Genomic DNA, 56,037 nt, shown 5'->3' on the forward strand with positions numbered 1-56,037 from the left:
CACGGAAGTTAAGCTCTTCAGCGCCGATGGTAGTTGGGGGATCTCCCCCTGTGAGAGTAGGACGTCGCCAGGCAAATAGATGAAAGAGTAGCTCATTGTGAGTTGCTCTTTTTTTGATATGATTGTTATAAAAAGGGTGAGAGGTGAGTCATTTTTAGGTAATAATTGGTGATAAACGCAATTAACGAAAATATGACGCAATCAAGAGTGGGAATGACGCAATCCCCCTCCGAAATGACGCAATAAATTCAAAAAAGACGCAATTATCACGAATTCCTCAAATGCCAAACTCTTCTCGACAGTCAAAACATCAGTATTTCTACAAAGAAGATCACTTTCTCTATTTAACAAATTCTTTCACCCGTCAAAAACACCCAACCCATCAAAATCAGTAACCCCCACCACTCTACCACCACACCATTCAAACCCACCCATTGCCCCATTTTCTAAATTCTATCCAACAATCTTTTATTCCCACGTTTAAAACTTTCCTTAAACAGGAAAACTTTTAAGGTCAAACTTCATAATTGCAAAGTTTAAAAGGCGGTTGTATAATTATAGTCAAATATAGTCAAAGTCAAAATGAGGAGGAGGTTTGATGAGGAACATATCCGACATCATTGAAAGTTATTTAAAGAATGTGCTAGACCTGAGTGAAAGTGAGATAGTCGAGATAAAAAGAAGCGAAATTGCTGATAAATTCCAATGTGTTCCTTCTCAAATTAATTACGTAATCAACACCCGGTTCACGATAGAGCGGGGGTATGTAGTAGAAAGTAAACGTGGCGGCGGGGGCTATATCCGGATTATGAAGGTGAAAGCCCACGATCAAGTTCATTTGATTGACCAGTTAGTGGCGCTGATTACCCAGACAATCAGTCAGAATACGGCAGCTGATATTGTTTTTCGATTGGTGGAAGAGGAGATTATTTCTGAAAGAGAAGCCAAGATCATGCTGAGTGTGATGGACCGATCCGTCATTATGGTCGATTTACCCGAACGGGATGTCCTCCGAGGAAGAATGCTGAGAGCCATGCTGGATACATTGAAGTATGAGTAAGGGTTAAAGAGGTGAATGGGATGGTTTGTCAAGAGTGTAATGAAAGACCTGCGACCCTTCATTTTACCAAAGTGGTAAACGGGGAAAAGACAGAGGTTCATTTATGTGATCAATGTGCCCAGGATAAGGGTGAGATGTTTATGTTTGATTCTTCCCCCGGGTTTTCTGTGAACAATCTATTGGCAGGTCTCCTTAATATAGCTCCTGCGTTTAAGCAGGCAAAGGAAACAGAAATTCCTAAGACAGAAGTACTGCAGTGTAAAAAATGTAAAATGACGATACACCAGTTCATTAATGTAGGACGCTTTGGGTGTGCCCATTGCTATGAGACGTTTAAAGATGAATTGACTCCTTTGCTGAAGCGTGTTCATAGCGGGAATGTCGAGCACCGTGGGAAGGTTCCGGAGCGTATGGGCGGGGCCATCCATATGAAAAAGAAGATTCAGCAATTGAAGTCTGAACTGCGAACGATGATTGCAGATGAAGAGTTTGAAAAAGCAGCCGAGATTCGAGACGAAATTCGCTCCCTGGAAAAAGATATTAAGCCTGAGGGAGGAGAGGAAGAATGAGTCTGGAGAAGTTTTTGAGCAATGCGGTTAGTTCTTGGATGAGTGAAGAGGGACCTAATTCGGATATCGTTCTCAGTTCCCGGGTAAGATTGGCGAGGAATTTAACGGACTATCGTTTTTCCACTCTTTATTCTTCTGAAGAAGCGAGAGAGATTGTGGATCGTGTGAAGGAGAAGCTTCCGTTATATCCTAAAGATTTAGGTGAATTGGAATTTTTACCTACCAGCGAGATTCAACCTCTACAAAAGAGGGTATTAATGGAGAAACACCTTATAAGCCCTAACCTGGCGGAGGATACGAATTACGGGGCTGTCCTATTATCAAGTGATGAAGATATTAGCATAATGGTAAACGAAGAGGATCATATTCGAATACAGTGTTTATATCCAGGTTTGCAATTGGAGGAAGCTCTAAAGAGGGCCAACGTGATAGACGATTGGTTTGAAAGTGAATTTGATTTTGCGTTCGATGAAAAGCATGGCTATTTAACGACCTGTCCTACTAATGTAGGTACCGGGCTTAGGGCTTCCGTGATGATGCATTTACCGGGTCTTGTATTAACACAGCAATTAAATCGTATCATTCCTGCCATCAATCAGTTGGGATTAGTGGTGAGAGGGATATATGGAGAAGGAAGCGAGGCGCTTGGAAATATCTTTCAGATATCGAATCAAACGACACTTGGTAAGTCGGAAGAGGATATCGTCGCAGATTTATTAAGCGTAGTGAAGCAAATCATCGAGAAAGAACAATCGGCAAGAAACGCATTAGTTCAGACGTCAAACATACAATTAGAAGATAGGATCTTCCGCTCTCTTGGGGTGCTGGAGCACAGCAGGATCATTGAATCCAAGGAAGCAGCGAAGTGTTTATCGGATGTCAGGCTTGGAATTGATTTAGGATACATCAAAGTGATATCTAAGAATATATTGAATGAACTAATGATTTTAACCCAACCTGGATTTTTACAACAATATTCTGGAGGTCCATTGAGACCAAATGAAAGAGATATAAGAAGGTCTTCTTTGATTCGGGAGCGAATTAAGTTAGATAAAGATACATGTGAGGAGGAAAAATAATATGATGTTTGGTCGATTTACAGAAAGAGCCCAAAAAGTATTGGCATTAGCTCAGGAAGAAGCAATTCGTTTATCACACAGTAATATTGGTACTGAACATATTTTATTGGGACTTGTCCGCGAAGGTGAAGGGATTGCTGCCAAAGCACTTACAGCATTGGGATTAAGCCCGGAAAAAATCCAGAAGGAAGTGGAAGGATTAATCGGTAAAGGAGCCGAGAAATCCCAAACGATTCATTATACGCCGCGTGCAAAGAAAGTGATTGAACTTTCCATGGATGAAGCTCGTAAGCTGGGGCACTCATATGTAGGGACGGAACATATTTTACTAGGGTTGATCCGAGAGGGCGAAGGAGTGGCTGCCCGTGTTCTCGGAAACCTTGGAGTCAGCTTGAATAAAGCAAGGCAGCAAGTATTGCAGCTGCTTGGAAGCAATGATTCAAGCAACCATCAGGGTGGTGGCAACGCCAATGCCAATACACCGACTCTTGATAGTTTAGCCCGTGATCTGACAGCCATCGCACGTGAAGGCAGCCTGGATCCGGTCATTGGACGCAGCAAAGAGATTCAGCGCGTCATTGAAGTATTGAGTCGTCGTACGAAGAATAACCCGGTATTAATTGGTGAGCCGGGTGTAGGGAAGACGGCGATTGCAGAAGGTCTTGCACAACAGATCATCGCCAATGAAGTGCCGGAAATCCTGCGCGACAAGCGTGTCATGACACTTGATATGGGGACGGTTGTAGCAGGTACCAAATACCGCGGGGAATTCGAGGATCGCTTGAAGAAAGTGATGGATGAAATCCGTCAAGCGGGTAACATCATCCTATTCATCGATGAACTTCATACATTGATCGGTGCAGGTGGCGCGGAAGGTGCGATTGATGCATCGAATATCCTGAAACCATCCCTTGCCCGTGGAGAACTACAGTGTATCGGTGCCACGACACTGGATGAGTACCGTAAATATATTGAAAAGGATGCTGCTCTTGAGCGCCGTTTCCAACCGATTCAAGTCAACGAGCCGACGGCAGAAGAGTCCATCCAAATCCTGAAAGGGCTGCGTGATCGTTATGAAGCCCATCACCGTGTTTCCATTACGGATGAAGCAATCGATGCTGCGGTGAAGCTGTCTGATCGTTACATCTCTGATAGATTCCTGCCGGATAAGGCGATCGATTTAATTGATGAAGCAGGATCAAAGGTGCGTCTGCGCTCTTATACGACACCACCAAATCTGAAAGAGCTGGAAGCCAAGCTGGAAGAAATCCGCAAAGAGAAAGATGCAGCCGTACAAAGCCAGGAATTTGAAAAAGCTGCTTCATTGAGGGATTCTGAGCAGAAGCTTCGTGAAGAATTAGAAGAGACTAAGAACACCTGGAAAGAAAAACAAGGTCAGGAAAATACAGAAGTGACCGTTGAAGATATTGCCAAGGTCGTTTCGAACTGGACGGGAGTGCCGGTATCGAAATTGGCTCAAACGGAAACGGATCGTTTACTCAAGTTAGAAGAGATCCTTCATTCCAGAGTCATCGGGCAGTCGGAAGCAGTCGTGGCGGTATCGAAAGCCGTGCGTCGTGCTAGAGCCGGACTGAAAGATCCAAAGCGTCCAATCGGCTCATTCATCTTCCTAGGACCAACCGGTGTCGGGAAAACAGAATTGGCCCGTGCCCTTGCAGAATCCATGTTCGGTGATGAAGATGCGATGATCCGTATTGATATGTCAGAGTACATGGAAAAGCATTCGACGTCCCGCTTAGTCGGTTCACCTCCGGGTTATGTAGGGTATGAAGAAGGCGGTCAGTTAACGGAAAAAGTTCGCCGCAAACCATACTCAGTCGTTCTGTTGGATGAGATTGAAAAAGCACATCCAGATGTATTTAACATTCTTCTTCAAGTATTAGAGGATGGCCGTTTAACAGACTCGAAAGGAAGAACGGTAGACTTCAGGAATACAGTCCTGATCATGACATCGAATGTTGGTGCTCAGTCCCTTAAGAGTAATAAATATGTAGGTTTCAATATCCAGGATGGAAAACAGGATTATAAAGATATGAAAGGTAAGGTCATGGAAGAACTGAAACGTGCTTTCCGACCTGAGTTCCTGAACCGTATCGATGAAATCATCGTGTTCCACTCTCTTGAAAAAGACCACCTGAAAGAGATTGTGACATTGATGTCAAATCAATTGACCAGCCGCCTGAAAGAACAGGATATTCACTTAGAGCTCTCACCGGCTGCAAAAGAGAAAATTGCAGATGAAGGATTCGATCCTGAATACGGTGCACGGCCGCTGCGTCGCGCAATCCAGAAATATGTAGAAGATAAACTGTCAGAGGAGCTATTAAGAGGTAAAGTGCTGACAGGACAGAATATTGTTATCGATGTAGAAGATAGCGAGTTTGTTGTAAAAGTGAAAGAAGAGGAAGCAGCTAATACTCCGACTTAATAGCAAGGGTGATTAAGAGGTACACGTATATGTTTTTCGTGTACCTCTTTTATCTTAATGGATGCTTGTCTGGCCTGCCCCACCCGGCTCCGTTTTTCTGATTGTCCAGCTGCGCCGGCTAGTCCCTCGAGGTCACAACTGAAAAATCCCATAAGGCAAAAAGCGCCTTTTGTGATTTCCCAGTTGTGCTTGTCGGGCCTGACCAAGCCGGCTCCGCTTTTCTTGAGGGTATTAAATTGAAACTGATACATAAAACCGATACAATCATCCCAAATGGTATTATCGTGAATAGTTAAGAGTACAAATAGAGTAAAAGAGGAGAAGAATAGATTGGCAAAGAAAAAGACAAAGTTTGTGTGTTCATCCTGTGGATATGAGTCTGCCAAGTGGATGGGGAAATGTCCGGGGTGTAACGAGTGGAATACGATGGTGGAAGAAGTTGAAATGACAGGGAAGAAGCCCCGCACGTCGTTTATGCATTCAGAGAATAGCGGACCGTCTAAAGCAGAGAAGCTGATCTCCATCGAAACGAAGCAGGAACCCAGGGTATTGACTGAATCAAAAGAACTGAACCGGGTGCTTGGTGGTGGAGTCGTACCGGGTTCGCTCATCTTGATCGGGGGAGACCCTGGTATAGGGAAATCGACATTGTTGCTTCAGGTTTCAGCTCAGCTAGCTGATCAGAAGCAAAAGGTTTTATATATTTCCGGAGAGGAATCCATTAAGCAAACGAAGCTTCGTGCAGATCGGCTACACGTGAAATCAGACGATTTATATATATTTGCGGAAACGAATCTTGAGTTGATTCATCAGACAATAGAACAAATCTCACCGGATTTTGTCATCATTGACTCGATTCAGACGGTTTTTCATCCTGACGTAACATCTGCTCCCGGCAGTGTGTCCCAGGTAAGGGAATGTACGGCGGAACTGATGCGAATCGGGAAAACTAAGGGCATTGCGATTTTCATTGTAGGCCATGTTACGAAGGAAGGATCGATTGCCGGACCGCGATTGTTGGAACATATGGTGGATACCGTGTTGTATTTTGAAGGGGAGCGCCATCATTCGTATCGTATTTTAAGAGCGGTGAAAAATCGCTTCGGTTCTACGAATGAGATGGGGATTTTCGAGATGAAGGAGCTTGGTTTGGAGGAAGTGGCCAACCCATCTGAGATCTTCCTGGAGGAGCGCTCACAAGGTGCTGCCGGTTCCACTGTCGTTGCTTCAATGGAGGGTACAAGACCGGTTCTTGTGGAGATTCAAGCACTTGTGACACCGACCAGCTTCAACAATCCCCGGAGGATGGCGACCGGGATTGATCATAGCCGGGTTTCGCTGATCATGGCTGTGTTGGAGAAGCGTGCCGGGATGCTTTTACAGCAGCAGGATGCTTATTTGAAAGTGGCAGGCGGGGTGAAGCTTGACGAGCCGGCGATTGATTTGGCCGTCGCTGCAAGTATCGCTTCAAGCTTTCGGGATCGAGCGTCCAGTGCCCACGATTGCATTATCGGAGAAGTCGGTTTAACAGGTGAGATCAGAAGGGTATCTAGAATTGAGCAACGTGTACAGGAAGCGGCTAAGTTAGGATTTAAACGAGTGATTATTCCCCAAAATAACTTAAGTGGGTGGCAGCCGCCTTCTGATATAGAGGTCACAGGAGTATCAAATATTAACGAAGCGCTGTCAATTATTTTAGGAGGATAAGAAATGGAAGATAAGAAGGCAAGAGATAAGTCCATGTCGGATATATTACAATTCGTTGCTCCCGGTGCCCCGATCAGGGATGGCATTGATAACGTGCTGAGAGCCAATACGGGTGGACTGATCGTCGTTGGATACAACGATAAGGTGAAGTCTGTATTGGACGGGGGATTTCATATTAATTGTGCATTCTCTCCAAGCTACCTTTATGAACTGGCTAAAATGGACGGGGCCATCATCCTGAACGAAGCAGGGACGAAGATTATTTTGGCAAATGCACAACTGGCTCCCGATGTGTACGTCCCTTCTACGGAAACCGGGATGAGACACCGTACAGCGGAGCGGGTCGCAAGACAGACCAATGCTCTTGTCATCGCCATCTCGCAACGGAGAAACGTCATCACCCTGTATCAGGGGAACTTCCGATATGCCTTGAAGGATATCTCTGTCATCTTGACGAAGGCCAATCAGGCGATTCAAACCTTGGAGAAGTATAAAGTGGTCCTTGATCAGAGCATTTCTAATTTATCGGTATTGGAGTTTGAAGAGCTTGTCACCCAAAGTGACCTGCTGCAAGTTCTTCACCGGTTCGAAATGGTTCTGCGCATCAAGAATGAGTTGTTGACTTATTTAAGCGAGCTTGGTGTCGAAGGTAGATTGATCCGCCTTCAGATGAATGAGCTATTGACGGATATTGAAGATGAAGCCATGCTCATCATCAGGGACTATTCACATGAAAGAAATATCAAGCCGTTTGAACTTCTTTATAAGTTTCAGGAACTGGTTCATTCAGAAGTATTAGAGGATAATGTCCTATTGAAATTATTGGGCTATCACGGGTATGTCCATCACGATGATGCCATCTATCCAAGAGGATACCGCGTATTGAATAAAATTCCCCGGTTACCGATTGTGATCATTGAAAACCTTATTACAAGATTTGAAACCCTCCCTCATGTAGTGAGTGCTTCAGTGGATGATCTGGACGAAGTGGAAGGGATCGGCGAAGTGAGGGCAAGGAAAATCAAAGAAGGGTTAAAGCTGATCAAAGAACAGACGTTTGCAGATCGACAGCTGTAGGTAAAGAGTCCTGCATTTGCCATATATGGTATAAATGTAGCATTTTCAAAAAATTGACAGTTTATTTAAGACGTGTTAGCCTTCACTTAAGGAAGCTAGTAATATGGGATAAGTTTATCAAAAAGGTTTCCACAGTATTAAATTTGAAATTTTCAAGGCTCATACGTTTCAAAAATAGTAAATTGTTTATAATGAGTAGGAGGAGGTGAGGGAATGTTAAAAAGAATCGTGCAAGCGTGCTTCCTGATCGTTGGAGGAACACTGGGGATATTTCTACTTCCCGAATTATTTACCGTCATAAACCTATCGGACATTCCTTTAATAAATAACCCTTATATGACTGCTATATTTGGTGCCATTATTTTTTATATTCTTACGTTTTGGGCAGTCGAGTATGTCGTCAATTTCGTCAAGTGGTTTGAAGATAGCTTGGTTAAGGCACCGGTAACGGATTTGTTATTTGGTAGTTTAGGCCTGATTATCGGTCTGTTTGTTGCGTATTTATCTGGCATCCCGTTCAATCAGATGGAGATCCCGATTGTCAACACGGTGGTTCCTATTCTATTAACGCTGCTTCTTGGATATTTAGGATTCCAGGTCGGGTTTAAGAAAAGGGATGAACTGGTCGGTTTATTCGGTACAGGGAATCGCGGTAAGAAAAAAGGGACGGACGAGGACCTTGATGAAGAGGGTGTGAAGACCCTCAAGATATTGGATACGAGTGTAATCATTGACGGCCGTATCGCGGATATCTGCCAAACAGGATTTTTGGAAGGGATCGTTGTGATTCCGCAATTCGTACTGGAGGAGCTCCAGCATATCGCGGATTCTTCTGATGTGTTGAAGCGAAATCGTGGGCGACGCGGGCTTGATATCCTGAATAGGATCCAGAAGGAGCTTCCTGTCGAGGTTCAGATTTATGAAGGTGACTTTGAGGAAATCCAGGAAGTGGATTCGAAGCTTGTGAAATTAGCGAAGCTTACGAATGGAATCGTTGTAACGAATGATTTTAACTTGAATAAAGTGTGTGACCTTCAAGGCGTACAAGTCCTGAATATCAACGATTTGGCCAATGCCGTCAAGCCGGTGGTATTACCTGGCGAAGAATTGAAGGTCCAGGTAATTAAAGATGGGAAAGAGCATAACCAGGGGATCGCATACCTGGATGATGGCACGATGATCGTCGTGGAAGAAGGCCGCAATTACATCGGTAAGTATATCGACGTACTCGTGACATCCGTTCTTCAAACGTCTGCTGGCCGGATGATCTTTGCGAAACCGAAGCAATTAGAAAAAGCATTATAAGAAACCTCTTTGTAAGCCTGACTCCATTGATTCAGTAAGGTATAATGAATAGTATTACTTGTGTATTAAAGGAGTTATTCTATGGAATATGAAGTTGTCATTCCGGCTGCAGGGCAGGGGAAACGAATGAAAGCGGACAGGAACAAGCTGCTCCTTGAGCTTAAGGGCTGTCCCGTGATCATTCATACCTTGCGTGTTTTCGAACAAGACACACATTGTAAAGGTATTTACTTAGCCATACACCCATCTGAGCGAAAGGTGTTTGAAGGCCTCTTGAATCGATTTGGCATCAAGAAGGTGGTCAAGCTCGTGGACGGTGGCGAAGAAAGGCAGCATAGTGTATATAATGCATTGCTTGAGGTTGATCATGGGATTGTTCTCGTACATGACGGAGCAAGACCTTTTATTAAAGAATCCACGATTCACCAATTAGTAGAAAAGACATATTCAACAGGAGCTGCCATTGCGGCGGTGCCCGTTAAAGATACGATTAAAAAAGTACTGGATGGAGAGGTCGAGGAAACGATTGAACGCTCAAGCTTGTGGATGGTTCAAACTCCACAAGCTTTTCGTGTATCTGTTCTGAAGACAGCACATAAAGAAGCGGATCAGGATGGTTTCCTTGGTACCGATGATGCTTCCCTTGTAGAAAGATCAGATGTAGAGGTGGCTGTTGTTGAGAGTGATTATGACAATATCAAGCTGACCACCCCCGAGGATTTATATTTTGCCGAGGCGATCTTAAAGAAGCGAGAGGAAATGAGTGGAGGAGAGAAACATGTTTAGGATTGGACAAGGATTTGATGTTCATCAGCTAGTGGAAGGAAGGCCCCTTATCATGGGAGGCATTACGATTCCATATGAAAAAGGTCTGTTGGGACATTCGGATGCGGATGTATTGCTGCATGCTGTAGCGGATGCGTGTCTGGGTGCCATAGCGGCGGGGGATATCGGGAAGCACTTTCCGGATACAGATCCCGAGTTTAAGGATGCGGATTCAGCAAAGCTTCTCCAGCATGTATGGGCCATTGTGAAAGAGGAAGGCTATGAGTTGGGGAATATCGATTGCACGATCATTGCCCAGAAACCTAAGATGGCGCCATATATCGACGAAATGAGACAAAGCATCGCAACGTTATTGGAAGCCGATATTGCGGAAGTAAATGTGAAGGCAACCACTTCTGAGAAGCTTGGATTCACTGGAAGAGGCGAAGGGATTGCCGCACAAACCACCATTTTGATTAAAAAGAAGTAGGGGATAAATTCGCTTTATTCCCATACTTAACGGTGTTAAAATAGGTCTTAGACTTTAAAGCAGGAATCATAAGAGGAGGAAATACAAATGACACAGGAAGTACGCGTCCGTTATGCCCCGAGTCCAACGGGCCATTTACATATTGGAAATGCAAGAACCGCTTTATTTAATTACCTTTACGCCCGCAGCGTAGGAGGAAAGTTCATCATCCGTATTGAAGACACGGATAAGAAACGAAATATCGAAGGTGGAGAAGAAAGTCAGCTTAAATATCTTCAGTGGCTGGGAATCGATTGGGATGAAAGTACAGATAAACCGGGAGAATACGGCCCTTATCGCCAATCAGAGCGTAATCATATCTACGAGCAGTATTTAAATGAGCTGTTAGAAAACGGAAAGGCTTATAAGTGTTACTGTACGGAAGAAGAGCTGGAAGCGGAACGTGAAGCGCAATCAGCTGCTGGCCAAATGCCGCGCTACTCAGGAAAATGCCGCAACCTGACGAAAGAGGAGCAGGAGAAACTTGCTGCGGAAGGCCGCCAACCGAGCATTCGTTTCCGAGTACCTGCAGGGAAAGTATATTCTTTCAATGATATCGTAAAAGAGGATGTGTCATTTGAATCAGATGGCATCGGTGATTTTGTCATCGCAAAGAAAGATGGTACACCAACGTATAACTTCGCCGTAGCAGTCGATGATTATTTGATGAAAATCACTCATGTTCTTCGCGGGGAGGATCACATCTCCAATACTCCGAAGCAATTGATGATTTTTGAAGCCCTTGGTTGGGAAGCGCCTGTTTACGGGCATATGACGTTAATCGTCAATGAAAGCCGTAAGAAGCTGAGCAAGCGGGATGAGAGCATCATTCAATTCATCGAGCAATATGAAGCCCTTGGTTATTTACCTGAAGCGTTATTCAACTTTATCGCGCTACTTGGCTGGTCTCCAAAGGGAGAAGAAGAGCTGTTCTCAAGAGCCGAGTTTATTGATATCTTTGACCCTGAGCGCCTTTCCACTTCATCCGCCTTGTTTGATAACCAGAAGCTTACTTGGATGAACAACCAGTACATGAAGAATCTAGAGCTGGATCAAGTCGTGGAGCTTTCTCTCCCACATTTGATCAGTGCGGGTAAATTGGATGAAACTATGTCCGATGAGCAGCGTGAATGGGCGAGCCGCGTCATTTCTTTATACCAGGAGCAGATGAGCTTCGGTGCTGAAATTGTCGAGCTGTCTGACATGTTCTTCAAGACAGATCTTGAATATGATGAAGAGGCGAAAGCGGTACTTGATGAAGAGCAGGTACCTGAAGTCCTTCAAGCTTTCTTGAACGAGATCGAAGCCCTGGAAAATTACGAAGCGGCAGAAATCAAATCGTCCATCAAAGCGGTACAAAAGGCGACAGGTCATAAAGGTAAGAAGCTGTTCATGCCGATCCGTGTAGCGGTGACTGGCCAGACTCATGGTCCTGAATTACCGAATGCTATCGAGCTGTTAGGGAAAGATACCGTTAAACATCGCCTTCAAAGTCTTTTAGGTTAACATTTTCGAGGATATGTAATATAGTAAGAGTATCACACTAAATGATATCGCGTTGATGAGGAGAAGTAAGAAATGGATGCTTAGTAGAGAGAACCATCACCGGCTGAAAGTGGTTTAAGCCCCTCCATTTCTGAAATGCACCTCTGAGCCCGTTACTGAAATATAGTAGGTAAAGGCGGCATCCTACCGTTAACAGGATTCGAGTTGGAGAAGGAATGTCTTCTCAATCAGAGTGGAACCGCGCTGCCTATGCGTCTCTGTCAGTATATTGACAGGGGCGTTTTTTTTATTGGAGAAAGCTATTATTTTCAAAAAGGAAGGGGGATGGATCCGAATGTTTAAGTCGTTCAAGGAAGATATAGATGTCGTCTTTGATCAGGATCCAGCTGCGAGGAATTATATTGAGGTCATCCTCACGTATTCGGGTCTTCATGCCATTTGGGCTCATCGCATTGCTCACGCATTCTTTAAACGTAAATTCTTTTTTATTGCAAGGGTCATTTCACAGGTCAGTCGCTTCTTCACGGGAGTCGAGATTCATCCAGGGGCCAAGATCGGCCGGCGTTTTTTCATTGATCACGGCATGGGTGTGGTGATTGGTGAGACGTGTGAAATCGGAGATAATGTCACGCTCTTCCAAGGGGTAACCCTTGGGGGGACCGGAAAGGAAAAGGGGAAGCGCCACCCAACGATTCAGGACAATGCATTAATTGCGACGGGTGCAAAAGTATTAGGATCCATCGTAGTTGGGGAAAATTCTAAGGTGGGGGCAGGATCTGTCGTCTTAAAAGATGTTCCTCCCAATTCGACCGTAGTCGGTATCCCAGGAAAGGTCGTCATTCAGGACGGAGTGAAGATACAGAAGGATCTGAATCACTGTGATCTGCCCGATCCGATTAATGATCGTATGAAGCAGCTTGAAAAAGAAGTGAATGAGTTGAAATCACTATTAAGGGAATATGAGGGAAGGAGTCGATCATCTTGACGATTCGTTTATATAACACACTGACAAGGCAAAAAGAGGAATTTAAACCCCTGGAAGAGGGTAAGGTCAAAATGTATGTGTGCGGGCCGACGGTTTATAATTATATCCATATAGGAAATGCACGCCCTGCCATCGTATTTGACACCGTTAGACGTTATTTGGAATACAGGGGATATGATGTCCAATTTGTCTCTAACTTCACAGATGTGGATGATAAATTAATTAAAGCGGCTAAGGAACTCGGGGAAGATGTCCCGACGATTGCGAAGCGCTTCATCGATGCTTACTTCGAAGACACGGGGGCACTTGGGTGCAAGAAAGCCGATGTTCATCCGACTGTAACGGATAATATCGATACGATTGTAGATTTTATCGCAGCCCTTGTGGAGAAAGGCTATGCGTATGAATCTCAGGGAGACGTTTATTATCGTACAAGAAAGTTTGACGGATACGGGAAACTTTCTCATCAACCCATTGATGAACTAAAGTCGGGAGCCCGTATCGATGTAGGGGATAAGAAAGAGGATGCCTTGGATTTCGTTCTGTGGAAAGCGGCTAAGGAAGGTGAAATCTCCTGGGAAAGCCCATGGGGTGAAGGGCGTCCGGGCTGGCATATTGAATGCTCAGCCATGGCTAAGCGCTACTTGGGAGATACCATTGATATCCATGCCGGGGGACAGGATCTGACTTTCCCTCATCACGAGAATGAAATTGCACAATCAGAGGCCCTTACAGGTAAGACATTCGCAAAGTACTGGATGCACAATGGGTACATCAATATCGATAATGAGAAGATGTCAAAATCACTCGGTAATTTCGTATTGGTTCACGACATCATTAAAGAACAGGATCCGCAGGTACTCCGTTTCTTCATGCTGTCGGTTCATTATCGTCACCCGATCAATTATAATTTAGAGCTTCTGCAGCACGCAGAGACCTCCTTGGACAGGATCAAAACAGCATATGAAAACTTGAAGCACCGCAAGGAATCAAGCACAAACTTAACGGAAAACAACCAGGAATGGCTGGACAAAATTGCCGAGTTGAAAGCACAGTTCATCATGGACATGGATGATGATTTTAATACAGCCAATGGAATCTCCATCCTATTCGAACTATCCAGACAGGCGAACTATTACCTGATGGAGAAGAATACGTCAACAGAAGTGATAGACGGGTTCTTACAACAATTCGAAGATTTCTTCTCTGTGCTAGGTCTGACCCTTCAGGACGCAGGACTCTTGGACGAAGAAGTGGAAGAACTGATCGAAAAACGTATTCAGGCTCGTAAAGACCGGAACTTTCAATTAGCGGATGAAATCCGGGACACATTGAAGGATATGGATATCATCCTGGAAGATACTCCTCAAGGCACCCGCTGGAAAAGAGGATCTTAATGCTGTACGAGACAAATGAACACATCGATGCGAAACAAATCAACGCGCTTGCACTTGCTTATATGGGGGATGCTGTATATGAAACATATGTACGGCAGCTCCTCTTAACCAAGGGGAAGATCAAACCGAATCAGCTGCACAGGGCCGCGACGAAGTATGTATCCGCTAAAGCCCAGGCCGCCATTCTTAGGACATTGTTTGATCAAGATCTATTATCCGAAGAAGAAATCACGATTGTGAAGCGGGGGAGAAATGCCAAGTCAGGGACGACCCCTAAAAACACGGACGTACAGACATATAAACACAGCACTGCTTTTGAGGCACTTATTGGATATTTGTTTTTACTTAATCGGACGGAGCGGTTAGAGGAACTATTGAAGATTATTTTTGAACAAGCCCAGGCAGGAAAGGAGGAGCAGAAATGAGTAAAGATTTTATCGGAGGAAGAAATCCGGTTATGGAAGCGTTAAAGTCCGGACGGGATATCAATAAGATTTGGATTGCGGAAGGGTCACAGAAAGGCTCCATCCAGCAAATCGTTGGACTTGCCAAAGAATCGAACGTAATGGTTCAATACGTCCCTAAAAAGAAGATCGAGCAGATGGTTGCTGAAAACCACCAGGGGGTTGTCGCTTCTGTTGCTGCTTATCAGTATGCAGAAATAGATGACCTATTTCACAGGGCGGAACAAAAAGGGGAAGATCCTTTTATTCTGATCCTGGATGAATTGGAAGATCCGCACAACCTTGGGTCCATCATGAGAACGGCGGATGCGGCAGGTGCCCACGGAATCATTATCCCGAAGAGAAGAGCGGTCGGACTTACGTCTACAGTAGCGAAAGCCTCCACTGGTGCCATTGAGCATATTCCTGTGGCACGTGTGACCAATCTGTCCAGAGCCGTTGACGAACTGAAAGAGCGTGGAGTGTGGGTAGCCGGGACGGATGCGAAAGGTAAGCAGGACTTCCGTCAGTTGGACGGCACGCTGCCTATCGGCTTAATCATCGGAAGTGAAGGAAAAGGGATGAGCCGAATATTAAGAGATAAATGTGATTTCCTTGTCCAGTTGCCAATGATTGGTCATGTTACGTCATTAAACGCTTCTGTGGCAGCTAGTATCTTAATGTATGAGGTATACCGCAAACGCCACCCATTGGGAGAATAGGGGTAATGGATATTCTCCTTGTGGATGGCTATAACATTATCGGTGCCTGGTCAGAATTAAATGAGTTGAAGCAGAAGGATTTAGCCGCAGCAAGAGACCGTCTCGTGGAACTGATGGCAGAATATCAGGGGTATACGGGCTACCGTGTCATTGTCGTGTTTGATGCCTATTATGTACAGGGGATTGCCCGTAAGTACCAAAATAATAAAGTTGAAGTGCTTTTTACGAGAGAAAATGAAACAGCTGATGAACGAATTGAAAAACTAGCCATTGAGTTAAATAATATTAAGACCCAGATTCATGTAGCAACATCGGATTTCACAGAGCAATGGGCGATTTTTGGTCAGGGGGCCCTTCGTAAATCAGCGAGGGAGCTACTGACAGAGGTGAAAGTCATCGAAAAAAAAATCGAACGAAAAGTACGAAATTCGAGTGAAAAAAGGCCGGCATCGAAGATCCAATTGTCAGAAGAAGTTGCTGAAATTTTTGAAAAATGGCGCCGTGGGGAACAATGATAGGTTGACGGTTGAATTTTCAGTAATGTATAATAATTCTATCTATTGTTTTGCGCGGGGGGATGTGTGTGAGCAATATCACCAGGACAGAAGCATTTGATAATCGATTAGAAGGCATGGATGATGAAGAGATCATAGAAGCCGTCCATCAGGGTCACAGCGAAGCGTTAGATTTTTTAATCAAAAAATATCGTAATTTTGTAAGAGCGAAAGCCCGGTCGTATTTCTTGATCGGGGCTGATAAGGAAGATATCGTCCAGGAAGGTATGATTGGATTGTATAAAGCAATCCGGGATTATAAGGAGGACAAGCTGACTTCTTTTAAAGCGTTTGCAGAATTATGTATCACGAGACAAATTATTACTGCCATTAAGACAGCCACCAGACAAAAGCATATTCCGCTCAATTCGTATGTTTCACTGGATAAACCCATTTATGATGATGAGTCGGACCGTACGTTGTTAGATGTCATTTCAGGTGCGAAAGTAATGGATCCGGAAGCCCTAATTATCAATCGTGAAGAATTCGACAACATGGAAGACAAGATGGCACAGTTATTGAGTGATCTTGAGAGGAAAGTGCTTGCCCTTTATTTGGACGGGCAGTCTTATCAGGAAATATCGGAAGAGCTGAATCGCCATGTGAAGTCTATCGATAACGCATTACAGCGGGTGAAACGAAAGCTCGAGCGATACTTGGAAGTCCGCGAAATAACGATGTAAAGTCATATTGACACAAATTGGTGGTCGTGTTATTTTTGATAGGACTTACTATGTATAGTGTAGGTGGAATATATGACTACTAAATTAATATTGGCCTGCTCGGTATGCGGTTCCAGGAATTATACTGTGCCGGGTAATCGTAACCAGGCTGTTCGATTAGAAATAAAGAAATTCTGCAATACATGTAATGCTCACACCCTACACAAAGAGACTAAATAGTGTAGAAGTCTTGCGCATTGATATTAGTTGGAGGTTACTAACGGATGTTTAAATTCTTTCGCAATGTTGCATCGGAAATGAGAAAGGTCAGCTGGCCTAAACGTAAAGAGTTAACACGCTACACGATAACTGTTATCACGACAGTGGTATTCGTTGCCCTTTTCTTTGCTGTAATTGACCTGGGCATCTCAGAACTTATGCGATTGATCATTGGTTCTAAGTAAGAGAAACATAGAATTAATTGTATATATACCGTGAAAGCATGGTATAATGAATGTTAATAGAGTACATGACCTTAGAGCCCGTTATCTTATTACGGGTTTTTTCATTTGGAGAAAAAAGGCGAATGAGTATTCTTAAATAGTAAGGAGGGACGGACGTTTAGTCCTATAAGATGGAGAAGAATTGGTACGTAGTTCATACTTATTCAGGATACGAGAATAAGGTTAAAGCAAACCTCGAGAAACGTGTAGAATCAATGGGGATGCAAGACAAAATCTTCCGCGTGATCGTGCCTGAAGAAGAAGAGACAGATTTTAAGAATGGTAAGAAGAAAGTGATTAAGAAGAAAGTATTTCCTGGTTACGTGATTGTAGAAATCGTCATGACGGATGATTCCTGGTATGTAGTTCGTAACACACCTGGAGTGACTGGATTCGTCGGTTCATCAGGTTCTGGTTCGAAGCCGACGCCGTTATTGCCTGAAGAAGTAACAAATCTTCTGAAGCAAATGGGCATGACAGAGAAAAAGGTAGAAATCGACTTCGAATTAGGAGAAACAGTGAAAGTGAACGAAGGTCCATTCGCAAACTTCACCGGTTCGATAGAAGAGATCGATAATGCGAAAGCAAAAGTAAAAGTCCACGTCAATATGTTTGGTAGAGATACCCCGGTAGAACTGGATTTCTCTCAAATTGATAAATTATAATGGAAAAGAACTTGAAATCATTCTGAAAAAATGATACTATTTCATAAGTCAGTGCGTCTCGACAAAAGAGATACTGAAACTAATAGACGTTCTTTATGTTGATAAAGACATTTTTTACATTTGAGTGGGAGGGTGAAATACCCAATAACCACATCACGGACTTAAGGAGGTGTGTCTCGTGGCTAAAAAAGTTATCAAAATGGTTAAATTGCAGATTCCTGCCGGTAAAGCTAATCCAGCTCCACCAGTTGGTCCTGCACTAGGTCAAGCAGGTGTTAACATCATGGGATTCTGTAAGGAATTCAATGCTCGTACAGCAGATCAAGCTGGCTTAATCATTCCTGTTGAAATCACGGTATTTGAAGACCGTTCATTTACATTCATCACAAAAACTCCACCCGCTGCTGTTCTTCTTAAGAAAGCTGCTGGTATCGAGTCTGGTTCAGGCGAACCAAACAGCAAGAAAGTGGCAACACTTAAACGCGACAAAGTACGTGAAATTGCTGAAACAAAAATGCCTGACTTAAATGCGGCTAGTGTTGAATCAGCTATGCGCATGGTAGAAGGAACTGCGCGCAGCATGGGTATCGTCATCGAAGACTAATCCCTGCTTCGGCAAAAAGGTTCCTGTTGAACGAGGTTGCGATGATGAAATGTACGTTTCACTCGCAACCTTATTTCGTGGGAGGTTATTCCGCTAAAACCACATATAGGAGGAAATTTATAATGGCTAAAAAAGGTAAAAAGTTTCTTGAAGCTCAAAAGCTTGTAGATCGTACTACAGCTTATTCAGTGGAAGAAGCAATCGAACTAGTTAAGAAAACAAACTTCGCTAAGTTTGACGCAACGATCGAAGTAGCGTTCCGCTTAGGTGTAGATACTCGTAAGAACGACCAGCAAATCCGTGGAGCAGTTGTACTTCCACACGGAACTGGTAAAACTCAAAAGGTTCTTGTATTCGCTAAAGGCGATAAAGCAAAAGAAGCAGAAGCTGCTGGCGCTGATTTCGTAGGTGATGCAGACCTTATCAACAAGATCAACCAAGGTTGGTTCGAGTTTGATGTAATCGTAGCAACTCCAGACATGATGGGTGAAGTTGGTAAACTTGGTCGCGTATTAGGACCTAAAGGTTTAATGCCAAACCCTAAAACTGGTACAGTTACATTTGATGTAACAAAAGCAGTTAATGAAATCAAAGCTGGTAAAGTTGAATACCGTGCTGACAAATCAGGTAACGTACACGTTCCTGTTGGAAAGATTTCATTCGACAACGAAAAGCTTGTTGAAAACTTTGCTACAATGTATGAAACAATGCTTAAAGTTAAACCTGCTGCTGCAAAAGGAACTTACATGAAGAACGTTTCTGTAACTTCTACAATGGGACCTGGCGTTAAAGTCGATCCTTCAACTTTCGCAGTTAAGGCATAATTTGGTATTGACTTACTAGGAACTAGTGATTATAATTAGTTCTGTTGTTAAAAAACGAATACATTTGTACCGTAGACAGTAGGTGCTCTTCCCGAGCTTAATGTCCTGCCGAGGTAATTGCGATAAAATAACCGCTTATAGCGCGTTTGCAATGCCCTTATGTCTACCTTGATATAAGGGCATTTTTTATTGGATGACGGTATAAATGTTCATCAGTCAATCTACAGGAGGTGTAATGATGAGCAGCATTCTAGATCAAAAGAAACACATCGTCGGAGAAATCTCTGACAAGCTTAAAAACAGTGTATCTACAATCGTTGTAGATTACCGTGGCCTGGATGTTTCCGAAGTAACTGAGCTTCGTAAACAACTTCGTGAAGCTGGCATCGACTTCAAAGTGTACAAAAACACTATGGTACGTCGTGCGGCAGAAGAAGCTGGTCTTGAAGGGTTAAACGAATTCTTAACTGGTCCTAACGCGATTGCGTTCAGTACAGAAGAAGTAGTTGCACCTGCAAAGATTCTTAACAGCTTTGCTAAAGAACACGAAGCGCTTGAAATCAAAGCGGGTGTCATTGAGGGAACAATCACTTCAGTTGAGGATGTTAAAGCGATCGCTGAACTTCCAAACCGCGAAGGACTTCTTTCTATGCTACTCAGCGTGCTTCAAGCACCAATGCGCAACTTCGCATTGGCAACAAAAGCCGTTGCAGATCAAAAAGAAGAGCAAGGCGCGTAAGTTAAAGCAAGTCGTTTAAATAAAATTTAAAGCAAGCATAACAAGGAGGAAATTTAAAATGAGTAAAGAGCAAATCATTGACGCGATTAAAGAAATGTCAGTTCTTGAATTAAATGATCTAGTTAAAGCAATCGAAGAAGAATTCGGAGTAACTGCTGCTGCACCTGTAGCTGTAGCTGCTGGTGGCGCTGACGCTGCTGCAGAAAAAACTGAATTCGACGTAGTTCTTGAGAGCGCTGGTTCTCAAAAAATCAAAGTTATCAAAGTTGTTCGCGAAATCACAGGTCTTGGCCTTAAAGAAGCGAAAGAAATGGTTGATAACACTCCTAAAGCTCTTAAAGAAGGAGTTTCTAAAGAGGAAGCTGAAGAACTTAAAGCTAAACTTGAAGAAGTTGGAGCTGGCGTAGAAGTTAAGTAATGATTGTATAGATGAAAAGCTCGCTATCGTTGGCGGGCTTTTTTCTTGTCTGGCATCTGTCCTCGCGTCTTAATGAGGGTGGTCAACAGGCGGGAGTCACAAATGGATGGAGATGATATAATGACCGATCACTATTATTCTCATAACCCGGATGTAGAAAGTAACCCCCAAACCATAACCTTTGAATTAAGGGGACAACCGTTCCGTTTTAAAACGGATCAGGGTGTTTTCTCGAAGAAGGAAGTGGACTTTGGATCTAGGGTGTTGATTGAAACGTTTGAATTACCCGATGCGGAAGGTCCGTTATTGGATGTCGGTTGCGGGTATGGCCCTATCGGCTTGTCCTTAGCTAAAGATTATCATGATCGAACGGTCCATATGGTTGATGTAAATGAGAGAGCTTTATCTTTGGCGCAGGAAAATGCGAAGGAGAATAAAGTTCAAAACGTCAGAATCTATCAAAGTGACCGATATTCAAAGGTCGTTGAAAAGAATTTTGCTGCCATTTTAACAAATCCGCCGATTCGTGCTGGTAAAGAGACGGTTCATTCCATACTTGAAAATAGTTACGAGCATCTTTCGGAACTGGGAGAATTGTGGGTTGTTATTCAGAAGAAGCAAGGCGCTCCATCTGCCATGGATAAAATGGAAACATTGTTTTCAAATGTAGAAATCGTTGCAAGGAAAAAGGGATACTACATCTTGAAATCGGTAAAAGAAATCCGTTGACGTAACTTTATTGCTATGATAACATTATAAAATGCAAAAATATTATTTTCCGGTAATATGTCCATATGTATATATGTTGGATAAATTGGAAAAGATTATAAAATAATAGTTCGTCATATGAAAATGAGGTTTTATCATTAAAACCCTTTTTCTTTTTGTCTTGTGTAGAGTAGAAATCCTACTTTGAGGCATATAGACACAACCAAAACGCTTGATTTGAGGGGTGAATCAGTTGACAGGTCAACTAGTTCAGTATGGACGACACCGCCAACGCAGAAGTTTTGCGCGTATCAGTGAAGTTTTAGAATTACCGAATCTAATCGAAATTCAAACTTCCTCGTATCAATGGTTTCTTGATGAGGGGTTAAGAGAAATGTTCCGTGACATTTCTCCGATTGAGGACTTCACTGGTAATCTCTCTTTGGAATTTATTGATTATAGTCTGGGAGAGCCAAAGTACTCGGTGGAAGAATCAAAGGAAAGAGATGTTACTTACTCTGCACCGCTTAGAGTGAAAGTCCGTCTTGTGAACAAAGAAACAGGAGAAGTAAAGGATCAAGACGTATTTATGGGTGATTTCCCATTAATGACAGACACAGGAACCTTTGTCATTAATGGTGCTGAGCGCGTTATCGTTTCTCAGCTAGTACGTTCACCTAGTGTTTACTTTAGTGGAAAAGTAGATAAGAACGGAAAGAAAGGGTTTACTGCTACCGTTATACCAAACCGCGGAGCTTGGCTTGAGTATGAAACAGATGCAAAAGATGTTGTATATGTGCGAATTGATCGAACTCGCAAACTACCGGTAACGGTTCTTTTACGTGCCCTTGGGTTTGGCTCTGATCAAGAAATCATCGATCTGATCGGTGATAATGAGTACATTCGTAACACACTCGAGAAAGACAACACGGAAGGTATCGACAAGGCATTGCTCGAGATTTATGAGCGTCTGCGTCCAGGAGAGCCTCCTACTGTAGAAAATGCTAAAAGTTTACTCGTTTCTCGTTTCTTTGATCCTAAGCGTTATGACTTAGCAAACGTTGGACGTTACAAAATGAACAAAAAGCTACACATCAAAAACCGTTTATTCGGTCAGACTCTAGCAGAAACTCTAGCAGATCCGGAAACGGGAGAGATTCTGGCAGAGAAAGGCACGGCTCTTGACCGACGCGCCCTTGATAAGGTAATCCCTTATTTAGAAAACGGCATTGGTTTCAAAAACTACCAACAGTCCGGCGGCGTATTAGAAGAAGACGTCGTTCTTCAATCTATCAAGATTTATTCTCCTAACGAAGAAGGAGAATTCGAAATCAACGTAATCAGCAATGCGTATGTTGAAGAAGAGGTTAAGTACATTACACCTGCTGATATCATCTCTTCCATCTCTTACTTCTTTAACTTATTACATGGAGTAGGACTGACAGATGATATTGACCATTTAGGTAACCGTCGTTTACGTTCGGTTGGTGAATTGCTACAGAACCAATTCCGTATCGGTTTATCACGTATGGAGCGTGTCGTTCGTGAAAGAATGTCCATTCAGGACACGAACACGATCACACCTCAACAACTGATCAACATCCGTCCTGTTATTGCATCTATTAAAGAGTTCTTTGGAAGCTCTCAATTGTCTCAATTCATGGACCAAACAAATCCTCTTGCAGAATTAACGCACAAACGTCGTCTATCTGCATTAGGGCCTGGTGGATTAACACGTGAACGTGCCGGTTTCGAAGTGCGTGACGTACATTACTCCCACTATGGACGTATGTGCCCGATTGAAACACCTGAGGGTCCGAACATCGGACTGATCAACTCACTTTCCTCATTTGCGAAAGTGAATAAATTCGGCTTTATTGAAACACCGTATCGTCGTGTCGACCCTGATACAGGAAAGGTAACCGATCGCATCGATTACCTGACAGCTGACGAAGAAGATAACTATGTAGTGGCTCAAGCAAACGCACGCCTTGGAGAAGACGGCGCGTTCCTTGATGAAGAAGTCATCGCTCGTTTCCGTGGTGAGAACACGGTCATCAAGCGTGAACGTCTTGACTATATGGATGTATCCCCTAAACAAGTAGTATCAGCAGCGACTGCATGTATTCCATTCTTAGAGAATGATGACTCCAACCGTGCTCTAATGGGAGCGAACATGCAACGTCAAGCAGTACCTTTGATGAATCCGGAATCACCAATCGTCGGAACAGGTATGGAACACGTATCTGCGAAAGACTCCGGTGCAGCCGTGATTTGTAAATATGAGGGTATCGTAGAAAAAGTTGAAGCGAAACAAGTTTGGGTGCGTCGTGTGAAAGAAATCGATGGTCAGGAAGTAAAAGGTGACCTCGATAAGTATCGTATGCAGAAGTTCATCCGTTCTAACCAAGGTACATGTTACAACCAGCGTCCGATCGTAAGTGAAGGCGACCGTGTAGTTAAAGGAGAAATCCTTGCTGATGGTCCTTCCATGGAGAAAGGTGAACTCGCCTTAGGACGTAACGTAATGGTTGGATTCATGACTTGGGACGGTTACAACTATGAAGATGCGATCATCATGAGTGAACGTCTTGTAAAAGACGATGTATATACTTCTATTCATATTGAAGAATATGAGTCTGAATCTCGTGATACGAAATTGGGACCTGAAGAGATCACTCGTGATATTCCAAACGTTGGTGAAGATGCACTGCGCAATCTTGATGAGCGTGGAATCATCCGCATCGGGGCTGAAGTGAAAGATGGCGATTTACTTGTCGGTAAAGTAACGCCTAAAGGTGTGACTGAGCTGACGGCTGAAGAGCGCTTATTACATGCAATCTTCGGTGAGAAAGCTCGTGAAGTACGGGATACATCTCTTCGTGTACCACATGGTGGAGGAGGAATCATCCTCGATGTTAAAGTCTTCAACCGTGAAGACGGCGACGAATTACCACCAGGTGTGAATCAGCTTGTACGTGTATACATCGTTCAGAAGCGTAAGATTTCTGAAGGTGACAAAATGGCTGGTCGTCACGGTAACAAAGGTGTTATCTCAAGAATCCTTCCTGAAGAAGACATGCCGTTCTTACCGGACGGTACACCGATCGATATCATGCTTAACCCACTAGGGGTACCATCTCGTATGAATATCGGACAGGTGCTTGAGCTTCACTTGGGTATGGCAGCCAGATATCTTGGTATTCATGTTGCTTCACCAGTATTTGATGGAGCGCGTGAGGAAGACGTTTGGGCAACCATCGAAGAGGCGGGGATGGCACGTGATGCGAAAACCGTTCTTTACGATGGAAGAACAGGTGAACCATTTGACAACCGTGTATCAGTAGGAATCATGTATATGATCAAACTTGCTCACATGGTTGATGACAAACTTCACGCTCGTTCAACAGGTCCTTACTCGCTTGTTACGCAGCAGCCGTTGGGTGGTAAAGCTCAATTCGGTGGACAGCGTTTCGGTGAGATGGAGGTATGGGCACTAGAAGCATACGGTGCCGCTTACACTCTACAAGAGATTCTGACAGTCAAATCAGATGATGTTGTAGGTCGTGTGAAAACATATGAAGCCATTGTCAAAGGTGAAAACGTTCCTGAACCTGGTGTTCCGGAATCATTCAAAGTTCTGATCAAAGAGCTTCAAAGTTTAGGTATGGATGTTAAGATCCTCTCTAGTAACGAAGAAGAAATTGAAATGCGTGACTTAGAGGATGAAGAAGAAGTACAACAAGCAGACACGCTAAATATCTCTGAATCTAATGCACAAGAATCCGAGACAGTAGGGTCGAAAGAATAAATTTAGAGCAATTAGGGTTAGAGCCTGTAGATTAAAAGGGAGGTAGGCCCCTTGCTAGATGTAAATAATTTTGAGTATATGAAAATTGGTTTAGCTTCCCCCGATAAGATCCGTTCGTGGTCTTTCGGGGAGGTTAAAAAGCCTGAAACGATTAACTATCGTACGTTAAAACCAGAAAAAGATGGTTTGTTCTGTGAACGTATCTTTGGTCCTACAAAGGACTGGGAATGTCACTGTGGTAAATACAAACGTGTACGTTATAAAGGCGTTGTTTGTGACCGCTGTGGTGTTGAAGTAACAAAGGCTAAAGTCCGTCGTGAACGTATGGGTCACATCGAACTTGCTGCACCTGTATCTCATATCTGGTACTTCAAAGGAATCCCTAGCCGTATGGGTCTTGTGTTAGACATGTCCCCGCGTGCTCTGGAAGAAGTCATCTACTTCGCTTCTTATGTTGTAACAGAACCAGGCGACACGGCTCTTGAGAGAAAGCAACTTCTTTCTGAAAAAGAGTACCGTGCGTACCGTGAGAAATACGGAGTGAAATTCCAAGCTGCAATGGGAGCGGAAGCGATTAAAAAGCTTCTTCAAGACATTGACCTGGATAAAGAAGCTGATTTCTTGAAAGAAGAACTGAAAACAGCTCAAGGTCAACGCCGTACCCGTGCAATCAAACGTTTAGAAGTGGTGGAATCTTTCAGAAACTCAGGAAATGATCCGGATTGGATGATTCTTGATGTACTTCCTGTCATTCCTCCAGAGCTTCGCCCGATGGTTCAACTTGACGGTGGACGCTTTGCGACTTCTGACTTGAATGATTTATATCGTCGTGTTATTAACCGTAATAACCGACTTAAACGTTTATTGGACCTTGGTGCTCCAAGCATCATCGTTCAAAATGAGAAGCGTATGCTTCAAGAAGCGGTTGATGCTTTAATTGATAATGGTCGTCGTGGCCGTCCAGTTACTGGACCGGGTAACCGCCCATTAAAATCCCTTTCACATATGCTTAAAGGGAAGCAAGGTCGTTTCCGTCAGAACCTTCTTGGTAAGCGTGTCGATTATTCCGGTCGTTCTGTAATCGTTGTTGGTCCGAATCTTAAGATGTACCAATGTGGTCTTCCTAAAGAAATGGCTCTTGAGTTATTCAAACCATTCGTCATGAAAGAACTCGTTGAAAAAGGTCTGGCTCACAACATTAAGAGTGCGAAGCGCAAAATCGAACGTGTACAGCCGGAAGTATGGGATGTATTAGAAGGGGTTATCAAAGAACATCCAGTTCTTTTAAACCGTGCACCTACTCTTCACAGACTTGGTATTCAAGCATTTGAACCAACTCTTGTCGAAGGTAGAGCGATCCGTCTTCACCCACTTGTATGTACGGCATACAATGCGGATTTCGATGGTGACCAAATGGCGGTTCACGTACCACTATCTTCTGAAGCACAAGCTGAAGCACGCATGCTCATGCTTGCTGCCCAAAACATCCTTAATCCGAAAGACGGTAAACCGGTTGTTACTCCGTCCCAGGATATGGTACTAGGTAACTATTACCTGACACTTGAACGTGAAAATGCTGTTGGTGAAGGAATGATTTTCAACGATGCAAATGAGGTCATCCTTGCATATCAAAACGGTTATGTACACTTGCATACCCGAATTGCGATCCATGCAAGCACCATCAATAACAAAACGTTCACTGATAAGCAAAATAAACAATTACTATTAACTACGGTAGGTAAAGTGATCTTTAATGAAATCTTACCTGATACATTCCCGTTCATTAATGAGCCAACAAGAACGAACTTGGAAGTTGCAACTCCTGAGAACTACTTTGTTGATCCATCGACGGACGTTAAGGAAGTATTCCAAAATCGTGAGTTAATTAACCCATTCAAAAAAGGTTTCTTAGGGAATATCATTGCGGAAGTATTCAAGAAGTTTGCCATCACGGAAACATCTCGTATGCTTGATAAGATGAAGGACCTTGGATTTAAATATTCCACTAAAGCCGGTATTACTGTAGGTATCGCAGATATCGTAGTATTAGCGGAAAAAGAGGAAATCCTGATTGAAGCCCAAAGTAAGGTAGACAACGTATTGAAGCAATTCAAACGTGGTCTCATTACAGAAGATGAAAGATATGATCGTGTCATCTCCATCTGGAGTGCTGCGAAAGATACGATTCAAGGTAAGTTAATGGCTACATTGGATAAACGCAACCCGATCTTCATGATGAGTGACTCAGGTGCCCGTGGTAACGCATCTAACTTCACTCAGCTTGCCGGTATGCGTGGACTGATGGCCAACCCGGCTGGTCGTATCATCGAGTTACCGATCAAATCAAGTTTCCGTGAAGGTCTGACGGTTCTTGAATACTTCATCTCTACACACGGTGCCCGTAAAGGTCTTGCCGATACAGCACTGAAGACTGCTGACTCAGGTTACTTGACACGTCGACTTGTTGACGTTGCCCAGGACGTTATCGTTCGTGAAGAAGACTGTGGAACGGACAGAGGCCTACTTGTAGGCTCCATTAAAGAGGGTACCGAAATCATCGAACCCCTTGAAGAACGTTTACTCGGTCGTTACTCACGCAAAACATTGCGTCATCCTGAGACAGATGAAATCATCATCACAGAAAATCAGTTGATCACAGAAGATCTGGCTAAGACGATCATTGATGCTGGTGTCGAACATGTTTCGATCCGTTCTGCCTTCACATGTAACACAAGACACGGAGTATGTGAAAAATGTTACGGAACAAACCTAGCAACAGGTCAAAAAGTCGAAGTCGGGGAAGCTGTCGGTATCATCGCTGCTCAATCCATCGGGGAACCGGGTACTCAGTTAACGATGCGTACGTTCCATACAGGTGGGGTTGCAGGAGACGATATCACTCAAGGTTTACCGCGTATCCAAGAGATCTTCGAAGCGCGTAATCCGAAAGGTCAAGCTGTCATTTCTGAAATTGATGGTGTGATCACTTCCATCAGTGAAGGTAAAGATCGTCAGTACGAAATTACCGTGCAAGGTGATGTGGAAACAAGAAGTTACACAGCTCCTTACACAGCGCGCCTGAAGTTCGCTGTGAACGATAAAGTCGCACGCGGTCAGGAAATCACTGAAGGTTCGATCGATCCTAAAGAACTTCTTAAAGTCCGTGATGTGTCCGCTGTTCAAGAATACTTGCTGCGCGAAGTACAAAAGGTATACCGTATGCAAGGGGTTGAAATCGGCGACAAGCACGTTGAGGTTATGGTCCGTCAAATGCTTCGTAAAGTTCGTGTCATCGATGCTGGTGAATCTGAGGTGCTTCCGGGTACTCTTATGGATATCCATCAATTCAGAGATGCGAATGAAAAAGCATTATTCGGCGGTAAGCTTCCGGCGACAGGACGCCCTGTACTGCTCGGAATCACCAAAGCTTCGCTTGAAACGGATTCCTTCTTATCTGCGGCTTCGTTCCAGGAAACAACTCGTGTGTTGACGGACGCTGCCATTAAAGGAAAACGTGATGAGTTACTAGGATTGAAAGAAAATGTTATCATTGGTAAACTGGTCCCTGCAGGTACGGGTATGCAACGTTACCGCAAGGCAGAACCGGTGCTAGCTGAAGATACTAGTGAAGAAACAGTAACAGTAGAGTAATCTATTTAGGCTAACTCTTAGGCGGGTTTGATTGCTCAAACAACAGTCTTAAGAGTTAGCTTTTATAAATCTTTTAAATCTATGTTGACATAGAGATTTTAAGATGATAATATATTCAAGGTTGCTCCTATTAATAACCTGTTACTTTGGAGGATATGAAATGTCTTATGAAAAAGTAGCGCAGGCTAAAGAAATTATTGTAGGAACAAAGCAAGCAGTGAAAGCTCTAAAAACAGGTCATGTAACGGAAGTTGTAATTGCGGAGGATGCTGATCCCAAGGTTACAGCCAAAGTCGTTCAGGCCGCGATTGATCTTAATGTACAGGTTAACAAAGTGGATTCGATGAAGAAACTTGGTAAATCGTGCGGAATAGATGTTGGAGCAGCAGCTGTTGCGATTATACAGTAAAATAGTTTTTGTAGAAAGAATCTACAAAAACTTTACTTTTACCCAAAAAAGAACCACCTGGATGTGTGGGCTTACCAAATAAGAAGGGAGGAAAACAAAATGCCAACTATTAACCAATTAGTTCGCAAGCCTCGTCAGTCAAAATCAACAAAATCAAAGTCACCAGCTCTTAACAAAGGTTATAACAGCTTTAAGAAGGTGCACACGAACTTGTCTTCTCCACAAAAACGTGGTGTATGTACTCGTGTTGGTACAATGACTCCAAAGAAACCGAACTCGGCTTTACGTAAATATGCTCGTGTTCGTTTGACTAATGGAATCGAGGTTACTGCTTACATTCCTGGTATCGGACATAACCTTCAAGAGCACAGTGTTGTTCTTATTCGCGGAGGACGTGTAAAGGATTTACCAGGGGTACGTTATCACATCGTACGTGGTGCGCTTGATACAGCTGGAGTTGACGGCCGTATGCAAGGACGTTCTAAATACGGAACTAAGCGCCCTAAAGCAGCTAAAAAATAATAAAACAACAATAAATTCATTTCTCGTTGAAAGGAGGAAATCACATGCCACGTAAAGGTCCTGTAGCAAAAAGAGACGTTTTACCTGATCCAATGTACAATTCTAAATTAGTTACTCGTTTAATCAACAAAATCATGATTGACGGTAAAAGAGGTAAAGCTCAAAAGAAATTATACGCAGCGTTTGATATCATTAGCGAGCGTTCAGGTAAAGATGCAATGGAAGTATTCGATGCAGCTTTAAAAAATATCATGCCGGTATTAGAAGTAAAAGCTCGTCGTGTAGGTGGTTCAAACTATCAAGTACCTGTAGAGGTGCGTCCAGAGCGTCGTACTACATTAGGTCTTCGTTGGTTAGTAAACTACTCTCGTCTTCGCGGTGAGAAGACAATGGAAGAGCGTTTAGCTAACGAAATCCTTGATGCAGCTAACAACACTGGTGCTTCTGTCAAGAAGCGTGAAGATACACACAAGATGGCTGAAGCGAACAAAGCGTTTGCTCACTATCGTTGGTAATCTGATCAAAAACAATCAAATTATTCTCATATAAGGAAGGAGAAAGACCGCATGCCTAGAGAGTTCTCCTTAGAAAACACTCGTAATATCGGTATCATGGCTCACATCGATGCTGGTAAAACAACTGCAACTGAGCGTATCCTATTTTATACAGGTCGTATCCATAAAATTGGAGAAACTCACGAAGGTGCTTCTCAAATGGACTGGATGGAGCAAGAGCAAGAACGTGGTATCACAATCACTTCTGCTGCGACAACAGCCCAATGGAAAGGCCATCGTATTAACATCATCGATACTCCGGGACACGTAGACTTCACTGTTGAAGTTGAGCGTTCCCTGCGTGTACTTGATGGTGCAGTAGCAGTACTTGATGCTCAATCTGGTGTTGAGCCACAAACTGAAACTGTATGGCGCCAAGCAACAACTTACGGGGTTCCCCGTGTTGTGTTCGTTAACAAAATGGACAAAATCGGTGCTGACTTCCTTTACTCTGTAGGTACACTACATGAGCGTCTACAAGCTAATGCACATCCAATTCAGCTTCCAATCGGTGCTGAGGATGACTTCGAAGGTATCATCGACTTAGTAGAAATGAAAGCTTATTTCTATGAAGATGATCTTGGAACACGTGCAGAAGCTCGTGACATTCCTGAAGAGTACAAAGATCAAGCTGAAGAATACCGCGGAAAGCTAATTGAAGCTGTATCTGAACTTGATGAAGAGCTTATGATGAAGTACTTAGAAGGTGAAGAACTTTCTAACGAAGAAATCAAAGCTGCTATCCGTGCGGCTACACTAACTGTCGAGTTCTACCCGGTAGTATGTGGATCTGCATTCAAGAACAAAGGGGTTCAATTACTAATTGACTCAGTTATCGATTATCTTCCAGCACCAACAGATGTTGAAGATATCAAAGGTTTTGTACCTGAAACAGAAGAAGAAGTGACTCGTCCATCTTCAGACGAAGCTCCATTCTCTGCTTTAGCGTTCAAAGTTGCAACTGACCCTTATGTTGGTAAATTAACATTCTTCCGTGTTTACTCTGGTGTACTTGAATCAGGTTCCTACGTAAGAAACTCTTCTAAAGGAAAACGTGAACGTGTAGGTCGTATCCTGCAAATGCACGCTAACTCCCGTGAAGAAATCTCCCAAGTGTATGCTGGGGATATCGCAGCAGCGGTTGGTCTGAAAGATACTAGTACTGGAGATACACTATGTGATGAAAAGAACCTTGTTATCTTAGAATCAATGGTATTCCCAGAGCCGGTTATCTCTCTATCTGTTGAGCCTAAATCTAAGGCTGACCAAGATAAAATGACAACTGCTCTACAAAAACTACAAGAGGAAGATCCAACATTCCGTGCGCATACTGACCAGGAAACTGGACAGGTTATCATTGCCGGTATGGGTGAGCTTCACTTAGATATCATCGTTGACCGTATGAAACGTGAATTCAAAGTAGAAGCAAACGTAGGTGCTCCTCAAGTATCTTACCGCGAAACTTTCCGTGATACGGCTAAAGTTGAAGGTAAGTTCGCTCGTCAATCAGGTGGACGTGGACAATTCGGACACGTTTGGATTGAATTCGCGCCTAACGAAGAAGGTAAAGGATTCGAATTCGAAAACGGTATCGTCGGTGGGGTTGTTCCTCGTGAATACATCCCTGCAGTACAAGCCGGTCTACAAGATGCTCTGGAAAACGGAGTATTAGCTGGATTCCCACTTGTTGATGTTAAAGCAAGATTATTCGATGGTTCATACCATGACGTCGACTCATCTGAGATGGCGTTCAAAATCGCTGCATCAATGGCCCTTAAGAATGCTGCTTCTAAATGTAAGCCAGTTATCCTTGAGCCAATGATGAAGGTTGAGGTTGTTATCCCTGAGGAATACCTTGGAGATATCATGGGTGACGTTACTTCCCGTCGTGGACGCGTAGAAGGTATGGAAGCACGCGGTAACGCTCAAGTCGTTAAAGCGTTCGTACCTCTATCAGAAATGTTTGGATATGCAACTTCCCTTCGTTCTAACACACAAGGACGTGGAACATACTCTATGCACTTCGATCACTACGAAGAAGTACCTAAGTCGATTTCTGAAGAAATCATCAAAAAAAATAAAGGTGAATAATTGATTTATTCGCTTTTATAAAGTATAAATACTAATGTAAGCAATTGTTGTGTCAGAGATGGTGATATAACCGTCTCTGAGGCACCCAAAATATACTTATTTTCTTTAAAATCAAAGGAGGATTTTCAAATGGGTAAGGAAAAATTTGATCGTTCCAAGCAACATGCGAATATCGGTACAATCGGTCACGTTGACCACGGTAAAACAACTCTAACAGCTGCAATCACAACTACACTTCACAAGAAGTATGGTCGTGGAACTGCAATGGCATATGACCAAATCGACGGTGCTCCAGAAGAAAGAGAACGTGGAATCACAATCTCTACTGCACACGTTGAGTATGAAACTGATACTCGTCACTATGCACACGTTGACTGCCCAGGACATGCTGACTATGTTAAAAACATGATCACTGGTGCTGCACAAATGGATGGTGGGATCCTAGTAGTATCTGCTGCTGATGGCCCAATGCCACAAACTCGTGAGCACATCCTTCTTTCTCGTCAAGTAGGTGTTCCATACCTAGTTGTATTCATGAACAAATGTGACATGGTAGACGACGAAGAACTACTTGAATTAGTAGAAATGGAAGTACGTGACCTTCTTTCTGAGTACGATTTCCCTGGCGATGACGTACCAGTAATCAAAGGTTCTGCTCTTAAAGCTCTTGAAGGAGATGCTGAGTGGGAAGCGAAAATCTTCGAACTTATGGAAGCTGTAGATAGCTACATCCCAACTCCAGAGCGTGACACTGACAAGCCATTCATGATGCCTGTTGAGGACGTATTCTCAATCACAGGTCGTGGAACAGTTGCTACAGGTCGTGTTGAGCGTGGACAAGTTAAAGTTGGAGACACTATCGACATCATCGGTCTTTCTGAAGAGCCAAAATCTACTACTGTAACAGGTGTAGAAATGTTCCGTAAGCTTCTTGACTATGCTGAAGCTGGAGACAACATCGGTGCACTACTTCGTGGTGTAGCTCGTGAAGATATCCAACGTGGACAAGTACTTGCTAAGCCAGGTACAATCACTCCACACACTAAGTTCAAAGCAGAAGTTTATGTTCTTTCTAAAGAAGAAGGTGGACGTCACACTCCATTCTTCACTAACTACCGCCCTCAGTTCTACTTCCGTACAACTGACGTAACTGGTATCTGTAACCTTCCTGAAGGTGTAGAAATGGTTATGCCTGGCGATAACATCGAAATGACTGTTGAGCTTATCGCTCCAATCGCTATCGAAGAAGGTACTAAGTTCTCTATCCGTGAGGGTGGACGTACTGTAGGTGCTGGAGTAGTAGCTACAATCACTGAGTAATCAATGATATTAAAAACAGATGGACTTTTTGTCCATCTGTTTTTTTGTGTTCAATTTTTGGATTGGGAAGATAAGTAGTTGTTGCAAAACGGTAAATGTATATATAGGAAAAATTGGTGAATCGTTTGTTGCACCGCTGTTGATTTCCGTGCAAGACTCCGCTTTCCTCGGGCGAAAGGCGAGCCTCCTCGTCGCTATCGCTCCTGCGGGGTCTCACCAATTTCGCTTTCCCGAAGGAGTCTCCGTCTTGCACTCCAATCAACAGCTGGCGACTGCCAAGTTCACATAATCTGCTTTTGAATAAACAACAAAATGGTTAACATATTCGGTATTGATCAAAGAACCTGGAATGAATTTTCGTACTTTTCTCCGCTGAAACTCTCTTACCTCACCCTCATTTTGACTTATGAGGTAGAAAGATACTTACATCTAACACGAATGTATATATTTGCGACTTTCTTCTATATATAGTGGTCCTTGAAATTTTAATGAAATTTCATTAGAGCTAATGACCGCATTCGTACTTTCGAGATCATATAAAATCCTATAGCTATTATCTTTATGCCAGTGTATTAAGTAACCCATTGTTGATTGGAACGGAAGGCAGCTCGACTCCTGCGGGAAAAGTGGGACAGGTGAGACCCCGCAGGCGTAGCCGAGGAGGCTCACCGCCCACCCCGCGGAAAGCGAGCTGCCTGCAGAGGAAATCAACATGCAGTCGCTCATCAACAAGAGAGAATTCACTTTCACGCAACAGTTAGTGCATCTAATAGAAATTGTTATATTAAATATTGTGAAAATACCACATAACCTTGAAAATGTAACGGTTCGTTTGTATAATAGAGAAAGTGTGCAAAACATAAAGAAATTGCAAGAAACTCTTGCTTCTTCTGGGTGTTTTAGTTATAATAGACAATGTTGGTCTTTGACTGCGATGAAACAGAAGGTTGCTGACACACACGGCCGCTTTGCCATGGCGAGTGTGTGGGAAATTTCTGTGGAGAATGTCTATTCAAAAATAGGCGATAAAGGAGGGAAAATAATGGCAAAACAAAAGATTCGTATCCGTTTAAAGGCTTATGATCACAGAATTCTTGATCAATCAGCTGAGAAAATTGTTGAAACAGCAAAACGTTCTGGTGCGGCGGTTTCTGGACCGATCCCACTACCAACAGAAAAGTCTGTTTACACAATCTTACGTGCTGTGCACAAATACAAAGATTCTCGTGAGCAATTCGAAATGCGTACTCACAAACGCTTAATCGACATTGTAAACCCAACACCTCAAACAGTTGATGCGCTTATGCGTTTAGACTTACCATCAGGTGTAGATATCGAAATCAAACTTTAATTCATAAAAACCATAATAATTAGGAGGTGTGACTTATGACCAAAGGAATCTTAGGAAGAAAGATTGGTATGACTCAAGTTTTCGCTGAAAACGGTGATCTTATCCCTGTAACTGTTATCGAAGCTGCTCAAAACGTGGTACTTCAAAAGAAATCTATCGATGTTGATGGCTACGAAGCTATCCAAGTAGGTTTTGAAGACAAACGTGAAAAGCTTTCTAACAAACCAGAGAGAGGCCACGTTGCTAAAGCTGAAACTGCTCCTAAGCGCTTCATCCGTGAAATCCGCGGTGTAAACGTAGAAGAGTACGAAGTTGGTCAAGAAGTCAAAGTTGATATTTTCGCAGCAGGCGAAATCGTAGATGTAACAGGAGTTTCAAAAGGTAAAGGTTTCCAAGGTGCTATCAAGCGTCACAACCAATCTCGCGGACCAATGTCTCACGGTTCTCGTTACCACCGTCGTCCTGGTTCAATGGGTCCTGTTGATCCAAACCGTGTATTCAAAGGTAAATTACTACCTGGACGTATGGGCGGAGAGCAAATTACAATTCAAAACCTTGAAATTGTAAAAGTTGATGCTGAGCGTAACCTTATCTTAGTAAAAGGTAATGTACCTGGCCCTAAGAAACAACTGATCAAAGTAAAGTCAGCTATTAAAGCAAACTAATAGAACTTTTCAAGAAAGGAGGAAACAAGAATGCCGAAAGTAGCATTATTTAACCAAAGCGGTTCTAAAGTTGGTGATATCGAACTTAATGACACTGTTTTTGGTATTGAACCAAACACACACGTGATGACTGAAGCAGTATTGATGCAAAGAGCTTCTTTACGCCAGGGTAATCACAAAGTAAAAAATCGTTCTGAAGTACGTGGCGGTGGGCGTAAGCCTTGGCGTCAAAAAGGAACAGGTCGTGCTCGTCAAGGGTCAATCCGTTCTCCACAATGGCGCGGTGGTGGTACTGTATTTGGACCAGTTCCACGCAGCTACAGCTACAAACTTCCTAAGAAAGTTCGTCGCTTAGCGATTAAATCTGCACTTTCTTCTAAAGTAGTAGAAGAAAACATCTTAGTATTAGAAGCATTATCATTCGATGCTCCTAAAACAAAAGAATTTGCTAACGTTCTTAAAGGTCTTTCTGTTGATTCTAAAACATTAGTAATCACTGACGGTCTTGACGAAAACGTAGCACTTTCAGCTCGTAACATCCCTGGTGTAACTGTTGTTGCTGCAGAAGGAATTAGCGTTCTGGACGTACTAGGACATGACAAACTAGTGATGACTAAATCAGCTGTTGAAAAAGTAGAGGAGGTGCTCGCATAATGGATGTACGTGAAATCATTAAGCGCCCCGTAATTACAGAGGCTTCAACTGATCTTATGTCTGAGAAAAAATATACTTTCGAAGTTGATACTAGAGCCAATAAAACTCAAGTAAAAGACGCCGTTCAAGAAATCTTTGACGTGAAAGTAGATAAAGTAAACATCATGAACTACAAAGGTAAGTTCAAGCGTATGGGTAAACACGCTGGTTACACTAACAAGCGTCGTAAAGCTATCGTTAAACTTACTGCTGACAGTAAAGAAATCGAATTCTTTGAAGTATAAAATTCTTTAATTAAGAAGAGGAGGGAAAAACATGGCGATTAAAAAGTATAAACCTACCTCTAATGGTCGTCGCGGAATGACTAGTTCTGATTTCGCTGAAATCACAACAGATTCTCCGGAAAAGTCACTTTTAGCACCCCTACACAAAAAGGGTGGCCGTAACAACCAAGGTAAGTTAACAGTTCGTCATCAAGGTGGCGGTCATAAGCGTCAATACCGTATCATCGATTTCAAACGTGAAAAAGATGGTATACCTGGACGCGTTGCTACGATCGAATACGATCCAAACCGCTCTGCAAACATTGCACTAATCAATTACGCTGATGGAGAAAAACGTTACATCCTGGCTCCGAAAACAATCGAAGTAGGTATGGAAGTAATGTCTGGACCTGAAGCTGATATCAAAGTAGGTAATGCATTACCACTTATCAACATCCCAGTTGGTACAATCGTACACAATATTGAACTTAAACCAGGTAAAGGTGGCCAGTTGGTTCGTTCTGCTGGAACATCTGCTCAAGTACTTGGTAAAGAAGGTAAATATGTTCTTGTACGTTTGAACTCTGGTGAAACTCGTATGATCCTTTCTGCTTGTCGTGCTACTGTAGGTCAAGTTGGAAATGAGCAACACGAACTTATCAACATTGGTAAAGCAGGACGTTCTCGTTGGTTAGGTAAACGCCCAACAGTTCGTGGTTCTGTAATGAACCCTAACGATCACCCACACGGTGGTGGTGAAGGACGCGCTCCAATCGGACGTAAATCACCAATGTCTCCATGGGGTAAACCTACTCTTGGATACAAGACACGTAAGAAAAACAACAAATCTGATAAATTTATTGTGCGTCGTCGCAAAAAATAACGGGATTGTGCTACGGTTCCTGAAAAGAGCCGTAGGTCAATCACGAAGGGAGGTTCAAACATGGGTCGTAGCTTAAAAAAAGGACCTTTTGTTGATGATCATTTAATGACTAAGATCGAAAAATTGAACGAAACTGAAGGCAAACAAGTTGTGAAAACTTGGTCTCGTCGCTCAACGATCTTCCCAGCATTCATCGGTCACACTATCGCAGTTTACGATGGTCGTAAACATGTACCTGTATACGTCACTGAAGACATGGTAGGACACAAGCTTGGTGAATTCGCACCATCTCGTACTTACAAAGGTCATGCAAGTGATGATAAGAAAACAAGACGCTAATTGAGAGGAGGGTATCCTAATGCAAGCAAAAGCTGTTGCAAGAACAGTACGTATTGCTCCTCGTAAAGTACGTTTAGTCGTTGATCTAATCCGAGGTAAGCAAGTTGGAGAAGCGGTTGCTATCTTAAAGCATACACCTAAAGCTGCTTCACCAGTAATCGAAAAAGTACTTAAGTCTGCTATTGCGAACGCAGAGCACAACTTTGACATGGATATTAATAGCCTAGTGGTAACTGAGGCTTATGTAAATGAAGGACCAACACTTAAACGTTTCCGTCCTCGTGCGATGGGACGTGCAAGTCAAATCAACAAACGTACAAGTCACATTACACTTGTCGTATCAGAAAAGAAGGAGGGATAAGCTGTGGGTCAAAAAGTACATCCGGTCGGACTTCGTGTCGGTATAATCCGTGATTGGGAATCTAAATGGTACGCAGATAAAGATTACGCTAATCTATTACACGAAGACATTAAAGTACGTGAATATATTGCAAAACGTTTAGTTGACGCTTCTGTTTCTAAAGTAGAAATCGAACGCGCAGCAAACCGTATTAACATTACCGTTCATACAGCTAAGCCTGGTATGGTTATCGGTAAAGGTGGTACAGAAGTTGAAGCACTTCGTAAAGCACTTAACGAACTTACTTCAAAACGTGTACACATCAACATCGTTGAAATCAAAAGAGCTGACGTTGATGCTAAATTAGTAGCTGAAAACATCGCTCGTCAATTAGAAAACCGTGTTTCTTTCCGTCGTGCTCAGAAGCAATCAATCCAACGTGCGATGCGTGCTGGTGCAAAAGGAATTAAAACACAAGTATCTGGTCGTCTAGGCGGAGCAGATATCGCTCGTGCAGAACATTACAGTGAAGGTACTGTTCCACTTCATACACTACGCGCTGACATTGACTATGCTCATGCAGAAGCTGACACAACTTACGGTAAGCTTGGCGTTAAAGTATGGATCTATCGTGGAGAAGTTCTTCCTACAAGAAAGAAATCTGAGGAAGGAGGCAAATAATTATGTTATTACCTAAACGCGTTAAACATCGTCGCGAACACCGCGGAAAAATGCGTGGACGTGCTAAAGGCGGTCAAGAAGTAGCGTTCGGTGAATACGGTTTACAAGCAGTTGAGGCTTCTTGGATCACAAACCGTCAAATCGAATCAGCTCGTATCGCTATGACTCGTTACATGAAACGTGGCGGTAAAGTATGGATTAAAATCTTCCCTCATAAGCCTTACACTGCTAAGCCTTTAGAAGTACGTATGGGTTCAGGTAAAGGTGCTCCAGAAGGTTGGGTAGCAGTAGTTAAGCCTGGAAAAATCATGTTTGAAATCGCTGGTGTTTCTGAAGAGGTTGCTCGTGAAGCACTTCGTCTAGCATCACATAAACTTCCAATCAAAACGAAGTTTGTAAAACGTGAGGAAATTGGTGGTGAATCAAATGAAAACTAATGAAATTCGTGACCTAACCACTGCTGAAATAGAACAAAAAGTAAAAACTCTGAAAGAAGAGTTATTTAACCTTCGCTTCCAACTTGCGACTGGGCAATTAGAAAATACAGCTCGCATCCGTGAAGTCCGCAAAGGGATCGCTCGTATGAAAACTGTAATCCGTGAAAGAGAGATCGGGGTTAACAATCGATAAATGAGAGGAGGTTTGCTTAAATGAGTGACCGCAACCAACGTAAGGTATACACTGGCCGTGTTGTTTCCGACAAAATGGATAAAACAGTAACGGTTATGGTAGAAACTTATAAAAAGCATTCTCTATACGGCAAGCGCGTTAAGTACTCTAAGAAGTTTAAAACTCATGATGAGAACAACGAAGCAAAAGTAGGCGATATCGTACGTATCATGGAGACTCGTCCACTATCTGCTACAAAACGTTTCCGTTTAGTAGAAGTTGTTGAAAAAGCAGTTATTATCTAATATATTTGTTCGGATATTTTATATTCCGAAGGGAGGTTACCTACATGATTCAACAAGAATCACGTTTAAAAGTTGCTGACAACTCTGGTGCTCGTGAAGTATTAACTATCAAAGTACTTGGTGGTTCTGGACGCAAGACAGCTAACATCGGTGATGTTATCGTGTGTACAGTAAAACAAGCAACACCAGGTGGCGTTGTTAAAAAAGGTGACGTAGTAAAAGCGGTTGTTGTACGTACTAAGTCTGGTGTACGTCGTCAAGACGGTACTTACATCAAGTTCGACGAGAACGCTTGTGTCATTATCCGTGACGATAAAGGACCACGTGGAACTCGTATCTTCGGACCTGTTGCCCGTGAACTACGTGACAGCAACTTTATGAAAATTGTATCTTTAGCTCCAGAAGTTCTTTAATAGATATTAGCATTGGGCCATTCAAGGAGGTGCGATGAAATGCATGTAAAAAAAGGCGATAAAGTAATGGTCATTACTGGGAAAGACAAAGGCAAAACAGGTGTTGTTCTTGCTTCATTCCCAAAGAAAGACCGAGTGCTAGTTGAAGGTATCAACGTTGTGAAAAAACACGCCAAGCCTTCACAGATGAACCCGCAAGGCGGAATCATCAGCCAGGAAGCATCTATCCATGTATCAAATGTTATGCTTCTAGATCCGAAATCTAACGAGCCAACTCGTGTAGGTTACAAGACAGAAGACGGCAAAAAAGTACGTGTAGCAAAAAAATCAGGTGAAGTTCTAGATAAATAGTACGATTAAGAAGGGAGGTATTCTGAATGAACCGCCTAAAAGAAAAATTTCAACAAGAAATCAGTCCAGCTCTAGTTAGCAAATTCAATTACAAATCAGTAATGGAAGTACCTAAAGTTGAAAAGATCGTTGTCAACATGGGTATCGGTGATGCTGTTCAAAACTCAAAAGCTCTTGATGTAGCTGTTGATGAATTAACTCAAATCACTGGTCAAAAACCAGTTGTTACAAAAGCTAAAAAATCTATCGCAGGCTTCCGTCTTCGTGAAGGTATGCCAATCGGTGCAAAAGTTACTCTACGCGGAGAGCGTATGTACCAATTCTTAGATAAATTAATTTCTGTTTCACTTCCACGTGTACGTGACTTCCGTGGTGTTTCTAAAAAAGCATTCGACGGTCGCGGTAACTACACATTAGGAGTTAAAGAGCAATTGATTTTCCCTGAGATTGATTATGATAAAGTGTCTAAAGTACGCGGTATGGATATCGTTATCGTAACAACTGCGAACACAGACGAAGAAGCTCGTGAATTATTGACACAAATCGGAATGCCATTCCAAAAGTAATCGCTATATAAGGGAGGCGAAAATGTGGCTAAAAAATCTATGATTGCGAAACAAAAACGCGCGCCAAAGCATAATGTTCAAGCGTACACTCGTTGCGAACGTTGCGGACGTCCTCATTCAGTTATCCGTAAATTCAAGCTTTGCCGTATTTGTTTCCGTGAACTTGCATACAAGGGTCAGATTCCTGGCGTTAAGAAAGCTAGTTGGTAATACCCTATATTGGGAAGGAGGTAAATTATTATGACAATGACAGATCCAATTGCAGATTTGCTAACTCGCATCCGTAATGCGAACATGGTTCGTCACGAAAGATTAGAAGTTCCTGCTTCTAACATCAAGAAAGAAATTGCAGAAATCCTTAAACGTGAAGGTTTCGTACGTGACGTAGAATATGTAGAAGATAACAAGCAAGGTGTTATCCGCATTTTCTTAAAATATGGAGCAAACAACGAACGAGTAATTACTGGATTAAAGCGTATCTCTAAACCTGGTTTACGTGTATATGCAAAATCAACAGAGGTACCTAAAGTACTAAACGGTTTAGGTATCGCACTTGTTTCTACTTCTACAGGTGTTTTAACTGATAAAGAAGCTCGTGCTCAACAAGTAGGCGGAGAAGTACTAGCTTACGTTTGGTAATATTTTTTATATGAATGGAGGTGCAACAGGATGTCACGTGTAGGAAAACTACCAGTAGAAATTCCATCTGACGTTACTCTAACAGTAGGTGAAAACAACACTGTAACTGTAAAAGGACCTAAAGGGGAACTTTCTCGTACATTCAATTCTGATATTAAAGTTGAATTAGAAGGAAACGTAGCGACAGTTACTCGTCCTTCTGATGCAAAAGAACACCGCGCGTTACACGGTACAACTCGTGCCCTAATCGCGAACATGGTTGAAGGTGTATCTAAAGGATTCCAAAGAAATCTTGAGCTAGTCGGTGTAGGTTACCGTGCTCAAAAACAAGGTACGAAGCTTGTACTTAACGTTGGTTACTCTCACCCAGTTGAGATCGAACCAGAACAAGGTATCGAGATCGAAGTACCAGCTAATACAAAGATATCTATCAAAGGTATCGACAAAGAACGTGTTGGAGCATTAGCTGCTAACATTCGTGCTGTACGCTCTCCTGAGCCTTACAAAGGAAAAGGTATTCGCTACGAAGGTGAATATGTTCGTCGTAAAGAAGGTAAAACAGGTAAATAATGCCGCGTAGGCAAAAGAAAGGAGTGACCGTAGGTGATTACTAAGCCAGATAAGAACAAAACACGTAAGAAAAGACATGCTCGTGTCCGTTCAAAGATTACTGGAACTGAAACTCGTCCTCGTTTGAACGTTTTCCGTTCTAACAAAAATATCTACGCTCAACTTATCGATGATATGAATGGTGTTACTCTAGTTAGTGCATCTTCTCAAGATAAAGATTTCAACCTAGATTCTTCTGCTACAACTGATGCAGCAGCAAAAGTTGGAGAACTAGTTGCGAAACGTGCAGTAGAAAAAGGATTAAAATCCGTAGTATTTGACCGTGGTGGATATTTATATCATGGCCGTATCAAAGCTTTAGCTGAAGCAGCTCGTGAAAACGGCTTAGAATTTTAATAAAAAAAGGAGGGACAATCCAGATGCGTCGTATTGATCCAAGCAAACTAGAATTTGAAGAACGCGTAGTTACAATCAATCGTGTTGCGAAAGTAGTTAAAGGTGGACGTCGTTTCCGTTTCGCTGCTCTTGTAGTAGTGGGCGACAAAAACGGTCACGTTGGTTTCGGAACTGGTAAAGCTCAGGAAGTACCTGATGCAATCCGTAAAGCGATTGAAGATGCGAAGAAAAATCTAATTGAAGTTCCTATGGTTGAAGGTACAACTCCTCACCTAGTAACTGGACGATTTGGTGCTGGTCAGATCCTGATCAAACCTGCTTCTGCGGGTACAGGAATCATCGCCGGTGGACCTGTTCGTGCCGTACTTGAATTAGCTGGTGTTCAAGATATCCTATCTAAATCATTAGGATCTAACACTCCAATTAACATGGTTCGCGCTACTATCGAAGGTTTAAAACAATTAAAGCGTGCTGAAGACGTAGCTAAACTACGTGGTAAATCAGTAGAAGAGATCTTAGGTTAAGGGAGGGATAACGATGGCTAACAAACTAGAAATTACCCTCACTCGCAGCATCATTGGCCGTCCTCAAGATCAACGCAAAACGGTTGAAGCTTTAGGACTTCGCAAAATGCACCAAACAGTTGAGCAACAAGATAATGCTGCTATCCGCGGTATGATCAACAAAGTGGCTCACCTTGTTACAGTAACTGAAAAATAATTCTTAACGCTTAAAAAGAAGGAGGTGCCGACATGAAATTACATGAGTTAAAGCCTACAGAAGGTTCACGTAAAGTCCGCAATCGTGTAGGACGTGGTATTGGTTCAGGTAATGGAAAGACTGCTGGTAAAGGTCATAAAGGACAAAACGCCCGTTCAGGTGGCGGAACTCGTCCTGGCTTCGAGGGTGGTCAAACACCATTGTTCCAACGTCTACCAAAACGTGGATTCACGAACATCAATCGTAAAGAATATGCAATCGTCAATCTTGACGCATTGAATCGCTTCGAAGATGGTACAGAAGTTACTCCAGCTCTACTTGTAGAATCTGGTGTAGTGAGAAACGAAAAAGCAGGAATTAAGATTCTTGGTAAAGGTTCAATCGAGAAAAAGCTTACAGTAAAAGCAAACAAATTCTCAACCACTGCTAAAGAAGCTATCGAAGCTGCTGGCGGTACATCCGAGGTGATCTAATGTTTCAAACTGTCTCCAATTTTATGCGCGTGGGTGATATAAGAAACAAAATTATCTTCACCCTTCTAATGTTAATTGTCTTTCGTCTTGGTACCTTTATTCCGGTACCAAACGTAGACGCTAATGTACTAAAAATGCAAGACCAGGCAGGGATCCTTGGATTCCTGAATACATTTGGTGGCGGTGCGTTAAAGAACTTCTCCATCTTCGCGATGGGAATCATGCCTTATATCACGGCTTCGATCATTGTACAGCTCCTGCAAATGGATGTTGTGCCGAAGTTTACTGAGTGGTCTAAGCAAGGTGAAGTCGGGCGCCGAAAACTAGCTCAGTTCACACGTTATTTCACTATCATTCTAGGGTTTATCCAAGCTTTAGGTATGTCCTATGGCTTCAATAGAATTTACGGTGGAATGCTTATCCAAAGCCCGGGAGTCAGTACGTACCTACTAATAGCGTTAGTTCTAACAGCTGGTACGGCTTTTCTTATGTGGTTGGGTGAACAAATCACGGCTAAAGGTGTTGGGAATGGTATTTCGATCCTGATCTTTGCGGGTATCGTCGCTGCGATCCCTAACACTGTCAACCAAATCTATGCTCAACAAATCGAGGGGGCAGGCGAACAGCTCTTCCTTCGCATTGTGGTTCTTGCACTTCTTGTTTTAGCGGTTATTGCAATCGTGGTTGGTGTCGTGTTTATCCAACAAGCACTTCGTAAAATTCCGATTCAATATGCAAAACGTTTAGTGGGGCGTAGTCCGGTTGGTGGACAATCAACACATCTACCATTAAAGGTAAATGCTGCGGGTGTTATTCCAGTTATCTTTGCGATATCTTTCATTATCACGCCACAGACCATTTCATCCTTCTTTGGAGATAATGATGTGACCAGTACTATCCAGTACATTTTTGATTACACCAAACCAGTTGGTATGATCATCTATGTAGCTCTGATCGTTGCCTTTACGTATTTCTATGCTTTCATTCAAGTGAATCCAGAACAAATGGCTGAAAACTTGAAGAAGCAAGGTGGATATATCCCTGGTATTCGTCCAGGTAAAACCACACAAGAGTATCTCACTCGCGTTCTGTATCGTCTAACATTTGTTGGGGCTATCTTCTTAGCTGTCATTTCAGTCCTACCAGTTTTCTTCATTAACTTTGCAGGATTACCTCCTGCAGCTCAAATCGGTGGAACAAGCTTACTGATCGTAGTAGGGGTTGCACTTGAGACAATGAAGCAACTAGAGGCACAGTTAGTGAAACGTCACTACAAAGGATTCATTAAATAAGAGGGTTTTCGGGAACGTATCGTTCCTGAAACCATTTTATAGACAATTAGGGGGAGTACGAGTGAATATAGTTCTTATGGGCTTACCAGGCGCAGGAAAAGGCACTCAAGCTGAAAAGATCGTAGATAAATATGGTATCCCCCATATCTCTACAGGCGATATGTTCCGTGCAGCTATTAAAGAAGGTACTGAACTAGGCTTGAAGGCTAAATCATTCATGGATAATGGCGATCTTGTTCCTGATGAAGTAACAATCGGCATCGTACGTGAACGATTAAGCAAAGCGGACTGTGAAAAAGGCTTCTTACTGGATGGGTTTCCGAGAACGGTTGCTCAGGCAGAAGCACTTGAAAACATCCTAGCTGATCTTGGTAAAAAAATGAATTATGTCATTAATATAAATGTAGATAAGGACATCCTGATGGAGCGCTTGACAGGTCGCAGAATCTGTAAAGAGTGCGGCGCTACTTATCATCTTGTCTTTAACCCGCCAACAGAAGAGGGTGTTTGTGATCGCTGCGGCGGCGAGTTATATCAACGCGCAGATGATAACGAAGAAACAGTTCAAAACCGTTTGGACGTAAACATCAAACAAACCCAACCACTATTGGCTTACTACGAAGATAAGGGCTATCTGAAAAACATTGACGGTCAACAAGACATCCATAGAGTGTTTGATGACATTGATGAACTACTTGGAGGCCTTTCATAATGATCATTTCTAAAACTCCGAGAGAGATTGAGATTATGCGGCATGCTGGTAAGATCGTTGCATTAACTCATGCGGAATTGCAAAAGTATATTTCTCCGGGAATTACGACGAAAGAATTGGATGCAATTGCTGAAAAATTCATTCGTAAACATGATGCAATTCCATCTTTTAAAGGGTATAATGGGTTTCGTGGCAGCATCTGTGCTTCAGTCAACAATGAGTTGGTACATGGAATTCCAGGCGATCGGGTATTGAAGGATGGCGATATAATCAGTATCGATATCGGTGCTAAATATAACGGTTATCACGGTGACTCAGCTTGGACATATCCAGTTGGAACAATAGATGATGAAACCCAGAAGCTTCTGGATGTTACAGAGGAATCATTATTCCTTGGACTAAAAGAAGCGAAACCAGGCGAGCGTCTGTCGAATATCTCTCATAGTATACAAACTTTTGTTGAGGCTAATGGCTTTTCGATCGTTCGGGAGTATGTGGGACACGGAGTTGGTCAAGACTTACATGAGGACCCGCAAATCCCTCATTATGGACCACCCAACAAAGGTCCGCGTCTGAAGCCTGGCATGGTACTGGCTATTGAACCAATGGTTAATGCAGGTAGTCGATATGTTAGAACGTTATCAGATAACTGGACAGTCGTCACAGTAGATGATAAAATGTGTGCGCACTTTGAACACACCATTGCAATTACTGAAGACGGCTATGAGATATTGACGAAAGCCTAAGTGAAGGTGATTGGATTGATCGAGTCAGATACGACGGTTCCGAGGATTGGCCAGATTGTTCAAACCCTTAAAGGGAGAGAAACAGGAAGCTACTCGGTCGTTGTTCAGCAGTTGGATGAACGTTTTGTACTCATAGCGGATGGGGATAGACGAAAGTTTGATCGCGCCAAGCGAAAGAACATCGCTCATCTTCACTTGTGTGACTATGTTTCTCCAGAAGTTCAAAACAGTATTATAGAATCAGGCAGAGTAACGAACGGTAAACTGCGTTATGCTGTTTCAAAGTTTGTTAACGAAGTGTTAAATGATGAGAAGAAGGGAGACATGTTCGATGGCTAAGGATGATGTAATTGAAGTTGAAGGTAAGGTCGCCGAGACTTTGCCCAATGCGATGTTTAAGGTAGAATTAGAAAATGGTCATACAGTACTGGCACATGTTTCAGGAAAGATCCGTATGCATTTCATTCGTATCCTACCTGGTGACAAGGTAACAGTAGAATTATCACCGTATGACTTAACTCGTGGTAGAATCACTTATCGTTATAAATAATCTATTGCACTCCGTACTATTAAGGAGGTTAGAATAAGATGAAAGTTAGACCATCTGTTAAGCCGATCTGCGAAAAATGTAAAGTTATTCGTAGAAAAGGTAAAGTCATGGTTATCTGTGAAAACCCTAAACACAAACAAAAACAAGGCTAATCTTAAAGGAGGTGCGCTATCACTATGGCACGTATTGCTGGTGTAGACATTCCACGTGACAAACGTGTTGTCATTTCATTAACATACATCTACGGTATTGGTAAAAATACTGCAGCGAAAATCTTATCTGAAGCTGGTGTATCTGAGGATACTCGCGTTCGCGATCTTACTGACGACGAACTAGGAAAGATTCGTGATATCGTTGATAAATTAAAAGTAGAAGGTGATCTTCGTCGTGAAGTATCACTAAACATCAAACGTCTTATGGAAATCGGTTCATACCGCGGTCTTCGTCACCGTCGTGGACTACCTGTTCGTGGACAACATACGAAGAACAATGCTCGTACACGTAAAGGTCCTCGTAAGACTGTAGCTAACAAGAAAAAATAATAGGTAAAGGAGGTTACTTCTTAGTATGGCACGTAAAACTAATACTCGTAAACGTCGTGTGAAAAAGAATATCGAAGCTGGTATTGCACACATTCGTTCTACATTCAATAACACAATCGTAACTATTACTGATGTTCACGGAAATGCTGTTGCTTGGTCAAGTGCAGGTTCACTAGGATTCAGAGGTTCTCGTAAATCTACTCCATTCGCAGCGCAAATGGCAGCTGAAACAGCAGCTAAAGCTTCTCAAGAACATGGTCTAAAAACTCTTGAAGTAACAGTTAAAGGTCCTGGTGCTGGTCGTGAAGCAGCTATCCGTGCTCTTCAAGCAGCAGGTCTAGAAGTTACTGCAATCAGAGACGTTACTCCAGTTCCTCATAATGGATGCCGTCCACCAAAACGTCGCCGCGTTTAATTTTCTGTATAAATTTTGTATCGTTGTCTATAATGGGATATGATACAAGATACGTTCATTCAGAAAAGTAACCAGTTGTTGGTGCACAATAGGGAACGTAAACATGGGGAATTTCGGACTTTATCTTATTTAGCCCGGAGTTTCGACGTTTTGAAGGAGGGTAAATATTAATGATCGAAATTGAAAAGCCAAAAATTGAAACGGTTGAGATCAGCGATGATGCCACATATGGAAAGTTCGTCGTAGAACCACTTGAGCGTGGATATGGTACAACTTTGGGTAACTCCTTACGTCGTATCCTATTATCGTCACTCCCAGGTGCTGCTGTCACATCTATTCAAATAGATGGAGTACTGCATGAGTTTTCAACAATTGAAGGCGTCGTAGAGGATGTCACATCCATCATTTTGAATATCAAGAAGCTAGCGTTGAAGATCTACTCTGATGAAGAAAAAACGCTGGAGATTGATGTACAGGGTGAAGGAGTCGTGACGGCTGCTGATATTACTCATGATAGTGATGTTGAAGTGTTAAATCCTGATTTACACATCGCAACGTTATCTAAGAGTGGTCACTTCCGTGTGCGTTTAAGTGCATCCCGTGGTCGTGGGTACAGACCAGCAGACCAAAACAAACGTGAGGATCTTCCAATTGGCGTGATCCCAATCGATTCTATTTACACTCCAGTTTCACGCGTTAACTATCAAATAGAAAATACTCGTGTTGGTCAAATGACGAACTACGATAAACTTTCTCTTGATGTATGGACTGATGGAAGTATTGGACCAAAAGAAGCGATTTCTTTAGGTGCTAAGATTCTAACAGAACACTTAAATATTTTCGTTGGCCTTACAGATGAAGCGCAGAATGCTGAAATCATGGTAGAAAAAGAAGAAGACCAAAAAGAAAAAGTTCTTGAGATGACCATCGAAGAATTAGATCTTTCTGTTCGTTCTTATAACTGCCTGAAGCGTGCTGGAATCAATACTGTTCAAGAGCTTGCTAACAAGACTGAAGAAGATATGATGAAAGTGCGTAACCTTGGACGTAAATCCCTTGAAGAGGTTAAAGTTAAACTTGAAGACCTTGGACTCGGTTTACGTAAAGACGACTGATAACATCTTCTTTCATATATAGACTCAACAAAGGAGGGAACCCTTAATGGCTTACAGAAAGTTAGGACGTACCAGTGCTCAACGTAAAGCAATGCTACGTGATTTAGCTACAGACCTAATCATTAACGAGCGCATCGAAACAACTGAAACTCGTGCGAAAGAGCTTCGTTCAGTTGTGGAAAAAATGATCACACTCGGTAAACGTGGTGACATTCACGCGCGTCGTCAAGCTGGTGCATTCATTCGTAAAGAAGTTGCAAACGCTGAAAACAACCAAGATGCTTTACAAAAGTTATTCTCTGACATCGCTCCTCGTTACACAGAGCGTCAAGGCGGATATACTCGCATTATGAAGGTTGGTCCTCGCCGTGGTGACGGTGCTCCAATGGCAATCATCGAATTAGTTTAATAATTCGTGACTTCTAACATTAAGGGCGGGACAGTTAATCCTTAACTGCTTCTTTGCCCTTTTTGTATAAGTGCATGTGATGAAAAGCAGAGCGTTACGATGAGCAGCGCTGTCTGACTCGTCTAGCTCGTGCACCCCTTCCAACTTCTATGTTCATAGAAGCTGTTCAGTGGATGAACAAGAAAAGACTCTCTTTTCTTTGGTCGGGGTGCAGGCTTTTTTTTATATGCAAAGGTTTTAGCAGAGCTGAGTTAGGATAGCGTAGAGGAGGTTACAGAATTGAAGGAAATCATTAAAGTTGAAGATGTGTATTTCAGATACCCTGATCAGGAATCCTACGCCCTGAAAGGCATCAGCCTGACGGTCAATCAAGGTGAGTGGCTGGCGATTGTCGGTCATAATGGGTCAGGTAAATCCACCTTAGCCAAAATGTTGAATGGTCTACACTTCCCGGAGAAGGGACTTGTGACGGTGGATGGAATCACTCTTGCTGAAAACTCTATTTGGGACATCCGTTCAAAGCTAGGTATGGTTTTTCAGAATCCCGATAATCAGTTTGTTGGTGCTACAGTGGAAGATGATGTGGCTTTTGGGTTAGAAAACCATGGCGTACCGAATGAATCGATGGTACAGAGGGTCAATGATGCTTTAAAAAGTGTCCATATGGAAGATTTTCTTGATCAAGAGCCGCACCATTTATCAGGTGGTCAGAAGCAGCGAGTAGCGATTGCAGGCGTTGTAGCCTTACAGCCATCAATCATCATCTTAGATGAAGCAACATCGATGCTTGATCCAAAAGGAAGACAAGAGGTCCTTGAAACAGTACGGAAGCTGAAAGAGGAAGAGAACTTAACGGTGATCTCCATCACCCATGACCTGGAGGAAGCAACAAAGGCAGATCGAATGATTGTCTTAAATCAAGGGATGGTCTTTAAGGAAGGGATTCCAGAGGACATTTTCCTTCTGGAGGACGAGCTATTGAAGCTTGGCTTGGATTCCCCCTTTACCATTAAGCTTGCAGGAGCTTTGAAAGAAGCAGGTATTTCCTTGTCTAAAACTTATTTTACAGAAGAAGAGTTGGTGGATGAATTATGCAAATCACATTTCAACAGGTAGAATACCGATATTCATTCAACACTCCATTCGAAAAACTTGCCCTTGAAGATATTAATCTTTCAATCCCCACAGGTCAGTTTCTCGCGGTGATCGGCCATACCGGTTCAGGGAAGTCTACACTGGTGCAGCATCTAAACGGATTATTAAAACCCACAGATGGACTCGTCCAAGTAGGTGAGCACGAAATCAAGGCAAAGCAAAAGGTGAAGAACTTAAAGCCGGTCAGACAGAAGGTAGGCATCGTCTTCCAATTCCCAGAACATCAGCTGTTTGAGGAAACCGTCCTCAAGGATATCTGCTACGGGCCCATGAATTTCGGGGTGTCGGAGGAAGAAGCGATCCGGAGAGCCAAAGAACTGATCGTTAAAGTGGGACTGTCAGAGGACGTACTGCAGAAATCCCCATTTGATCTGTCAGGCGGACAAATGAGACGTGTTGCCATTGCAGGTGTGCTGGCCATGAATCCTGAGGTCATTGTACTGGATGAGCCGACGGCAGGGCTTGATCCAAGGGGGCAACGGGAGATCATGGACATGTTCTATACCCTTCATAAGGAAAAAGGTCTGACCACGATTCTTGTGACTCATAGTATGGAGGATGCTGCTCATTACGCAGAAGAGATCGTCATCATGCAAAAAGGACGTTTAAAGAGAAAAGGAAGTCCCAGAGACATTTTTTCAGGTGCCGATGAACTGTTTGAGATGGGATTGGACGTTCCCGATGTCGTCCGTTTTCAATATCAGTTTGAACAGAGGTCAGGGAAGAAACTTCCGAAGACTTGTTTAACGATAGATGAATTGGCATCAGCTATCCGTGCAACTCGGGATGGGGGTGAGGGGCTATGATGGAGAAAATGATTTTCGGTCGATATGTACCGGCGAAATCCATCCTTCACCAAATGGATCCGAGGGCAAAGCTATTATTTATATTCGGGTTTATATGCGTCGTATTCCTGGCAAATAATGCTGTTACGTACGCACTGCTCGGTCTTTTTACGTTTAGCGCACTCATTTTATCCAATTTATCCATCCGATTCATCATCGGAGGACTGAAGCCCATTCTTTGGCTGATTCTGTTTACGTTCTTTTTACATGTATTTTTCACAAAGGAAGGCCCGGTCATTCTTGACTTGGGGGTATTGTCTGTTCATGAAGAGGGTTTAAGGCAAGGGGTTTTTATCTCTTTACGATTCTTTTATCTTATTCTTGTTACATCTTTATTGACGCTGACGACTTCTCCCATAACGATTACAGATGGACTTGAAACTCTTTTGAATCCATTGAAGAAAGTGAAGTTCCCTGTTCATGAACTGGCACTGATGATGTCGATTTCCCTTCGCTTTATCCCGACGTTAATGGAGGAGACCGACAAAATCATGAAGGCCCAGATCGCAAGGGGTGCCGAGTTTTCATCAGGCCCGATTAAAGACCGGATCAAGGCCATCATCCCTTTATTGATCCCTCTTTTCGTCAGTGCTTTTAAAAGGGCTGAAGACCTGGCGACCGCCATGGAAGCAAGAGGCTATCAAGGAGGAGAGGGGAGGACGAAATACCGCCTGTTATCCTGGCATAAGAAGGATACAGGAGCGTTAATTGTCCTTGCCCTCCTGACAGCTGTATTAATCATTTTCAGAGGATAACGGGAGTGTCGCGAATGCAAAGAGTGAAGTGTACCATCGCCTATGATGGGACGTCTTTTCATGGTTATCAGGTACAACCGAGAGAACGGACCGTCCAGGGTGTCCTGGAAGACGTCTTATCGTCCATCCATAAGGGTGAGAGAATACGTATCAGTGGTTCTGGCAGGACGGATGCAGGAGTACATGCCAATGGCCAGGTGTTTCATTTTGATACACCCCTATCCATTCCAGAAGAGAAATGGCCGGTTGTACTCAATACGAGGTTACCCGATGAGGTGACTGTGAAAGACGCTGCTTTTGTTTCCGCTGACTTCCACTCAAGGTTTTCGGTGGAGAAGAAGGAGTACCGCTACCGGGTCTATACGGGAGAATCGAGAAGTCCATTCAAACGTCACTTCGCCCTTCACTATCCTTATGGTCTTTCGGTGTCCGACATGGAGCGTGCTGCCAGTCACCTCATCGGTGAGCATGACTTCACCAGTTTCTGCTCGGCTAAGACAGAAGTGGAAGACAAAGTAAGGACGATCCACCATATTGGCATTCATGAGCATGAAGAAGAAATCATCTTTTCATTTGTGGGAAATGGATTTTTGTATAATATGGTGAGGATCCTGGTAGGTACTTTATTGGAGGTAGGTTCTGGGAATACTCCTGTAGAAGATATACCTGGAATACTGGAAGCCCGGGATCGTGATCGTGCAGGAAAGACCGCACCCCCGCATGGGTTGTATTTGTGGAAGGTGGATTATGGTTCTGCTGAGATTTAGTAAGCACCCTTTTGTGGATTGTAGCGGAAGGTGCTCAACTCACGCCCCGCCGAAAGCGAGCACCTGGAGCGGAAAACAACGGGCGCTATCTATATACAGAACAAAAGTTTATTATTGGAAATCCTGAACATGCATTATTAATGATAATCATGTTTCAAAAAAAATACTAAAACAACTAATCCTGGTGTAACATTCTCTTGACAATAGACTGGGAACAAGATAATATAGCATATGGTATGTTATTAACCCCACGATAAGCCCCGGAAACTTATTGTGATTAGAAAATAAATACTACGGATTCATTAAATAGGAGGTTAAATCATGCGTACAACGTATATGGCAAAAGCCAACCAAATCGATCGTAAATGGTTCGTTGTAGATGCTGAAGGTAAAACTCTTGGACGTCTATCCAGTGAAGTTGCTTCAATTCTACGCGGAAAACACAAACCAACATTCACACCACATGTTGACACTGGTGATCATGTAATCATTCTTAATGCTTCAAAAATTGAATTAACTGGGAAGAAGTTAACGGACAAGATCTACTACCGTCACACAAATCACCCAGGTGGTTTAAAACAACGTACAGCATTAGAAATGCGTACAAACTACTCTGAGAAAATGTTAGAGCTTACTATCAAAGGTATGCTTCCTAAAGGTTCTCTAGGTCGTCAAATGTTCAAGAAATTACATGTATATGCTGGAGCAGAGCATCCACATCAAGCACAACAACCTGAAGTTTACGAACTTCGTGGATAATTAATAAGAGGAGGTTATTATCTTGGCTCAAGTTCAATATTACGGAACTGGTCGTCGTAAGAGCTCAGTAGCTCGTGTACGTTTAGTACCAGGTAACGGAAACATTGTTATCAATGATCGTGAAGTAGAAGTTTATATCCCATTCGCAGCACTAAGAGAAGTAATTAAGCAACCACTAGTTGCAACTGAAACTCTTGGTAACTATGACGTTTTAGTAAACGTTAATGGTGGAGGCTATGCTGGTCAAGCTGGTGCGATCCGTCACGGAATCGCTCGTGCTTTACTACAAGCAGACCCAGAATACCGTGGAACACTAAAACGCGCTGGATTATTAACTCGTGACTCTCGTATGAAAGAGCGTAAAAAATACGGTCTTAAAGGTGCACGTCGCGCGCCACAATTCTCTAAGCGTTAATTATTATTTCACACAAAAGCTCAGCCGATTCTGTCGGCTGGGCTTTTTTTATTGCGTTGAGGGAGTTCGTTTTGAGGGACGGACCTCCAATTCTCATGAGATTCTGTACCAATATGCATTTATACCAAGAAACTATATCCTTTCGAAGGCTCATTATGGAGGTCCGTCCCTCAAAAAATTGGTAACAGTTACTCGAATGAAGTGCGGTGTTGGGTAGGAAAATACGTTCAAAGGGGTGGATGATTTGAACGTTATTACAACTTTCAATACAAAGAGAAGAGAAAAGCAAATTAAGACGGAAAGAACGTTACTGAAAGAAATTTCGATTAAGATGCTGCAGGAGAGCGTGAGGCGGCATTTTGGATATATAAAGGTTCAAGGCGGCGTATTTATGCAGCAGGGGTTTGATGAGGCATGTTTTGATGTAGCCATAGAAGCCTACTTACTCGGAGGCAAGGTGAGTAAATTCGGTTACTCAGGTGAAGACACAGAGTTAGTCAAAAAGCGCTGTGAGGAAGAAATGAAGCATTTTATCGATACGCTTTATAACTTCTGGTTGTACTGGTCTGAGATGGGTGTCTCCAATCAGGTTGATGAGTCCTTTTACTTTTGCTGTGAACACTTCGTTGAAACATGGTGGTCTGAAGGATATGAAAAAGGAATCAAGCGTCACAAACTGCGTTTGAATTAATTTCAGTTCTAAATCCCATTCTTGTCCCATATTTTTTAGTAAAGGCAGCGGGAATTCTTTTCCGTGGTTAAGACTGGAAATGGGAGGACTGGGATGGTTCAGAAACTGAAGGTTATCGGGATAATTTCTGCACTGGCTATATTATTATTTATCATTCAATATAAGATTTTAGACAAGGATACATGGGACTCTTGGAATCTTCCCCTATCAGGTAAAATCATTTATATAGATCCAGGGCATGGTGGACCGGATGGCGGAGCGGGTGATCAGAAAGCCCTGGAAAAGGATATTGCTCTAAATGTATCTTTAATGATACGGGATTATCTACAAGAACAAGGAGCTCTCGTGATCCTGACACGTGAGAAGGATGAAGATCTGGCAGATGAAGATACAAGAGGATATAGCCGACGGAAAGTGGAGGATTTAAAGAAAAGGCTCAGCTTAATTAATGAGTCAGAGGCGGATATGTTTCTTAGCATACACCTGAACTCCATTCCTTCTCCGAAATGGAGCGGGGCCCAAACGTTTTATAATCCTAAGTATGAAGAAAACAAAGCTCTTGCTAAAGCCATTCAAGGAGAACTTACTCGGAATTTAGAAAACACGACAAGAGAAGCAAAAGGTCTTCAAAATGTCTACATCCTAAAACACGCGAAAAAATCCGGTGCCCTCGTGGAGATTGGGTTCCTATCCAATCCAGGTGAGCGGGCAAACCTTCTAAAAGAGGATTACCAGCAAAAAATTGCTGCCTCTGTGTATCAAGGTGTACTCAACTACCTGACCATGGACGATAATGACAAAAAAGAAGCTGACGAGGAATAACTAAATGGTTTCGTTTTGAGGTGCTTTTTAAAAAATATGTGCCGAATTGGCAGTTTGAATAGTATATGGAAAGTAGAACTCGCCGAGGAAATTTGGCGAGTTTCTTTATTGGGAATACAATTGAAATGTCTTGCCCTTTATAGAAGAACAAGCCAAAATAAAATAAGCGGAGATTTTCCGGTTATATTCAGAGTGGAAGTT

At 42.8% G+C, this 56,037-nt stretch carries 70 protein-coding genes, 1 rRNA gene, 1 pseudogene and 2 other annotated features; of the genes and pseudogenes, 71 read left to right on the forward strand and 1 reads right to left on the reverse strand.

From position 1 onward, the window contains the following. The 32 genes from rrf to tuf all read left to right on the forward strand — a co-directional run. Positions 1–73 (forward strand): 5S ribosomal RNA (gene rrf / locus KYJ26_RS24435); the annotation flags it as partial. A 525-nt stretch (positions 74–598) separates the two neighbouring features. Further along, a complete protein-coding gene (locus tag KYJ26_RS05780; RefSeq protein ID WP_206857948.1) occupies positions 599–1,060 on the forward strand; it encodes a CtsR family transcriptional regulator in 462 nt (153 codons plus the stop codon). Positions 1,061–1,080: 20 nt separating this feature from the next. Further along, positions 1,081–1,629: a UvrB/UvrC motif-containing protein gene (locus tag KYJ26_RS05785; RefSeq protein WP_219166374.1), complete on the forward strand. Its 549-nt coding sequence runs from the start codon at positions 1,081–1,083 to the stop codon at positions 1,627–1,629. After that, on the forward strand, positions 1,626–2,708 hold the full coding sequence (locus KYJ26_RS05790) for a protein arginine kinase (RefSeq protein ID WP_219166375.1): 1,083 nt from the start codon (positions 1,626–1,628) through the stop codon (positions 2,706–2,708). Before KYJ26_RS05785 ends, KYJ26_RS05790 begins: the two co-directional genes overlap by 4 nt. Position 2,709: 1 nt before the next feature. After that, the gene (gene clpC / locus KYJ26_RS05795; RefSeq protein WP_219166376.1) at positions 2,710–5,157 is read left to right on the forward strand and encodes an ATP-dependent protease ATP-binding subunit ClpC; all 2,448 of its coding nucleotides are present in this window, start codon (positions 2,710–2,712) and stop codon (positions 5,155–5,157) included. 330 nt (positions 5,158–5,487) lie between these two features. Further along, positions 5,488–6,864 carry a DNA repair protein RadA gene (radA, locus tag KYJ26_RS05800; protein WP_219166377.1) on the forward strand — a complete coding sequence of 459 codons (1,377 nt, stop codon included), beginning with the start codon at positions 5,488–5,490 and terminating at the stop codon, positions 6,862–6,864. A 3-nt stretch (positions 6,865–6,867) separates the two neighbouring features. Continuing rightward, positions 6,868–7,941 (forward strand): DNA integrity scanning diadenylate cyclase DisA, encoded by a 1,074-nt coding sequence (gene disA, locus KYJ26_RS05805; protein WP_219166378.1) that lies wholly within the window; start codon positions 6,868–6,870, stop codon positions 7,939–7,941. 213 nt (positions 7,942–8,154) lie between these two features. After that, a complete protein-coding gene (locus KYJ26_RS05810; protein WP_219166379.1) occupies positions 8,155–9,246 on the forward strand; it encodes a PIN/TRAM domain-containing protein in 1,092 nt (363 codons plus the stop codon). Between the two features lie 81 nt (positions 9,247–9,327). Then, entirely contained in the window at positions 9,328–10,032 is a 705-nt protein-coding gene (gene ispD / locus KYJ26_RS05815; protein ID WP_219166380.1) for a 2-C-methyl-D-erythritol 4-phosphate cytidylyltransferase, read from the forward strand. Beyond that, entirely contained in the window at positions 10,025–10,501 is a 477-nt protein-coding gene (ispF, locus tag KYJ26_RS05820; RefSeq protein WP_219166381.1) for a 2-C-methyl-D-erythritol 2,4-cyclodiphosphate synthase, read from the forward strand. Before ispD ends, ispF begins: the two co-directional genes overlap by 8 nt. An 87-nt stretch (positions 10,502–10,588) precedes the next feature. Then, the gene (gltX, locus tag KYJ26_RS05825; RefSeq protein WP_219166382.1) at positions 10,589–12,046 is read left to right on the forward strand and encodes a glutamate--tRNA ligase; all 1,458 of its coding nucleotides are present in this window, start codon (positions 10,589–10,591) and stop codon (positions 12,044–12,046) included. A 43-nt stretch (positions 12,047–12,089) separates the two neighbouring features. Next, positions 12,090–12,308, forward strand: a binding site (T-box leader). A gap of 72 nt (positions 12,309–12,380) precedes the next feature. Next, positions 12,381–13,031, forward strand: a complete 651-nt coding sequence (cysE, locus tag KYJ26_RS05830) for a serine O-acetyltransferase (protein ID WP_219166383.1) — start codon at positions 12,381–12,383, stop codon at positions 13,029–13,031. Further along, positions 13,028–14,428, forward strand: a complete 1,401-nt coding sequence (cysS, locus tag KYJ26_RS05835) for a cysteine--tRNA ligase (protein WP_219166384.1) — start codon at positions 13,028–13,030, stop codon at positions 14,426–14,428. The genes cysE and cysS overlap by 4 nt, the downstream gene beginning before the upstream one ends. Next, positions 14,428–14,853, forward strand: a complete 426-nt coding sequence (locus KYJ26_RS05840) for a Mini-ribonuclease 3 (RefSeq protein ID WP_219166385.1) — start codon at positions 14,428–14,430, stop codon at positions 14,851–14,853. The genes cysS and KYJ26_RS05840 overlap by 1 nt, the downstream gene beginning before the upstream one ends. Beyond that, entirely contained in the window at positions 14,850–15,593 is a 744-nt protein-coding gene (gene rlmB, locus KYJ26_RS05845; RefSeq protein WP_219166386.1) for a 23S rRNA (guanosine(2251)-2'-O)-methyltransferase RlmB, read from the forward strand. Before KYJ26_RS05840 ends, rlmB begins: the two co-directional genes overlap by 4 nt. Positions 15,594–15,598: 5 nt before the next feature. Further along, the gene (locus KYJ26_RS05850) at positions 15,599–16,108 is read left to right on the forward strand and encodes an NYN domain-containing protein (RefSeq protein WP_219166387.1); all 510 of its coding nucleotides are present in this window, start codon (positions 15,599–15,601) and stop codon (positions 16,106–16,108) included. A 68-nt stretch (positions 16,109–16,176) separates the two neighbouring features. Next, positions 16,177–16,830: an RNA polymerase sporulation sigma factor SigH gene (sigH, locus tag KYJ26_RS05855; RefSeq protein ID WP_224945488.1), complete on the forward strand. Its 654-nt coding sequence runs from the start codon at positions 16,177–16,179 to the stop codon at positions 16,828–16,830. A 72-nt stretch (positions 16,831–16,902) separates the two neighbouring features. Continuing rightward, complete coding sequence (gene rpmG / locus KYJ26_RS05860) at positions 16,903–17,049, forward strand: 50S ribosomal protein L33 (RefSeq protein ID WP_219166388.1); 147 nt, start codon at positions 16,903–16,905, stop codon at positions 17,047–17,049. 44 nt (positions 17,050–17,093) lie between these two features. Beyond that, positions 17,094–17,273, forward strand: coding sequence for a preprotein translocase subunit SecE (gene secE, locus KYJ26_RS05865; protein WP_044340513.1), 180 nt, complete (start codon positions 17,094–17,096; stop codon positions 17,271–17,273). A gap of 170 nt (positions 17,274–17,443) precedes the next feature. Beyond that, a complete protein-coding gene (gene nusG / locus KYJ26_RS05870) occupies positions 17,444–17,977 on the forward strand; it encodes a transcription termination/antitermination protein NusG (protein WP_206857918.1) in 534 nt (177 codons plus the stop codon). 178 nt (positions 17,978–18,155) lie between these two features. Continuing rightward, positions 18,156–18,581: a 50S ribosomal protein L11 gene (gene rplK, locus KYJ26_RS05875; RefSeq protein ID WP_032085258.1), complete on the forward strand. Its 426-nt coding sequence runs from the start codon at positions 18,156–18,158 to the stop codon at positions 18,579–18,581. Between the two features lie 122 nt (positions 18,582–18,703). Next, the gene (gene rplA / locus KYJ26_RS05880; RefSeq protein ID WP_219166389.1) at positions 18,704–19,405 is read left to right on the forward strand and encodes a 50S ribosomal protein L1; all 702 of its coding nucleotides are present in this window, start codon (positions 18,704–18,706) and stop codon (positions 19,403–19,405) included. Between the two features lie 51 nt (positions 19,406–19,456). Next, positions 19,457–19,601: a sequence feature (ribosomal protein L10 leader region), on the forward strand. A gap of 42 nt (positions 19,602–19,643) precedes the next feature. Further along, positions 19,644–20,144, forward strand: a complete 501-nt coding sequence (rplJ, locus tag KYJ26_RS05885) for a 50S ribosomal protein L10 (protein WP_219166390.1) — start codon at positions 19,644–19,646, stop codon at positions 20,142–20,144. A gap of 58 nt (positions 20,145–20,202) precedes the next feature. Then, a complete protein-coding gene (gene rplL / locus KYJ26_RS05890; RefSeq protein ID WP_219166391.1) occupies positions 20,203–20,562 on the forward strand; it encodes a 50S ribosomal protein L7/L12 in 360 nt (119 codons plus the stop codon). A gap of 120 nt (positions 20,563–20,682) precedes the next feature. Then, complete coding sequence (locus KYJ26_RS05895; RefSeq protein WP_219166411.1) at positions 20,683–21,291, forward strand: class I SAM-dependent methyltransferase; 609 nt, start codon at positions 20,683–20,685, stop codon at positions 21,289–21,291. 232 nt (positions 21,292–21,523) lie between these two features. Further along, the gene (rpoB, locus tag KYJ26_RS05900; protein WP_219166392.1) at positions 21,524–25,081 is read left to right on the forward strand and encodes a DNA-directed RNA polymerase subunit beta; all 3,558 of its coding nucleotides are present in this window, start codon (positions 21,524–21,526) and stop codon (positions 25,079–25,081) included. A 51-nt stretch (positions 25,082–25,132) separates the two neighbouring features. Continuing rightward, positions 25,133–28,732, forward strand: coding sequence for a DNA-directed RNA polymerase subunit beta' (gene rpoC / locus KYJ26_RS05905; protein ID WP_219166393.1), 3,600 nt, complete (start codon positions 25,133–25,135; stop codon positions 28,730–28,732). A 160-nt stretch (positions 28,733–28,892) separates the two neighbouring features. After that, entirely contained in the window at positions 28,893–29,141 is a 249-nt protein-coding gene (locus KYJ26_RS05910; RefSeq protein WP_219166394.1) for a 50S ribosomal protein L7ae-like protein, read from the forward strand. A gap of 99 nt (positions 29,142–29,240) precedes the next feature. Then, a complete protein-coding gene (rpsL, locus tag KYJ26_RS05915) occupies positions 29,241–29,663 on the forward strand; it encodes a 30S ribosomal protein S12 (RefSeq protein WP_034765995.1) in 423 nt (140 codons plus the stop codon). Between the two features lie 44 nt (positions 29,664–29,707). Continuing rightward, a complete protein-coding gene (gene rpsG, locus KYJ26_RS05920; RefSeq protein ID WP_034765993.1) occupies positions 29,708–30,178 on the forward strand; it encodes a 30S ribosomal protein S7 in 471 nt (156 codons plus the stop codon). 51 nt (positions 30,179–30,229) lie between these two features. After that, entirely contained in the window at positions 30,230–32,308 is a 2,079-nt protein-coding gene (fusA, locus tag KYJ26_RS05925; protein ID WP_219166395.1) for an elongation factor G, read from the forward strand. Between the two features lie 129 nt (positions 32,309–32,437). Beyond that, positions 32,438–33,628 (forward strand): elongation factor Tu, encoded by a 1,191-nt coding sequence (tuf, locus tag KYJ26_RS05930; protein WP_034765989.1) that lies wholly within the window; start codon positions 32,438–32,440, stop codon positions 33,626–33,628. Positions 33,629–33,678: 50 nt separating this feature from the next. Here the strand turns inward: tuf and KYJ26_RS23905 are convergent. Continuing rightward, positions 33,679–33,890: pseudogene (locus KYJ26_RS23905) on the reverse strand (hypothetical protein). 780 nt (positions 33,891–34,670) lie between these two features. Between KYJ26_RS23905 and rpsJ the strand changes: the two are divergent. The 39 genes from rpsJ to cwlD all read left to right on the forward strand — a co-directional run bounded on the left by rpsJ (position 34,671) and on the right by cwlD (position 55,836). Further along, on the forward strand, positions 34,671–34,979 hold the full coding sequence (gene rpsJ, locus KYJ26_RS05935) for a 30S ribosomal protein S10 (RefSeq protein WP_007085291.1): 309 nt from the start codon (positions 34,671–34,673) through the stop codon (positions 34,977–34,979). Between the two features lie 35 nt (positions 34,980–35,014). After that, positions 35,015–35,644, forward strand: a complete 630-nt coding sequence (gene rplC, locus KYJ26_RS05940; RefSeq protein ID WP_044340523.1) for a 50S ribosomal protein L3 — start codon at positions 35,015–35,017, stop codon at positions 35,642–35,644. Between the two features lie 30 nt (positions 35,645–35,674). Continuing rightward, positions 35,675–36,298 (forward strand): 50S ribosomal protein L4, encoded by a 624-nt coding sequence (rplD, locus tag KYJ26_RS05945; protein WP_219166396.1) that lies wholly within the window; start codon positions 35,675–35,677, stop codon positions 36,296–36,298. Continuing rightward, the gene (gene rplW, locus KYJ26_RS05950; protein ID WP_211201344.1) at positions 36,298–36,582 is read left to right on the forward strand and encodes a 50S ribosomal protein L23; all 285 of its coding nucleotides are present in this window, start codon (positions 36,298–36,300) and stop codon (positions 36,580–36,582) included. The genes rplD and rplW overlap by 1 nt, the downstream gene beginning before the upstream one ends. Before the next feature lie 31 nt (positions 36,583–36,613). Next, positions 36,614–37,444: a 50S ribosomal protein L2 gene (gene rplB, locus KYJ26_RS05955; protein ID WP_044340525.1), complete on the forward strand. Its 831-nt coding sequence runs from the start codon at positions 36,614–36,616 to the stop codon at positions 37,442–37,444. 60 nt (positions 37,445–37,504) lie between these two features. After that, entirely contained in the window at positions 37,505–37,783 is a 279-nt protein-coding gene (gene rpsS / locus KYJ26_RS05960; RefSeq protein ID WP_034765978.1) for a 30S ribosomal protein S19, read from the forward strand. A gap of 19 nt (positions 37,784–37,802) precedes the next feature. Then, a complete protein-coding gene (gene rplV / locus KYJ26_RS05965) occupies positions 37,803–38,144 on the forward strand; it encodes a 50S ribosomal protein L22 (protein ID WP_034765976.1) in 342 nt (113 codons plus the stop codon). Between the two features lie 3 nt (positions 38,145–38,147). Further along, positions 38,148–38,804 carry a 30S ribosomal protein S3 gene (gene rpsC, locus KYJ26_RS05970; RefSeq protein ID WP_034765973.1) on the forward strand — a complete coding sequence of 219 codons (657 nt, stop codon included), beginning with the start codon at positions 38,148–38,150 and terminating at the stop codon, positions 38,802–38,804. Between the two features lie 2 nt (positions 38,805–38,806). Beyond that, positions 38,807–39,241 carry a 50S ribosomal protein L16 gene (gene rplP, locus KYJ26_RS05975; RefSeq protein ID WP_034765971.1) on the forward strand — a complete coding sequence of 145 codons (435 nt, stop codon included), beginning with the start codon at positions 38,807–38,809 and terminating at the stop codon, positions 39,239–39,241. After that, positions 39,231–39,434: a 50S ribosomal protein L29 gene (gene rpmC / locus KYJ26_RS05980; RefSeq protein WP_032085278.1), complete on the forward strand. Its 204-nt coding sequence runs from the start codon at positions 39,231–39,233 to the stop codon at positions 39,432–39,434. Before rplP ends, rpmC begins: the two co-directional genes overlap by 11 nt. 20 nt (positions 39,435–39,454) lie before the next feature. Further along, complete coding sequence (rpsQ, locus tag KYJ26_RS05985; protein WP_032085279.1) at positions 39,455–39,718, forward strand: 30S ribosomal protein S17; 264 nt, start codon at positions 39,455–39,457, stop codon at positions 39,716–39,718. Positions 39,719–39,762: 44 nt separating this feature from the next. After that, positions 39,763–40,131, forward strand: a complete 369-nt coding sequence (rplN, locus tag KYJ26_RS05990; RefSeq protein ID WP_032085280.1) for a 50S ribosomal protein L14 — start codon at positions 39,763–39,765, stop codon at positions 40,129–40,131. Between the two features lie 39 nt (positions 40,132–40,170). After that, a complete protein-coding gene (rplX, locus tag KYJ26_RS05995; RefSeq protein ID WP_034765969.1) occupies positions 40,171–40,482 on the forward strand; it encodes a 50S ribosomal protein L24 in 312 nt (103 codons plus the stop codon). 26 nt (positions 40,483–40,508) lie between these two features. After that, a complete protein-coding gene (rplE, locus tag KYJ26_RS06000) occupies positions 40,509–41,048 on the forward strand; it encodes a 50S ribosomal protein L5 (RefSeq protein ID WP_034765967.1) in 540 nt (179 codons plus the stop codon). Positions 41,049–41,072: 24 nt separating this feature from the next. Continuing rightward, positions 41,073–41,258 carry a type Z 30S ribosomal protein S14 gene (locus KYJ26_RS06005; RefSeq protein ID WP_044340528.1) on the forward strand — a complete coding sequence of 62 codons (186 nt, stop codon included), beginning with the start codon at positions 41,073–41,075 and terminating at the stop codon, positions 41,256–41,258. A 30-nt stretch (positions 41,259–41,288) separates the two neighbouring features. After that, positions 41,289–41,687 (forward strand): 30S ribosomal protein S8, encoded by a 399-nt coding sequence (gene rpsH / locus KYJ26_RS06010; protein WP_034765964.1) that lies wholly within the window; start codon positions 41,289–41,291, stop codon positions 41,685–41,687. 30 nt (positions 41,688–41,717) lie between these two features. Beyond that, positions 41,718–42,257 (forward strand): 50S ribosomal protein L6, encoded by a 540-nt coding sequence (rplF, locus tag KYJ26_RS06015; protein WP_219166397.1) that lies wholly within the window; start codon positions 41,718–41,720, stop codon positions 42,255–42,257. A 33-nt stretch (positions 42,258–42,290) separates the two neighbouring features. After that, the gene (gene rplR / locus KYJ26_RS06020) at positions 42,291–42,653 is read left to right on the forward strand and encodes a 50S ribosomal protein L18 (protein WP_034765960.1); all 363 of its coding nucleotides are present in this window, start codon (positions 42,291–42,293) and stop codon (positions 42,651–42,653) included. Between the two features lie 23 nt (positions 42,654–42,676). Beyond that, positions 42,677–43,177 carry a 30S ribosomal protein S5 gene (rpsE, locus tag KYJ26_RS06025; RefSeq protein ID WP_044340531.1) on the forward strand — a complete coding sequence of 167 codons (501 nt, stop codon included), beginning with the start codon at positions 42,677–42,679 and terminating at the stop codon, positions 43,175–43,177. 13 nt (positions 43,178–43,190) lie between these two features. After that, entirely contained in the window at positions 43,191–43,373 is a 183-nt protein-coding gene (gene rpmD, locus KYJ26_RS06030; RefSeq protein WP_034765956.1) for a 50S ribosomal protein L30, read from the forward strand. 32 nt (positions 43,374–43,405) lie between these two features. Further along, on the forward strand, positions 43,406–43,846 hold the full coding sequence (gene rplO / locus KYJ26_RS06035; protein ID WP_206857904.1) for a 50S ribosomal protein L15: 441 nt from the start codon (positions 43,406–43,408) through the stop codon (positions 43,844–43,846). Next, positions 43,846–45,138, forward strand: coding sequence for a preprotein translocase subunit SecY (gene secY / locus KYJ26_RS06040; protein ID WP_219166398.1), 1,293 nt, complete (start codon positions 43,846–43,848; stop codon positions 45,136–45,138). The genes rplO and secY overlap by 1 nt, the downstream gene beginning before the upstream one ends. Positions 45,139–45,199: 61 nt before the next feature. Beyond that, positions 45,200–45,850 (forward strand): adenylate kinase, encoded by a 651-nt coding sequence (locus tag KYJ26_RS06045; protein ID WP_219166399.1) that lies wholly within the window; start codon positions 45,200–45,202, stop codon positions 45,848–45,850. Next, on the forward strand, positions 45,850–46,596 hold the full coding sequence (map, locus tag KYJ26_RS06050; RefSeq protein WP_206857900.1) for a type I methionyl aminopeptidase: 747 nt from the start codon (positions 45,850–45,852) through the stop codon (positions 46,594–46,596). Before KYJ26_RS06045 ends, map begins: the two co-directional genes overlap by 1 nt. Before the next feature lie 18 nt (positions 46,597–46,614). Then, the gene (locus KYJ26_RS06055; protein ID WP_374939755.1) at positions 46,615–46,935 is read left to right on the forward strand and encodes an RNA-binding protein; all 321 of its coding nucleotides are present in this window, start codon (positions 46,615–46,617) and stop codon (positions 46,933–46,935) included. Next, positions 46,928–47,146, forward strand: coding sequence for a translation initiation factor IF-1 (infA, locus tag KYJ26_RS06060; RefSeq protein ID WP_034765945.1), 219 nt, complete (start codon positions 46,928–46,930; stop codon positions 47,144–47,146). The genes KYJ26_RS06055 and infA overlap by 8 nt, the downstream gene beginning before the upstream one ends. 38 nt (positions 47,147–47,184) lie before the next feature. Continuing rightward, entirely contained in the window at positions 47,185–47,298 is a 114-nt protein-coding gene (rpmJ, locus tag KYJ26_RS06065; protein WP_003156543.1) for a 50S ribosomal protein L36, read from the forward strand. Between the two features lie 24 nt (positions 47,299–47,322). Further along, complete coding sequence (gene rpsM / locus KYJ26_RS06070; RefSeq protein WP_034765943.1) at positions 47,323–47,688, forward strand: 30S ribosomal protein S13; 366 nt, start codon at positions 47,323–47,325, stop codon at positions 47,686–47,688. Positions 47,689–47,713: 25 nt separating this feature from the next. After that, a complete protein-coding gene (gene rpsK, locus KYJ26_RS06075; protein ID WP_032085294.1) occupies positions 47,714–48,103 on the forward strand; it encodes a 30S ribosomal protein S11 in 390 nt (129 codons plus the stop codon). Positions 48,104–48,273: 170 nt separating this feature from the next. Then, positions 48,274–49,218, forward strand: a complete 945-nt coding sequence (locus tag KYJ26_RS06080) for a DNA-directed RNA polymerase subunit alpha (protein ID WP_034765941.1) — start codon at positions 48,274–48,276, stop codon at positions 49,216–49,218. A 46-nt stretch (positions 49,219–49,264) separates the two neighbouring features. Next, complete coding sequence (rplQ, locus tag KYJ26_RS06085) at positions 49,265–49,627, forward strand: 50S ribosomal protein L17 (RefSeq protein ID WP_034765940.1); 363 nt, start codon at positions 49,265–49,267, stop codon at positions 49,625–49,627. Positions 49,628–49,906: 279 nt separating this feature from the next. Beyond that, a complete protein-coding gene (locus KYJ26_RS06090) occupies positions 49,907–50,743 on the forward strand; it encodes an energy-coupling factor ABC transporter ATP-binding protein (RefSeq protein ID WP_219166401.1) in 837 nt (278 codons plus the stop codon). Further along, a complete protein-coding gene (locus tag KYJ26_RS06095; protein WP_219166402.1) occupies positions 50,719–51,588 on the forward strand; it encodes an energy-coupling factor ABC transporter ATP-binding protein in 870 nt (289 codons plus the stop codon). The genes KYJ26_RS06090 and KYJ26_RS06095 overlap by 25 nt, the downstream gene beginning before the upstream one ends. Further along, on the forward strand, positions 51,585–52,382 hold the full coding sequence (locus tag KYJ26_RS06100; protein WP_219166403.1) for an energy-coupling factor transporter transmembrane component T family protein: 798 nt from the start codon (positions 51,585–51,587) through the stop codon (positions 52,380–52,382). Before KYJ26_RS06095 ends, KYJ26_RS06100 begins: the two co-directional genes overlap by 4 nt. Positions 52,383–52,396: 14 nt before the next feature. After that, a complete protein-coding gene (gene truA, locus KYJ26_RS06105; RefSeq protein WP_219166404.1) occupies positions 52,397–53,149 on the forward strand; it encodes a tRNA pseudouridine(38-40) synthase TruA in 753 nt (250 codons plus the stop codon). 321 nt (positions 53,150–53,470) lie between these two features. After that, positions 53,471–53,908 carry a 50S ribosomal protein L13 gene (rplM, locus tag KYJ26_RS06110; RefSeq protein ID WP_034765935.1) on the forward strand — a complete coding sequence of 146 codons (438 nt, stop codon included), beginning with the start codon at positions 53,471–53,473 and terminating at the stop codon, positions 53,906–53,908. 22 nt (positions 53,909–53,930) lie between these two features. Next, positions 53,931–54,323, forward strand: a complete 393-nt coding sequence (gene rpsI, locus KYJ26_RS06115; protein WP_034765933.1) for a 30S ribosomal protein S9 — start codon at positions 53,931–53,933, stop codon at positions 54,321–54,323. Positions 54,324–54,567: 244 nt separating this feature from the next. Next, complete coding sequence (locus KYJ26_RS06120; RefSeq protein ID WP_219166405.1) at positions 54,568–55,014, forward strand: DUF2521 family protein; 447 nt, start codon at positions 54,568–54,570, stop codon at positions 55,012–55,014. A 93-nt stretch (positions 55,015–55,107) separates the two neighbouring features. Further along, positions 55,108–55,836 carry an N-acetylmuramoyl-L-alanine amidase CwlD gene (gene cwlD / locus KYJ26_RS06125; RefSeq protein ID WP_219166406.1) on the forward strand — a complete coding sequence of 243 codons (729 nt, stop codon included), beginning with the start codon at positions 55,108–55,110 and terminating at the stop codon, positions 55,834–55,836. Positions 55,837–56,037 lie beyond the last annotated feature (201 nt).

The organism is Rossellomorea orangium, assembly GCF_019334305.1.
Classification (GTDB): domain Bacteria; phylum Bacillota; class Bacilli; order Bacillales; family Bacillaceae_B; genus Rossellomorea.

What these genes read in the sequence shown, in the direction of transcription:
- infA (WP_034765945.1), top strand. Translation starts at nt 46,928, where the DNA reads ATGGCTAAGGATGATGTAATTGAAGTTGAAGGTAAGGTCGCCGAGACT.
- KYJ26_RS05780 (WP_206857948.1), top strand. Translation starts at nt 599, where the DNA reads ATGAGGAACATATCCGACATCATTGAAAGTTATTTAAAGAATGTGCTA.
- KYJ26_RS05895 (WP_219166411.1), top strand. Translation starts at nt 20,683, where the DNA reads ATGACCGATCACTATTATTCTCATAACCCGGATGTAGAAAGTAACCCC.
- rplV (WP_034765976.1), top strand. Translation starts at nt 37,803, where the DNA reads ATGCAAGCAAAAGCTGTTGCAAGAACAGTACGTATTGCTCCTCGTAAA.
- rplD (WP_219166396.1), top strand. Translation starts at nt 35,675, where the DNA reads ATGCCGAAAGTAGCATTATTTAACCAAAGCGGTTCTAAAGTTGGTGAT.
- rpsG (WP_034765993.1), top strand. Translation starts at nt 29,708, where the DNA reads ATGCCACGTAAAGGTCCTGTAGCAAAAAGAGACGTTTTACCTGATCCA.
- rplE (WP_034765967.1), top strand. Translation starts at nt 40,509, where the DNA reads ATGAACCGCCTAAAAGAAAAATTTCAACAAGAAATCAGTCCAGCTCTA.
- truA (WP_219166404.1), top strand. Translation starts at nt 52,397, where the DNA reads ATGCAAAGAGTGAAGTGTACCATCGCCTATGATGGGACGTCTTTTCAT.
- rpsL (WP_034765995.1), top strand. Translation starts at nt 29,241, where the DNA reads ATGCCAACTATTAACCAATTAGTTCGCAAGCCTCGTCAGTCAAAATCA.
- rplN (WP_032085280.1), top strand. Translation starts at nt 39,763, where the DNA reads ATGATTCAACAAGAATCACGTTTAAAAGTTGCTGACAACTCTGGTGCT.
- cysE (WP_219166383.1), top strand. Translation starts at nt 12,381, where the DNA reads ATGTTTAAGTCGTTCAAGGAAGATATAGATGTCGTCTTTGATCAGGAT.
- ispF (WP_219166381.1), top strand. Translation starts at nt 10,025, where the DNA reads ATGTTTAGGATTGGACAAGGATTTGATGTTCATCAGCTAGTGGAAGGA.
- rpsM (WP_034765943.1), top strand. Translation starts at nt 47,323, where the DNA reads ATGGCACGTATTGCTGGTGTAGACATTCCACGTGACAAACGTGTTGTC.
- rpmC (WP_032085278.1), top strand. Translation starts at nt 39,231, where the DNA reads ATGAAAACTAATGAAATTCGTGACCTAACCACTGCTGAAATAGAACAA.
- rplO (WP_206857904.1), top strand. Translation starts at nt 43,406, where the DNA reads ATGAAATTACATGAGTTAAAGCCTACAGAAGGTTCACGTAAAGTCCGC.
- rpmJ (WP_003156543.1), top strand. Translation starts at nt 47,185, where the DNA reads ATGAAAGTTAGACCATCTGTTAAGCCGATCTGCGAAAAATGTAAAGTT.
- rplB (WP_044340525.1), top strand. Translation starts at nt 36,614, where the DNA reads ATGGCGATTAAAAAGTATAAACCTACCTCTAATGGTCGTCGCGGAATG.
- rplL (WP_219166391.1), top strand. Translation starts at nt 20,203, where the DNA reads ATGAGTAAAGAGCAAATCATTGACGCGATTAAAGAAATGTCAGTTCTT.
- rpsK (WP_032085294.1), top strand. Translation starts at nt 47,714, where the DNA reads ATGGCACGTAAAACTAATACTCGTAAACGTCGTGTGAAAAAGAATATC.
- secE (WP_044340513.1), top strand. Translation starts at nt 17,094, where the DNA reads ATGTTTAAATTCTTTCGCAATGTTGCATCGGAAATGAGAAAGGTCAGC.
- secY (WP_219166398.1), top strand. Translation starts at nt 43,846, where the DNA reads ATGTTTCAAACTGTCTCCAATTTTATGCGCGTGGGTGATATAAGAAAC.
- KYJ26_RS05850 (WP_219166387.1), top strand. Translation starts at nt 15,599, where the DNA reads ATGGATATTCTCCTTGTGGATGGCTATAACATTATCGGTGCCTGGTCA.
- gltX (WP_219166382.1), top strand. Translation starts at nt 10,589, where the DNA reads ATGACACAGGAAGTACGCGTCCGTTATGCCCCGAGTCCAACGGGCCAT.
- rplX (WP_034765969.1), top strand. Translation starts at nt 40,171, where the DNA reads ATGCATGTAAAAAAAGGCGATAAAGTAATGGTCATTACTGGGAAAGAC.
- disA (WP_219166378.1), top strand. Translation starts at nt 6,868, where the DNA reads ATGGAAGATAAGAAGGCAAGAGATAAGTCCATGTCGGATATATTACAA.
- fusA (WP_219166395.1), top strand. Translation starts at nt 30,230, where the DNA reads ATGCCTAGAGAGTTCTCCTTAGAAAACACTCGTAATATCGGTATCATG.
- KYJ26_RS05810 (WP_219166379.1), top strand. Translation starts at nt 8,155, where the DNA reads ATGTTAAAAAGAATCGTGCAAGCGTGCTTCCTGATCGTTGGAGGAACA.
- KYJ26_RS05840 (WP_219166385.1), top strand. Translation starts at nt 14,428, where the DNA reads ATGCTGTACGAGACAAATGAACACATCGATGCGAAACAAATCAACGCG.
- rpsJ (WP_007085291.1), top strand. Translation starts at nt 34,671, where the DNA reads ATGGCAAAACAAAAGATTCGTATCCGTTTAAAGGCTTATGATCACAGA.
- KYJ26_RS05790 (WP_219166375.1), top strand. Translation starts at nt 1,626, where the DNA reads ATGAGTCTGGAGAAGTTTTTGAGCAATGCGGTTAGTTCTTGGATGAGT.
- rplQ (WP_034765940.1), top strand. Translation starts at nt 49,265, where the DNA reads ATGGCTTACAGAAAGTTAGGACGTACCAGTGCTCAACGTAAAGCAATG.
- KYJ26_RS05910 (WP_219166394.1), top strand. Translation starts at nt 28,893, where the DNA reads ATGTCTTATGAAAAAGTAGCGCAGGCTAAAGAAATTATTGTAGGAACA.
- rplJ (WP_219166390.1), top strand. Translation starts at nt 19,644, where the DNA reads ATGAGCAGCATTCTAGATCAAAAGAAACACATCGTCGGAGAAATCTCT.
- rpmG (WP_219166388.1), top strand. Translation starts at nt 16,903, where the DNA reads ATGACTACTAAATTAATATTGGCCTGCTCGGTATGCGGTTCCAGGAAT.
- cwlD (WP_219166406.1), top strand. Translation starts at nt 55,108, where the DNA reads ATGGTTCAGAAACTGAAGGTTATCGGGATAATTTCTGCACTGGCTATA.
- tuf (WP_034765989.1), top strand. Translation starts at nt 32,438, where the DNA reads ATGGGTAAGGAAAAATTTGATCGTTCCAAGCAACATGCGAATATCGGT.
- nusG (WP_206857918.1), top strand. Translation starts at nt 17,444, where the DNA reads ATGGAGAAGAATTGGTACGTAGTTCATACTTATTCAGGATACGAGAAT.
- rpsQ (WP_032085279.1), top strand. Translation starts at nt 39,455, where the DNA reads ATGAGTGACCGCAACCAACGTAAGGTATACACTGGCCGTGTTGTTTCC.
- ispD (WP_219166380.1), top strand. Translation starts at nt 9,328, where the DNA reads ATGGAATATGAAGTTGTCATTCCGGCTGCAGGGCAGGGGAAACGAATG.
- KYJ26_RS06095 (WP_219166402.1), top strand. Translation starts at nt 50,719, where the DNA reads ATGCAAATCACATTTCAACAGGTAGAATACCGATATTCATTCAACACT.
- rpsS (WP_034765978.1), top strand. Translation starts at nt 37,505, where the DNA reads ATGGGTCGTAGCTTAAAAAAAGGACCTTTTGTTGATGATCATTTAATG.
- clpC (WP_219166376.1), top strand. Translation starts at nt 2,710, where the DNA reads ATGATGTTTGGTCGATTTACAGAAAGAGCCCAAAAAGTATTGGCATTA.
- rpsH (WP_034765964.1), top strand. Translation starts at nt 41,289, where the DNA reads ATGACAATGACAGATCCAATTGCAGATTTGCTAACTCGCATCCGTAAT.
- rplW (WP_211201344.1), top strand. Translation starts at nt 36,298, where the DNA reads ATGGATGTACGTGAAATCATTAAGCGCCCCGTAATTACAGAGGCTTCA.
- rplF (WP_219166397.1), top strand. Translation starts at nt 41,718, where the DNA reads ATGTCACGTGTAGGAAAACTACCAGTAGAAATTCCATCTGACGTTACT.
- rplM (WP_034765935.1), top strand. Translation starts at nt 53,471, where the DNA reads ATGCGTACAACGTATATGGCAAAAGCCAACCAAATCGATCGTAAATGG.
- rplP (WP_034765971.1), top strand. Translation starts at nt 38,807, where the DNA reads ATGTTATTACCTAAACGCGTTAAACATCGTCGCGAACACCGCGGAAAA.
- KYJ26_RS06100 (WP_219166403.1), top strand. Translation starts at nt 51,585, where the DNA reads ATGATGGAGAAAATGATTTTCGGTCGATATGTACCGGCGAAATCCATC.
- KYJ26_RS05785 (WP_219166374.1), top strand. Translation starts at nt 1,081, where the DNA reads ATGGTTTGTCAAGAGTGTAATGAAAGACCTGCGACCCTTCATTTTACC.
- rlmB (WP_219166386.1), top strand. Translation starts at nt 14,850, where the DNA reads ATGAGTAAAGATTTTATCGGAGGAAGAAATCCGGTTATGGAAGCGTTA.
- KYJ26_RS06080 (WP_034765941.1), top strand. Translation starts at nt 48,274, where the DNA reads ATGATCGAAATTGAAAAGCCAAAAATTGAAACGGTTGAGATCAGCGAT.
- rplC (WP_044340523.1), top strand. Translation starts at nt 35,015, where the DNA reads ATGACCAAAGGAATCTTAGGAAGAAAGATTGGTATGACTCAAGTTTTC.
- rpsE (WP_044340531.1), top strand. Translation starts at nt 42,677, where the DNA reads ATGCGTCGTATTGATCCAAGCAAACTAGAATTTGAAGAACGCGTAGTT.
- rplA (WP_219166389.1), top strand. Translation starts at nt 18,704, where the DNA reads ATGGCTAAAAAAGGTAAAAAGTTTCTTGAAGCTCAAAAGCTTGTAGAT.
- map (WP_206857900.1), top strand. Translation starts at nt 45,850, where the DNA reads ATGATCATTTCTAAAACTCCGAGAGAGATTGAGATTATGCGGCATGCT.
- rpmD (WP_034765956.1), top strand. Translation starts at nt 43,191, where the DNA reads ATGGCTAACAAACTAGAAATTACCCTCACTCGCAGCATCATTGGCCGT.